Origin of the sequence: Proteus sp. G2675 (assembly GCF_963886535.1) — a bacterium.
Classification (GTDB): domain Bacteria; phylum Pseudomonadota; class Gammaproteobacteria; order Enterobacterales; family Enterobacteriaceae; genus Proteus; species Proteus mirabilis.
Genome location: NZ_CAWPCB010000028.1, coordinates 1 through 57,671, shown reverse-complemented (window position 1 = coordinate 57,671; position 57,671 = coordinate 1). Strand labels below are relative to the sequence as shown.

Annotated in this window: 56 protein-coding genes, 1 tRNA gene and 3 pseudogenes (1 of these 60 running past the window's edge); 21 read left to right on the top strand and 39 right to left on the bottom strand. The window is 36.6% G+C overall.

Features of this window, described 5'->3' with window-relative positions:
* Positions 1-430, top strand: the 3' portion of a protein-coding gene (locus tag AACQ49_RS07605; RefSeq protein WP_161778964.1) for a LysE family translocator. The gene continues 218 nt to the left of window position 1, outside the view; 430 of the gene's 648 nt are visible here — the last part of the coding sequence; its start codon lies off the left edge, out of view; the stop codon is at positions 428-430.
* A gap of 91 nt (positions 431-521) precedes the next feature.
* On the opposite strand, the gene AACQ49_RS07600 is transcribed toward AACQ49_RS07605, so the two are convergent.
* A complete protein-coding gene (locus tag AACQ49_RS07600) occupies positions 522-1,100 on the bottom strand; it encodes an RBBP9/YdeN family alpha/beta hydrolase (RefSeq protein WP_004247796.1) in 579 nt (192 codons plus the stop codon).
* An 849-nt stretch (positions 1,101-1,949) separates the two neighbouring features.
* On the opposite strand from AACQ49_RS07600, the pseudogene AACQ49_RS07595 reads away from it, so the two are divergent.
* Positions 1,950-2,696, top strand: a pseudogene (locus tag AACQ49_RS07595) (SAM-dependent methyltransferase); the annotation flags it as partial.
* A 170-nt stretch (positions 2,697-2,866) separates the two neighbouring features.
* On the opposite strand, the gene AACQ49_RS07590 reads toward AACQ49_RS07595, so the two are convergent.
* Complete coding sequence (locus AACQ49_RS07590; RefSeq protein ID WP_004247793.1) at positions 2,867-3,043, bottom strand: hypothetical protein; 177 nt, start codon at positions 3,041-3,043, stop codon at positions 2,867-2,869.
* A gap of 453 nt (positions 3,044-3,496) precedes the next feature.
* On the opposite strand from AACQ49_RS07590, the gene AACQ49_RS07585 reads away from it, so the two are divergent.
* Entirely contained in the window at positions 3,497-3,655 is a 159-nt protein-coding gene (locus AACQ49_RS07585) for a hypothetical protein (RefSeq protein WP_004247025.1), read from the top strand.
* Positions 3,656-3,943: 288 nt separating this feature from the next.
* On the opposite strand, the gene AACQ49_RS07580 is transcribed toward AACQ49_RS07585, so the two are convergent.
* The 6 genes from AACQ49_RS07580 to AACQ49_RS07555 all read right to left on the bottom strand — a co-directional run bounded on the left by AACQ49_RS07580 (position 3,944) and on the right by AACQ49_RS07555 (position 9,105).
* The gene (locus AACQ49_RS07580; protein WP_161778963.1) at positions 3,944-4,444 is read right to left on the bottom strand and encodes an anti-virulence regulator CigR family protein; all 501 of its coding nucleotides are present in this window, start codon (positions 4,442-4,444) and stop codon (positions 3,944-3,946) included.
* 146 nt (positions 4,445-4,590) lie between these two features.
* Positions 4,591-5,346 (bottom strand): class I SAM-dependent methyltransferase, encoded by a 756-nt coding sequence (locus AACQ49_RS07575; RefSeq protein ID WP_004247023.1) that lies wholly within the window; start codon positions 5,344-5,346, stop codon positions 4,591-4,593.
* A 264-nt stretch (positions 5,347-5,610) separates the two neighbouring features.
* Complete coding sequence (lpxL, locus tag AACQ49_RS07570; RefSeq protein ID WP_017827330.1) at positions 5,611-6,537, bottom strand: LpxL/LpxP family Kdo(2)-lipid IV(A) lauroyl/palmitoleoyl acyltransferase; 927 nt, start codon at positions 6,535-6,537, stop codon at positions 5,611-5,613.
* Between the two features lie 456 nt (positions 6,538-6,993).
* Entirely contained in the window at positions 6,994-7,206 is a 213-nt protein-coding gene (gene cspE / locus AACQ49_RS07565; protein ID WP_004247021.1) for a transcription antiterminator/RNA stability regulator CspE, read from the bottom strand.
* A 414-nt stretch (positions 7,207-7,620) separates the two neighbouring features.
* Entirely contained in the window at positions 7,621-8,478 is an 858-nt protein-coding gene (locus tag AACQ49_RS07560) for an alpha/beta fold hydrolase (protein ID WP_161778962.1), read from the bottom strand.
* A 294-nt stretch (positions 8,479-8,772) separates the two neighbouring features.
* Positions 8,773-9,105 (bottom strand): MliC family protein, encoded by a 333-nt coding sequence (locus AACQ49_RS07555; protein ID WP_004247019.1) that lies wholly within the window; start codon positions 9,103-9,105, stop codon positions 8,773-8,775.
* 351 nt (positions 9,106-9,456) lie between these two features.
* On the opposite strand from AACQ49_RS07555, the gene AACQ49_RS07550 reads away from it, so the two are divergent.
* Positions 9,457-10,353 carry an AraC family transcriptional regulator gene (locus tag AACQ49_RS07550; protein ID WP_004251900.1) on the top strand — a complete coding sequence of 299 codons (897 nt, stop codon included), beginning with the start codon at positions 9,457-9,459 and terminating at the stop codon, positions 10,351-10,353.
* A gap of 78 nt (positions 10,354-10,431) precedes the next feature.
* Here AACQ49_RS07550 and AACQ49_RS07545 read toward each other — a convergent pair whose 3' ends face one another.
* Positions 10,432-11,928: a C69 family dipeptidase gene (locus tag AACQ49_RS07545; RefSeq protein WP_004247788.1), complete on the bottom strand. Its 1,497-nt coding sequence runs from the start codon at positions 11,926-11,928 to the stop codon at positions 10,432-10,434.
* 563 nt (positions 11,929-12,491) lie between these two features.
* Here AACQ49_RS07545 and dkgB point away from each other — a divergent pair.
* Positions 12,492-13,295, top strand: a complete 804-nt coding sequence (gene dkgB, locus AACQ49_RS07540) for a 2,5-didehydrogluconate reductase DkgB (protein ID WP_004247787.1) — start codon at positions 12,492-12,494, stop codon at positions 13,293-13,295.
* A gap of 56 nt (positions 13,296-13,351) precedes the next feature.
* On the opposite strand, the gene yafC is transcribed toward dkgB, so the two are convergent.
* From yafC to cbpA, 3 genes are all read right to left on the bottom strand, one after another.
* Positions 13,352-14,248 carry a DNA-binding transcriptional regulator YafC gene (gene yafC, locus AACQ49_RS07535; protein ID WP_004251908.1) on the bottom strand — a complete coding sequence of 299 codons (897 nt, stop codon included), beginning with the start codon at positions 14,246-14,248 and terminating at the stop codon, positions 13,352-13,354.
* Between the two features lie 144 nt (positions 14,249-14,392).
* On the bottom strand, positions 14,393-14,698 hold the full coding sequence (gene cbpM, locus AACQ49_RS07530; RefSeq protein WP_004247011.1) for a chaperone modulator CbpM: 306 nt from the start codon (positions 14,696-14,698) through the stop codon (positions 14,393-14,395).
* Positions 14,698-15,642, bottom strand: a complete 945-nt coding sequence (gene cbpA, locus AACQ49_RS07525) for a curved DNA-binding protein (protein ID WP_004247010.1) — start codon at positions 15,640-15,642, stop codon at positions 14,698-14,700. The genes cbpM and cbpA overlap by 1 nt, the downstream gene beginning before the upstream one ends.
* Before the next feature lie 355 nt (positions 15,643-15,997).
* Between cbpA and AACQ49_RS07520 the strand changes: the two genes are divergently transcribed.
* Positions 15,998-16,330: a DUF1971 domain-containing protein gene (locus AACQ49_RS07520; RefSeq protein ID WP_004247785.1), complete on the top strand. Its 333-nt coding sequence runs from the start codon at positions 15,998-16,000 to the stop codon at positions 16,328-16,330.
* A 2-nt stretch (positions 16,331-16,332) separates the two neighbouring features.
* The gene (locus tag AACQ49_RS07515; protein ID WP_004251914.1) at positions 16,333-16,677 is read left to right on the top strand and encodes a DUF1869 domain-containing protein; all 345 of its coding nucleotides are present in this window, start codon (positions 16,333-16,335) and stop codon (positions 16,675-16,677) included.
* Positions 16,678-16,911: 234 nt separating this feature from the next.
* On the opposite strand, the gene AACQ49_RS07510 is transcribed toward AACQ49_RS07515, so the two are convergent.
* Both AACQ49_RS07510 and AACQ49_RS07505 read right to left on the bottom strand, forming a co-directional pair.
* Entirely contained in the window at positions 16,912-17,442 is a 531-nt protein-coding gene (locus AACQ49_RS07510; protein ID WP_004247783.1) for a GNAT family N-acetyltransferase, read from the bottom strand.
* A gap of 193 nt (positions 17,443-17,635) precedes the next feature.
* A tRNA-Ser gene (locus AACQ49_RS07505) sits at positions 17,636-17,723 on the bottom strand.
* 180 nt (positions 17,724-17,903) lie between these two features.
* On the opposite strand from AACQ49_RS07505, the gene tusE reads away from it, so the two are divergent.
* The gene (gene tusE, locus AACQ49_RS07500; RefSeq protein WP_004244693.1) at positions 17,904-18,233 is read left to right on the top strand and encodes a sulfurtransferase TusE; all 330 of its coding nucleotides are present in this window, start codon (positions 17,904-17,906) and stop codon (positions 18,231-18,233) included.
* A gap of 2 nt (positions 18,234-18,235) precedes the next feature.
* Here tusE and AACQ49_RS07495 read toward each other — a convergent pair whose 3' ends face one another.
* Positions 18,236-18,520 (bottom strand): acylphosphatase, encoded by a 285-nt coding sequence (locus AACQ49_RS07495; RefSeq protein ID WP_004244692.1) that lies wholly within the window; start codon positions 18,518-18,520, stop codon positions 18,236-18,238.
* 199 nt (positions 18,521-18,719) lie between these two features.
* Here AACQ49_RS07495 and hspQ point away from each other — a divergent pair, with 199 nt between their 5' ends.
* Positions 18,720-19,040, top strand: a complete 321-nt coding sequence (hspQ, locus tag AACQ49_RS07490; RefSeq protein ID WP_004244691.1) for a heat shock protein HspQ — start codon at positions 18,720-18,722, stop codon at positions 19,038-19,040.
* Positions 19,041-19,104: 64 nt separating this feature from the next.
* Here hspQ and AACQ49_RS07485 read toward each other — a convergent pair whose 3' ends face one another.
* The gene (locus tag AACQ49_RS07485) at positions 19,105-19,518 is read right to left on the bottom strand and encodes a CoA-binding protein (protein WP_004247691.1); all 414 of its coding nucleotides are present in this window, start codon (positions 19,516-19,518) and stop codon (positions 19,105-19,107) included.
* Between the two features lie 139 nt (positions 19,519-19,657).
* Here AACQ49_RS07485 and AACQ49_RS07480 point away from each other — a divergent pair, with 139 nt between their 5' ends.
* Entirely contained in the window at positions 19,658-20,116 is a 459-nt protein-coding gene (locus AACQ49_RS07480) for a methylglyoxal synthase (protein ID WP_004244689.1), read from the top strand.
* A 4-nt stretch (positions 20,117-20,120) separates the two neighbouring features.
* Here AACQ49_RS07480 and helD read toward each other — a convergent pair whose 3' ends face one another.
* Positions 20,121-22,172, bottom strand: coding sequence for a DNA helicase IV (gene helD / locus AACQ49_RS07475; protein WP_071425906.1), 2,052 nt, complete (start codon positions 22,170-22,172; stop codon positions 20,121-20,123).
* A gap of 115 nt (positions 22,173-22,287) precedes the next feature.
* On the opposite strand from helD, the gene yccS reads away from it, so the two are divergent.
* Positions 22,288-24,462: a YccS family putative transporter gene (gene yccS, locus AACQ49_RS07470; RefSeq protein ID WP_004247689.1), complete on the top strand. Its 2,175-nt coding sequence runs from the start codon at positions 22,288-22,290 to the stop codon at positions 24,460-24,462.
* Positions 24,463-24,591: 129 nt separating this feature from the next.
* Here yccS and AACQ49_RS07465 read toward each other — a convergent pair whose 3' ends face one another.
* A complete protein-coding gene (locus AACQ49_RS07465) occupies positions 24,592-25,206 on the bottom strand; it encodes a TfoX/Sxy family DNA transformation protein (RefSeq protein ID WP_004251927.1) in 615 nt (204 codons plus the stop codon).
* Between the two features lie 226 nt (positions 25,207-25,432).
* On the opposite strand from AACQ49_RS07465, the gene sulA reads away from it, so the two are divergent.
* Complete coding sequence (sulA, locus tag AACQ49_RS07460) at positions 25,433-25,987, top strand: SOS-induced cell division inhibitor SulA (protein ID WP_004247687.1); 555 nt, start codon at positions 25,433-25,435, stop codon at positions 25,985-25,987.
* Between the two features lie 348 nt (positions 25,988-26,335).
* Entirely contained in the window at positions 26,336-27,424 is a 1,089-nt protein-coding gene (gene ompA, locus AACQ49_RS07455) for a porin OmpA (RefSeq protein WP_004247686.1), read from the top strand.
* Between the two features lie 165 nt (positions 27,425-27,589).
* Here ompA and matP read toward each other — a convergent pair whose 3' ends face one another.
* Complete coding sequence (gene matP, locus AACQ49_RS07450; RefSeq protein WP_036894628.1) at positions 27,590-28,057, bottom strand: macrodomain Ter protein MatP; 468 nt, start codon at positions 28,055-28,057, stop codon at positions 27,590-27,592.
* A gap of 364 nt (positions 28,058-28,421) precedes the next feature.
* Here matP and AACQ49_RS07445 point away from each other — a divergent pair, with 364 nt between their 5' ends.
* A complete protein-coding gene (locus AACQ49_RS07445; protein WP_135092311.1) occupies positions 28,422-30,164 on the top strand; it encodes an AAA family ATPase in 1,743 nt (580 codons plus the stop codon).
* A gap of 83 nt (positions 30,165-30,247) precedes the next feature.
* Positions 30,248-30,766, top strand: a complete 519-nt coding sequence (gene fabA, locus AACQ49_RS07440) for a bifunctional 3-hydroxydecanoyl-ACP dehydratase/trans-2-decenoyl-ACP isomerase (RefSeq protein ID WP_004244680.1) — start codon at positions 30,248-30,250, stop codon at positions 30,764-30,766.
* Positions 30,767-31,081: 315 nt separating this feature from the next.
* Here fabA and rmf read toward each other — a convergent pair whose 3' ends face one another.
* From rmf to rlmKL, 7 genes are all read right to left on the bottom strand, one after another.
* Positions 31,082-31,252 carry a ribosome modulation factor gene (gene rmf, locus AACQ49_RS07435; protein WP_004244679.1) on the bottom strand — a complete coding sequence of 57 codons (171 nt, stop codon included), beginning with the start codon at positions 31,250-31,252 and terminating at the stop codon, positions 31,082-31,084.
* A 488-nt stretch (positions 31,253-31,740) separates the two neighbouring features.
* Complete coding sequence (locus tag AACQ49_RS07430) at positions 31,741-32,145, bottom strand: ASCH domain-containing protein (protein ID WP_004244678.1); 405 nt, start codon at positions 32,143-32,145, stop codon at positions 31,741-31,743.
* An 87-nt stretch (positions 32,146-32,232) separates the two neighbouring features.
* The gene (gene pqiC / locus AACQ49_RS07425; RefSeq protein ID WP_004244677.1) at positions 32,233-32,805 is read right to left on the bottom strand and encodes a membrane integrity-associated transporter subunit PqiC; all 573 of its coding nucleotides are present in this window, start codon (positions 32,803-32,805) and stop codon (positions 32,233-32,235) included.
* Complete coding sequence (gene pqiB / locus AACQ49_RS07420) at positions 32,805-34,457, bottom strand: intermembrane transport protein PqiB (protein WP_004244676.1); 1,653 nt, start codon at positions 34,455-34,457, stop codon at positions 32,805-32,807. The genes pqiC and pqiB overlap by 1 nt, the downstream gene beginning before the upstream one ends.
* Positions 34,450-35,739: a membrane integrity-associated transporter subunit PqiA gene (gene pqiA, locus AACQ49_RS07415; protein ID WP_004247682.1), complete on the bottom strand. Its 1,290-nt coding sequence runs from the start codon at positions 35,737-35,739 to the stop codon at positions 34,450-34,452. The genes pqiB and pqiA overlap by 8 nt, the downstream gene beginning before the upstream one ends.
* 92 nt (positions 35,740-35,831) lie before the next feature.
* On the bottom strand, positions 35,832-37,763 hold the full coding sequence (locus tag AACQ49_RS07410) for an ABC transporter ATP-binding protein (protein ID WP_004244674.1): 1,932 nt from the start codon (positions 37,761-37,763) through the stop codon (positions 35,832-35,834).
* Between the two features lie 6 nt (positions 37,764-37,769).
* A complete protein-coding gene (gene rlmKL, locus AACQ49_RS07405) occupies positions 37,770-39,884 on the bottom strand; it encodes a bifunctional 23S rRNA (guanine(2069)-N(7))-methyltransferase RlmK/23S rRNA (guanine(2445)-N(2))-methyltransferase RlmL (RefSeq protein WP_004247681.1) in 2,115 nt (704 codons plus the stop codon).
* A gap of 109 nt (positions 39,885-39,993) precedes the next feature.
* Here rlmKL and AACQ49_RS07400 point away from each other — a divergent pair, with 109 nt between their 5' ends.
* Positions 39,994-41,136, top strand: coding sequence for a YcbX family protein (locus AACQ49_RS07400; RefSeq protein WP_004244672.1), 1,143 nt, complete (start codon positions 39,994-39,996; stop codon positions 41,134-41,136).
* A gap of 266 nt (positions 41,137-41,402) precedes the next feature.
* On the opposite strand, the gene AACQ49_RS07395 is transcribed toward AACQ49_RS07400, so the two are convergent.
* From AACQ49_RS07395 to pepN, 3 genes are all read right to left on the bottom strand, one after another.
* Positions 41,403-41,954, bottom strand: a complete 552-nt coding sequence (locus tag AACQ49_RS07395; protein ID WP_004244671.1) for a cell division protein ZapC — start codon at positions 41,952-41,954, stop codon at positions 41,403-41,405.
* A gap of 214 nt (positions 41,955-42,168) precedes the next feature.
* The gene (gene pyrD, locus AACQ49_RS07390) at positions 42,169-43,179 is read right to left on the bottom strand and encodes a quinone-dependent dihydroorotate dehydrogenase (RefSeq protein WP_004251935.1); all 1,011 of its coding nucleotides are present in this window, start codon (positions 43,177-43,179) and stop codon (positions 42,169-42,171) included.
* A gap of 203 nt (positions 43,180-43,382) precedes the next feature.
* On the bottom strand, positions 43,383-45,998 hold the full coding sequence (pepN, locus tag AACQ49_RS07385) for an aminopeptidase N (protein WP_129623645.1): 2,616 nt from the start codon (positions 45,996-45,998) through the stop codon (positions 43,383-43,385).
* Between the two features lie 341 nt (positions 45,999-46,339).
* Here pepN and pncB point away from each other — a divergent pair, with 341 nt between their 5' ends.
* Entirely contained in the window at positions 46,340-47,554 is a 1,215-nt protein-coding gene (pncB, locus tag AACQ49_RS07380) for a nicotinate phosphoribosyltransferase (RefSeq protein ID WP_004244666.1), read from the top strand.
* A gap of 14 nt (positions 47,555-47,568) precedes the next feature.
* Here pncB and AACQ49_RS07375 read toward each other — a convergent pair whose 3' ends face one another.
* On the bottom strand, positions 47,569-47,760 hold the full coding sequence (locus AACQ49_RS07375; RefSeq protein ID WP_017827340.1) for a hypothetical protein: 192 nt from the start codon (positions 47,758-47,760) through the stop codon (positions 47,569-47,571).
* 73 nt (positions 47,761-47,833) lie between these two features.
* Between AACQ49_RS07375 and asnS the strand changes: the two genes are divergently transcribed.
* The 4 genes from asnS to AACQ49_RS07355 all read left to right on the top strand — a co-directional run bounded on the left by asnS (position 47,834) and on the right by AACQ49_RS07355 (position 52,539).
* Positions 47,834-49,234, top strand: a complete 1,401-nt coding sequence (asnS, locus tag AACQ49_RS07370; protein ID WP_004244664.1) for an asparagine--tRNA ligase — start codon at positions 47,834-47,836, stop codon at positions 49,232-49,234.
* Positions 49,235-49,575: 341 nt separating this feature from the next.
* Positions 49,576-50,709: a porin gene (locus AACQ49_RS07365; protein ID WP_062814348.1), complete on the top strand. Its 1,134-nt coding sequence runs from the start codon at positions 49,576-49,578 to the stop codon at positions 50,707-50,709.
* A gap of 352 nt (positions 50,710-51,061) precedes the next feature.
* Positions 51,062-52,252 carry an amino acid aminotransferase gene (locus AACQ49_RS07360; RefSeq protein WP_012367734.1) on the top strand — a complete coding sequence of 397 codons (1,191 nt, stop codon included), beginning with the start codon at positions 51,062-51,064 and terminating at the stop codon, positions 52,250-52,252.
* 104 nt (positions 52,253-52,356) lie between these two features.
* Positions 52,357-52,539, top strand: coding sequence for a type II toxin -antitoxin system TacA 1-like antitoxin (locus AACQ49_RS07355; RefSeq protein ID WP_223307224.1), 183 nt, complete (start codon positions 52,357-52,359; stop codon positions 52,537-52,539).
* 137 nt (positions 52,540-52,676) lie between these two features.
* Here AACQ49_RS07355 and AACQ49_RS07350 read toward each other — a convergent pair whose 3' ends face one another.
* The 9 genes and pseudogenes from AACQ49_RS07350 to AACQ49_RS07310 form a co-directional block, all read right to left on the bottom strand.
* The gene (locus tag AACQ49_RS07350; RefSeq protein WP_129623644.1) at positions 52,677-53,639 is read right to left on the bottom strand and encodes a hypothetical protein; all 963 of its coding nucleotides are present in this window, start codon (positions 53,637-53,639) and stop codon (positions 52,677-52,679) included.
* A gap of 83 nt (positions 53,640-53,722) precedes the next feature.
* Positions 53,723-53,947 carry a hypothetical protein gene (locus AACQ49_RS07345; protein ID WP_049203041.1) on the bottom strand — a complete coding sequence of 75 codons (225 nt, stop codon included), beginning with the start codon at positions 53,945-53,947 and terminating at the stop codon, positions 53,723-53,725.
* Positions 53,948-54,147: 200 nt separating this feature from the next.
* Positions 54,148-54,579 carry a hypothetical protein gene (locus tag AACQ49_RS07340; protein WP_017628420.1) on the bottom strand — a complete coding sequence of 144 codons (432 nt, stop codon included), beginning with the start codon at positions 54,577-54,579 and terminating at the stop codon, positions 54,148-54,150.
* Between the two features lie 357 nt (positions 54,580-54,936).
* Positions 54,937-55,086 (bottom strand): annotated as a pseudogene (locus tag AACQ49_RS18455) (RHS repeat-associated core domain-containing protein); the annotation flags it as partial.
* A gap of 231 nt (positions 55,087-55,317) precedes the next feature.
* Complete coding sequence (locus AACQ49_RS07330) at positions 55,318-55,794, bottom strand: hypothetical protein (protein WP_004247669.1); 477 nt, start codon at positions 55,792-55,794, stop codon at positions 55,318-55,320.
* Positions 55,794-56,015 (bottom strand): hypothetical protein, encoded by a 222-nt coding sequence (locus AACQ49_RS07325; RefSeq protein ID WP_223307222.1) that lies wholly within the window; start codon positions 56,013-56,015, stop codon positions 55,794-55,796. Before AACQ49_RS07325 ends, AACQ49_RS07330 begins: the two co-directional genes overlap by 1 nt.
* A 70-nt stretch (positions 56,016-56,085) precedes the next feature.
* Positions 56,086-57,003: a hypothetical protein gene (locus AACQ49_RS07320; RefSeq protein WP_049203039.1), complete on the bottom strand. Its 918-nt coding sequence runs from the start codon at positions 57,001-57,003 to the stop codon at positions 56,086-56,088.
* 72 nt (positions 57,004-57,075) lie between these two features.
* Complete coding sequence (locus AACQ49_RS07315; RefSeq protein ID WP_155289805.1) at positions 57,076-57,225, bottom strand: hypothetical protein; 150 nt, start codon at positions 57,223-57,225, stop codon at positions 57,076-57,078.
* Between the two features lie 179 nt (positions 57,226-57,404).
* Positions 57,405-57,671 (bottom strand): annotated as a pseudogene (locus tag AACQ49_RS07310) (hypothetical protein); the annotation flags it as partial.

Here is a 57,671-nt window from a genome sequence, read left to right as displayed (position 1 = left end):
TGTAATTAAATTTGCTGGGGTTGCTTATCTTTTGTGGCTCGCATATCAATTATGGAAAGCCCCAACTGATGAATTCAAATTTGATTCAAATAAGAAGAATAACTCTATTGCCAAATTAGCAAGGCAAGAGTTTTTTGTTGCAGCAGGAAATCCAAAGGCAATACTTATCTTTACGGCCTTTCTTCCGCAATTCGTTAGCCCACAATTACCGGCTAGTTCCCAGTTTCTAATACTTGGTTCTTTATTCTTGTTGCTCGAGTTTATTGCAATAATGCTCTACGCTTGGTTAGGCTTACACATGAAAAAGTTGCTAAAAAAACCACATGCTAAAAAAGTGTTCAATCGTATGTGCTCAAGTTTATTAGCTAGTGCAGGGATTGGGCTTTTAGTTTCACAGAAAAGCCATAAAATAACACCACACGCTGAGTAAACAGTCGCCTTTTATAAAGGTAAAGGCGACTGTTCTTTCTTTTATTTAAATGACTGATAAAAACCAATTGACGAATATTCTGACATTGTATTTATAGCTTATGCTCATTCAACATATATTTAAAAATATCAAGCATGACTGGCAATTTAATATAGCCTTCTTTATCAAGAAAATGACCCGCATCTTCTTCAATAACAATTTGAGTTTGTAATTGACTAGCTAATTTTTTGGATGAATCAGGACTCACAATCCAATCATTGGATGATATTAATGACACCCTTTTATCCGATATTTTAATTAACTTACTATAATTCAGATTATTATAAATATGAGAGTTCAACTCAGGTAAAGTTTTTTGTTCACTATTAAAACCAGCGACTAAAATATACCCGCCTATTGTTATATCTTCACAAGCCTGTTCAGAAAGAAAACGTAATAAAGTTATACATCCCAGACTATGCCCAACAAGAATAGTATCTTTATCAAGTATTATGTTTTCATCGGCAAGTTTTTGTTGCCACTCATTAGGGTTAGGATGATTAGGCTCAGGCATCATAGGTATACTGACATCATATCCTAATGATCCAAGCTCTTCTTTCAACCATGGAAACCAATTATCCTTGGGAGATGCAGTATAGCCATGAACAATAACAACTCTTTTGCCTTTCACTCATCCTCCTATATAGATACACATTATCAAAATAATAAGTTTAATACCTGTATACCCTAGGTATTGATAAAATTTAGTATGGTAAGTAATAAGTCACCCACGATTTAGAAATAATAAGATAATCACGGACACAACACAAGCAAGTACTGTTTTTATAACCAGTTATTTTGTATTCTTATTAAACATAGCTTCTGTACTACTCTCTTCACTGAGGACAAGGTTTTACGATACACCTGATAAAACACCGCATGAAATAGTTTGGTCTGCAAGATAAGCGTCGGCCAAGGTCCGGGGTTCCCCTGTTCACTATCTTTTACTTTGATATATTGTAAATAGATGGCTCAACCAAAATAAAACTATCATCCGGCTCACACTTTACAGACTTACGCATTTACAAATCTAAAAAATCGATGAAAATGTCCTAGTGTAAACAACCTTTAATTCCTACCTGAGGCTTTGATGCTGGAAAATGTAATCATCTAATAACCACTATTTCGACCTTTTAGGGCGAATAGCTGGTTTCAATGCGCTGTATTCTCATGCAAGCACCACAATATGTTTGCTTATATTGCATATGATGATTAAACAGGTTTTCTAGTATGGATCCATCACATCAAAAATACTATTCTTTACTTATTTCTACCCAATTTACGTTTATTGGCGCTATAGCTAGTTATATCACTCTTATTAAAGATTATTGCCAAAATCTAGATGTTCTAACGTATAAGCTTACCTTTCTAAAAAAATTAAAAAGCAAATTAAATCAGTTAGATAGTAATATTACATCAATAATATTACTAGGTTTAATAATGTTCACACTCTCTTTTATAACAATTAAAGGAAATTAAAATGGATATTCCTCGTATTTTCACTATTAGCGAAAGTGAGCATCGTATTCATAACCCTTTCACACCAGAGAAATATGCCACCTTAGGTCGAGTATTACGAATGAAAGAAAACTGGCAAATTCTTGATCTCGGAAGTGGCTCTGGTGAAATGCTATGTACTTGGGCTCACGATTACAATATTACAGGTATTGGCATCGATATAAGCCCGCTGTTTACTTTACAAGCAAAATCTAGAGCAGAAGAGTTAGGCGTCAGCCATCGAGTACATTTTATCCATCATGATGCCTCAGATTATATTAGTGATAAAAAATGTGATATAGCAGCATGCATAGGAGCAACTTGGATTGCTGGTGGTGTAATTGAAACTATCGAGCTACTAGCAAAAAGTATTAAAACAGGTGGGCTTATTCTTATCGGAGAACCATATTGGCGGCAAATTCCAACAACACAAGAGATAGCACAAGCTTGTGGTGCTTCATCCATATCAGATTTTTTAACTTTATCTGAGCTTGTTGTCTCTTTCGACAATCAAGGATACGATCTAGTCGAAATGGTACTGGCAGATCAAGAGGGTTGGGATAGATATGAAGCTGCTAAATGGATGACTATGCGCCGTTGGCTTGACAAAAATAGTGCCGATAATTTTGCTCAAGAAATTCGAACAGAATTGACTATAGCCCCTAAACGTCATGTTAGTTTTACACGAGAATACTTAGGCTGGGGGGTATTTGCATTAATTGCTCGATAAAATAACACTAAAGGTATAGTCTAAACGGACTATACCTTTTAAATTATTATATTTATATAATATCCACAGATAAATATATAAATTCATCCAAGATGGATAACCTTATATAAGACTACCCATCTTATAAATACTTCGAAAATATATATTATTTAATATAGTGATTTTTATTATTAAAAATTCATTAGCTTTTTAAAATAATAACCTTTTTTAGTTTTAGGAAATTTTCTGCCGTAGTATATTTTTCTTTCGTGTTCACGGCCTGCGTATTGATCATTCCCATAAAATTGTCCATATAAAGCAGTTTTAGGACATATATCGTTAGAAAAAAACTTATCACTATTATCCATTATAATTTTCCTCAATTATTTTAGAGTAAATGGGTTCCTCTTAGATTTGTTAAAAATAAATTTTTTATTTCTTTGCTATTTTTTTAATAGCTGCTAACTACCATACTACTTATATAAAAAATTTCAAATGAAGTATGGTTAAAATATAAATTATACAAAATATAATACTTCTATATTTACGGAGTAATTTTTAATATTAATTATTGAGACTTATAGCACTAAATAGAATATTTGCAGAAGTTAGTTCTGATAAAAAATTTATCTCAAGTACTTTATCCTTATTTTTTAGTCTGTTGACGGGAAAAAAACAAGAAAAATTGCAATAAAAACGCTCCATACAGCTCACATTTAATAAGTGAGGGTATTAATAGCCATCAAATGATATTAATTATCATTTGCATTTAGTCAATATCCCTACTATTGTTATCTCTTCTACTACTAAGGAGAAATATCATGGTTAAACCAACAATGTCATTACGCTCTCAACATGTTAAGAATTTAGCAAAAAAGATAAAAAAAATGCGTGCCATAGAAAAGGCGATTAATTGTAATAAAGAAGCAGATCTACTTGTTATTATTAATAAAAATCCAACACTTGTTTTTATAAAATAGCTAAGCACTTGGTTTTTTATATCAAAAAATAGTAGTCACAATTTCAGTGGGGTTGACAACTCAAATGATAATGATTATCTTTTAACTCGTGAATAGTTGAGTGCGTTACTCGGTCTTTCACAACGACATTGCTCACATTGCTTCTAGTATTTATTGACCAACTCTCCTAGCGTTGGTCTTTTTTTTATTTTTGCATTTCAATAAACATAAAACCTTCCCTGTTAGTAGGAAGGTTTTATAGTTTTGAAGCAGATATAACATGACATTAAAATGAGGCTATGTTTTACCTTAATCAAAAACATTATTAATAACAGAGGCAATAATTGATGTGGTTATTGCGATTAACACCAAATCATTACCCACTATCTGCCATTCATATCCATCGTAATGCGGTAACTGACTTAGCATAATGCTGGGTACGGCTTTTTTCGCAATACCTAGAGGTAATGGCTTACCTCTTGTTAAATTCTTTGCTATTCCCGGAGGAAGGCCTTTATATCCAGTTAGATTGTTCTTTATTGCTAATGCTCTTGCATCATCATAAGTGATTGAGACAGAGAGCCCTCCTCGACTATCAATACGCAGTTGTGAAGAAAATCCATCTTGTTGGTTTACGTTCTGATGTCCTTTATTAAAACCGTTGTTACCTCTTTGATTTTGATGACTATGAGGATTACCGTTACCGTTTCCATTACCTTTACCCTTTCCGGGATCGGCGAAGGAATTCAAAGAAACCATAAAGGTCAAAGTAGCTATTAAGCCATGCTTTAATAAAGTGGGTGTTTTCATGTGAGTTATTCCTTAAAAGGACACCTTACAACGTTATAATTCCACACATAAAAATACAACTGCCAATATTCTGATTAACTTTAGAAAGGCGAAATAAATGAGGCTATAAAAAATTAGCTTTAAATACAGCCTCTTATTATTTAATGCTATTTTTTATACGCTTCAAAAGTCATAATTTCTGTCGTATTACTGGGGGTTTGCAGATACTGGTAATCGGCTGATATTGTGATCTGTTTAAAACCAATCAAGCGTAGTATTTGTTCAAATTCAGACACACCAAACCATTTTAAGCTGAAAACTTCCCATTCACTTTCAATGATCTTGCCATCTCGCCATTTATCATAACGATGGTGTGAAGTAGTTAACTGATTTATATAATCAATTTCAGCATTAATTATCTGTAAGGTAATTAGATCGCCTTCTGGTGTATTAAATTGGCGACTAGTACATTCACCTTTAACAAAATGATGGGCAAGACTAATATCAACCAATAAGCGCCCACCAAACTCAAGCGCTTGATAACACTGTTTTAAGGCTTGGATCGCCTGCTGTTGGGTATTTAATAAGAGGAATGTCCCTGTAGGAATAATAATAGCCTCGACAGGGGTATTGACTTCAAAAGTGACTAAATTATTTTGAGTTACGTAGTTGGTTGTAAACCCATGCTCGATTAGATTTTTCTTACAAAATTCAAGCATCTCTTCGGAAAGATCAAATCCCTCAATATTAAAACCTGATTGCAATAAAGGAATAAGGATGCGTCCTGTTCCTACTGCCGGCTCTAAAATTTTACCTTTAACATCTTTTAATCGCTGTTGATAGTATTCAACATCGCCGAAACTGCATCCTATCGGTTTATCCAATTGATAAACTTGAGCCGATAGAGAGTGATAACTCTGCATAATATCCCTTAGTCTGTACCAATTTTTATGTATCTTATTAAAAAGAAAAAATTATACAAGGCACCAAGGCATCTAGAGTAGGCCTTTACATTACCCTCACACTACTTATCCCCTTATAAAATTTAAGGTTGACAACCTAGTTGAGAATGATTATCTTTTAACTCGTGAATAGTTGAGTGTTTTACTAAACTATTTGCAACGACATTGCTCACATTGCTTCCAGTATTTACTGTGACCAACACTTAATGTGTTGGTCTTTTTTTATTAATAAAAACTGGCTTCACCTTTGGGTCTGGTCTTAAAACGTCTATGAGCCCATAAGTATTGCTCTGGCGCTCGCATAATCTCAATTTCAATCAGATGATTCATTCTATCTGTATCATTTTGAATATTTTCTGTTGGATAATTATGAAGCTCTTTACCTATAATTAAGCTATATTTTTTATCATCATGACCATGGTTACGTACCAATGTTACCGTTAAAGAAGGAGCTCCTGATAACTTTGCTAATATAACAGCACCTTTTGAAGTAGACGTTTCCTTAACCGAAAAAAATGGTGAAAAGGTGGTTCCTTTTAAACCAAAATCTTGATCTGGTGCAAACCAAATGGCCTTCCCTTTTTTTAATTCAGTGACCATAAACTTTAAATTACGTCTATCAATCATACCTTTATTAGAACGGCATCTTGCCCTAGTTTGAATAAACTCCATCGCTTTATTATTATGAGGCCGATACATTGCGTTTACAGGGAAGCACAACCCCATAATACGCCCTCCAAGCTCCAACGACATGGAGTGAATACCAATCAACAAAATACCGGTATGCTTTCGATTAGCCTCAGTAAAATTTGTTATTCCATCGACTTGATAGATATTTTTCAGTCTGTTATCGCTCCAAAACCATGCCATGCCAGTTTCGAATAGAGCGATACCTAATGCTGATAAATTTTCCATAACTAGCTTATCGATATCTTTTTTACTTTTATTCGGAAAACATAACTCTAAATTTTTCTTTATTATCGAAACTCTTCTTTTAATAAAAAAACGCGATAGTAATCCTAAATGTTTTCCTAAGAATAAAAGCCACGTGTAAGGTAATTGTACTAATAAAAAAAGAATAAATACGCCTAGCCAAGTAAGAAAATATTTAGGGTGTAACAGATGTAGTGAAAAAGAATTTTTAGCGTACACAAGATTTGCCCTTTCGTCACTTAAAAGACTTCTTTTAAGCTTAAGTTAATTTAGACAACAGTTATTTAAGATAGTTTATTTAAGATAAGTTACTTAGTGAATACCACTTAATAAAATTTATCATTTATCTTATATAAGTTTATTTTAAACGGCTTTTTCCTATTCTTTTCTTAAAGAAAAACTACCAGTCATAGCTTTATTTTCTGATTGCTTTTATTCTAATCTTTTTGGAAAAATATGTAATAGCAAAGTAAGTAAAATTATTTTTATTTTCTTTTTTTATGTATGGTGAATATTTACCAAACTTTAATAATATCAGTTAGAATAAAATTTATTTTTATTAGCAAATAATAGATATAAAAAAACCTCACATCAGTGAGGTTTTTCAGTTATTTCGTCTAGTAAGATACACTTATATAAGTATCTTTAAGTCTTAGACGCAATAATCCATAATTATTACAGACCGATAACATTAGCAGCTGCTGGACCTTTTGCACCATTTTCAATAGAAAATGATACTTCTTGGCCTTCTTTCAGTGATTTAAAGCTATCGCTTTGAATTGCTGAAAAGTGAACAAATACATCTTTGCTACCATCTTTAGGTGTGATAAAGCCAAAGCCTTTATCGTCGTTAAACCATTTTACTGTACCAGTCATTGTATTAGACATAGAATTTCCTTTAATAAATTTAGTTATGCCATAAGGCTAATTGCGGTTTGATTTCGGATTTTTACTTATGGGTACTATTTGAAGGAATTCGCAACGAAGAGGTATCAAGGATAGCGCTAAACGGTGAACTACTAAAAACTGGACTAACATAAATAGGTCTGTACTTCCAAACCAATGACGCTATTAAGTCATAGAATTTATTTTATAGCAAACTATTTTCACTTTTATTTTTTATAGAAGTGTAAATTTATTTTTTATTTGATTTATTTACCATGAAATTGTTAACTTTTACAAATAGATAGCTATTTATTGGGAATAAACCTACTAAAAGTAGATACTGATAATTTTACAAAACAATCAATATCTACTGATATATTTATACCATCTACTGTTTTTATTGCTTATTTGCTCAGATTAACTAATAAGATTAGTTAAAATCTGTGATGTTTTAGTCCACAACAAAGAGCCACCTTCATTATCATAGACATAACGTTGTGCATGGGGAAAACGTTGAGACAATAACTTGCCAAAATCAGGCGAGTGAACAGTACTCGTATCCTTTAGTCCATACCATAATGTTGTAGGTGTGCTAATCATTTCTGGAGTAAATCCCCAAGGTTGCATCGTGATTAATAAATCTTGAGCATAGCCCTTATTTCCATATTTAAATGCTTCTTTCATACAAGCTTGATAAACCGGAAAAAATTTATTTTCTTGATAAAGAGCCAAATCAACATCAGCACTATAATTCAAAATAAAATCCATTAACCAGTCAGCGGTGATATTTTCAATGATCCAGATCTTTAATCCATCAGGATCGAATAATGCCTGTTGTTGCATATTAACCACATCACTGGACAACAGTTTTTTTATTTCAGGATAATCTAGTTGATCTTGACCAGCAACAATTGCCAGCTTATCCACTTTACCATAGTAACAAATGGCCATCGCAAAAACAGCACCTTGAGAGAATCCTATCACACTGATATTCTTAATATTAAGATATGCTAATAAGAATAATACATCGCTAGAAAACGATTTTAATGTCTTTTTAGGATCAAAGGTTGATTCACCTAAACCAGGACGAGTCGGTGTAATAAGTCGAATATTTAACTTAGTTAACAGCTCAGCATCCATACTTAATAGCCCACTCATCCCTGCACCTGTGCAGAATAATACCGGTTGACCATCTGATGGGCCAGATTCATACCAAGTTAACGTTCGATTATCTGGTAATAACAATGCATGTTTTTCGGCACTTGTAACTTTCATTAGACTGTATCCAAAATTAATTTATAGATAGAATACCGGTCATTAAAAAAATGATAGATATAATAAGTATTTTTCAGTTTCTTATTAAAACTGATATTAAAATTAATATTGAAACTAGCTAAGGATAAGATTTCATTTTAACTCTCAGTATGCATTGATTTATACAGTTATATTTTATCTGAGATAAAATAATCAATATTTAGATATCCTAACAAACTGCCGATAAAAAATATATAACTACTTAAAAATAAAGGCGAGTCTAGCTCGCCTTTATCTCAATAAATAATCATTAAATTATTTTACTATTTTACAAGTACGCCCTGTATCTTCAGCAATACGATCATTGACTATTTCATCTTCTGACATCGTCGCTAAATTGAACTCTTCACTACCTTTACCCCACAGTTGGAAACTTTCTCCAACATAACGCGCACCACTTGCAGCGACTGCGGATTTTAACACGATTAATTCATCATTATAATCCATTACGGCCAAATCATCATTAGGGAAAGAAACTCTGATTTTTTGCCCTTCACAGTCGTAAGTTTCTGTTTTAGCAGCTAATGCAGGTGTTGCAATAATTGAAGTTAATAAAGCAATTGCAGAGATAGAAAGTAATTTACGCATTTACATCTCCTAAAATAATTAAAGTAACTATGGTTAGTCCAATTAGGTTAGATAGCTTTTTTAAAATAAAAAATAAGATATCTCCGTATTTAATTATAGGGGTAATATAAAGAAATAAGCGATTTTCTAAGCAATTATTTCCCACTGTATAATAGTCTAGATTAGTTTTACTAGCTTAATTTTTAAGAATAAACCAACTCAAATACATAACTTTACATTATTGTTATTAACTTTTACCTTAATTAGAGTAACAGAATCTGCCTAATATGATATTATTGTCAAATAATAATTTGATTAATTTTCAATAGATTAATCTAATAATATCGATAAAGTGAAATAGTGGGAAGATCAATGCTTCAAGAAAATGTAGTTAAAGATATCATTGTTTGGATCGAGCAAAACTTAGATTCACGTTTATCATTAGATATTATTGCTGAAAAATCAGGCTATACCAAGTGGCACTTCCAGCGCTTATTTAAAGCATATACAGGAATATCTTTAGGCAAATATGTCCTAGCACGCCGTTTATCTTGTGGCGCTTATGCGTTGAGGATCACTCGTAGTAGCCTTTTAGATATTTCTTTAAAATACCATTTTGATTCGCAACAAACGTTTTGTCGTGCGTTTAAAAAACAATTTAATATCACTCCTTCTGAATACAGGAAAAAGCAAGGTTGGGATATTAGTGAACTTATCTTTCCAGCATTAGAAACTGTTGAACTTAAAGCAAAATATGAAGTAATGACCTTACCTTCTAAAGAGTTGATAGGTATGGCTCATCAATACAATAAAAATATTTCAGCATGGAATTATGATAAGAAAAAATTTAGAAAAGAATTTTGGAAGAAGTTTTTAAAAGAAATACATACCATCCCTACAGAAATGTATGCCACACATCGTGCTTCTGCAGGCTCGCTAGATGATACGACTTATATTTATACAACAGCAGTAAGTAAAGAACAATTAACAAGCTCTGCTAATATTTCCACTATGTCTAAAGTAGAATTACCCAATGGGAAATATTTAGTTATTACTTTTGAGATGGATAATATTTTAGATTCCCTCACCGGGTATGATGATATTATTTATACTGTATATACCAAAGTATTACCAAAGATGAATTTGCTACGTCGATCTGGTCCAGATATTGAACGCTATACCTTAAAACAATCGGTTAGCTATGATAAGTTAATCGGCCATAGTGAGCAGCATCTACAAGAAATTAGTTACTATATTCCTGTTCTTTAGTCGCTAATAGAAATAAAAAGATCTCAATCTGATTACGCATCTTGAGATCTTTTTAATATTTATAATACGTTAAAATAATTAATCTTTTTTAGATTGATTAGCAAAAAAGATCTCATCTTGTATATTTTTAGTTTTAAGAGTAAAGAGTTGATTAGTTAAGTTTTCAGTTAGTTGCTCTGCATCAGCCATTACACGTAAGTTAAATTCATTCAGCATGTTATCCGCTGCTGCTTTATTCTTTTTACTCATTGACAAATAGTTAGCCTCCATTTCTTTTTGTTCTAATGCTGTTTTAGCTTCCCATTCTTGGTATGCTTTTTTAACAATAGGAGCAAATTGAGGATAATCTGTCATTACTAATGTTTGTAACTTACGATATTTCCAATAGATAGAGTCATTATCTGCTTTATCTGTTCCAATAGCATAGTGTTGCGGATATGCTTTTAATCCACTGTAATAAGGAACAAAAGCGGTTAGATCAGCCATTCCCAAACCAACATAAGTCACTTCACCAATCTCTTGCGGTAATTCAGGCCTTACTTGCATCACATGAGATTCATAAGTACGAAACACACTTATTGGTCGCCATGGTTCATTGCCATTCAATCCATTGGTATAAGGATCATGTTCTGTACCGTCAAAATGGTTGCGTAACATCGCTTTGGCGTCTTCTACTGATACTTTTTTCTCCGGTGTCAGCATAGGTGCAAATTGACGACCATCTGCCACATTCTGTTTCAGAGAAGGGTTAAATTGTTGCTGGATAACCCAAACCCTCGGATAATTATAAGTGAGATCACGTTCATCATCACGCGTATAGGCTTTAGAAAAATTAAATTCGCCATCAGTGGCAGGATCATAAAGTCCTTTTTCTATTGCAAACTCAACTAAGTTTTTAGAACCTAAATTATCATTACTATCTGTATGGTAAGCCTGTAAACGCCCTTGATTACCCGTCGCAAAATATTTATCTTTTGGTAGTTTTTGCGCCATCCATTGATGACCTGTACCTGTTTCTAGGTACCACACCTCATTTTTATCAACGACGGCAACCCCAAACCCTTCTCCCGCACCTTGTGTTTCGATGATGTTCCCCAGTAATTCAATTGCTTCACGGGCAGTTTTTGCCCTTGAGAGTAAAATATCTGGAATATCATCTTCAGTGATCCCCGTATCTTCAACATAAGGATCGAACGCCAATGCTTTAGGTGAGGCAAAAATGGATTCTGTACCACTCACCCCAACGCCTAGCTCATTAAAACCCGTTGCACCATGCAATTGAGTTTTCCAATTAGGTACAGTGGTATAACGTAATGAGTGTTTAGGTAGTGGATAAGTAAAGTTATTAGCGCCATGATGGGCTTGAGTGCTATAAATACCAGTCTGATTATTTTTGGCTGGATGAATAACAAAATGTTGTGCTTTTAAAGCATCACTATCTGCGCTACGAGCTACAATCAAAGAGCCATCATTAGTTGCTTCACTCCCTGCTAATAACGTTGTGCAGGCCAGAGCCGAAGAAACTAATGCGATATTAATTGACAAAGCGATAACAGCTTTTTTAAATAAAAACATATAATGCCTCATTTGCTTGTTATTTATAATTTATATCTCAATTAATTATCTCTATTTTAGAGTAAAAAACTTGATATTTTTTGGTCTGCAGAATATTAGCAATGAGAAACAATCAATTACCGTGATTAACATCTCAATGATTAACTATTTAAAAAATAAAAATCGCATCAGCCTAACAACCATTTTTTATAGCACATATAAAATCAAATAATATTATATGATGTAGTCAAATATTAAAAAATATCGCAAACTATGTTGGTTGAATTGTGTATTAAAATATAATCATATGATATATCGTTAATAAAAAAACGTATTTATTTACCTAAAATATAATTATAAATTTATTATTTTATTTTTAATTATGTTTATACCAAGAACTTTTTATTCCCTATAAAATGATATATTTGATTATTGCTTTTATCACAAAAGTCTTTTGCTTTATAGCTTGTTTTTAGAACAATAAAAAAGACTATACTGTCCACCATGACGATGAGACACCCAATAAGGTGTCACAAATATCAACTTAATTCCCCTACTATTATTACCATTTTCAGGAGAGATGTATGAGTGTTCCCGTTTTAGGTCTTGGTACTTTTCGTTTAAAAGACGATGCGGTTATAAATTCTGTAAAAACTGCACTAGAACTAGGTTATCGTGCTATTGATACAGCACAAATTTATGAAAATGAAGCTGCTATAGGACAAGCTATTTCAGAAAGTGGTATATCTCGCGATGCGCTTTACATCACAACAAAAATTTGGGTAGAAAATTTAAGTAAAGATAAATTAATTCCTAGCTTGAAACAAAGCTTAAGTGATTTACAAACAGATTATGTTGACTTAACTCTAGTACATTGGCCATCACCAAATGATGCAGTTTCTGTTAAAGAATTTATGCAAGAGTTATTAGCTGCGAAACAGATGGGATTAACGCGAGAAATTGGTATTTCAAATTTTACCATTCCATTAATGGAACAAGCTATTGCTGCCGTTGGTGTTGAAAATATCGCAACAAACCAAATCGAATTATCACCTTATTTACAAAATCATAAAGTGGTAAATTGGGCTAAACAGCATGGCATTCATATTACATCTTATATGACTCTAGCTTACGGCAAAGCATTAAAAGATGAAACAATACAAACCATTGCTAAAAAACACAATGCAACACCAGCACAAATCATTTTAGCTTGGGCTATGAATGAAGGTTATTCTGTTATTCCATCTTCAACAAAACGTGAAAATTTAGCCAGTAATTTACTCAGCGTAAATATCAAATTGGATAGTGAAGATAAACAAGCGATTGCAAAGTTAGATTGTCATGATCGTTTAGTTAGCCCAGAAGGTTTAGCGCCTCATTGGGATTAATGATTAACCAATTTAAATCGTAATATAGGTGATATTATTTTTATCACCTATATATCTTAACCTACTTTTTTAGCAATATACTCACTCAGAGAATCAATAAATACACGGATGCGTTGGCTAACCACTTTTTCACTATAATAAACGGCATTAAAAGGCATAGCTATAGGTTGCAGCTTATCGGGGAATAATTCGATAAATCGACCATTTTCGATATCATTAACCACCATAAAATCGGAAAGGCAAGCAATACCATTACCTTCGAGACACAATTGTCTTATCGTTTCTCCACTATTCGACGATATTCCCATAGGAGCTTCTAATAATTGTCCATTATCTCGCTCAATAGGCCATGTGTTTAGTGATACTGGTTCAGTAAAAGTTAGACAAGTATGGTCAAGCAGATCTTCTGCGATTTTAGGCTGTCCATAACGGGCGAGATAGTCCGGGGTCGCAACGATTTTCCGATAACTATTCAATAGTGGTTTTGCCCGTAAACTGGAATCCGTTAAATTACCGACTCTAATCGCGATATCTACTTTACGTTCAATAAGATTGATAAATGTTTCAGATGAAACTAAAGAGAGGGTTATTTGAGGATATTTTTGCTGAAATTGTTTAATAAAAGGCACCAGTAGATGCAAAACAACCGGCGTTGCGGCATCAATACGTAATAGACCCTGTGGTGTTTTTTGTGTATTAATTAATTCATCTTCAGCTAATTTCATATCTTGCAAGATAACTTGCATACGATGAAAGTAATGCTCCCCCTCTTCCGTTAAACTCAATTGTCGCGTAGTCCGATTTAATAAATTAACGCCTAGCTTTGACTCAAGTTTTTTTACTGTACGACTAACAGCAGAATTGGCTAATGCTAATTTTTCTGCAGCACGTGTAAAACTACCACTTTCAACCACTGCAATAAAAACTTGGACTTCTTCTGAGGTGGCTTTCATTATTGACCTTAGAAACGAGTGAATAATAACCTAATAACGAATCACTCTTATTATATAATATATACGCTAATTGCTTTAAAAAATTATTTCTATATTTTTATAGTTAGTTTTTCTCAAGCAATTAGCGATATATTATCTGACACTTTATTCATTATTAATAAAGCGCATAAGCTGTTGTCGAAGTTGTTTATTATCTTGCTTTAATCGTTCATTTTCATCCAACAATGTCAAGGCGATTGCAATACCATGCCAATCCAATGCTAACTCTCGATGAAGTTTTAACGCCCGATGTACAACAACAACTGCATCATCATTGAAAAACCACTCCTGTGTGGTAATTTCTACAGGCTCAATAACCCCTAATTCAACAATTTCTTGAAGTTCCTCTTTGGAAACACCAGTATGATGACAAAGCTCAGTCATAGTAAATATTGTTGTTAATTGTGCCATTATTTATTCTCCCAGTTTTTACGTGGATTATAATCGGCTTGGGCTTCGGCGAGTTGTTGCCATAATGAATGTGTTTTTTCATCCACTTTAGGTGGCATGACGACTTTCAAAATGGCATAGAGATCACCACTCTTTTGCTTGCTTACTAAGCCTTTTCCTTTAATTCTCAGGCGTTGACCTGCCTGACTAGCGGGAGGAATAGTAAGTAAAATTTTATCTTTAAGTGTAGGAATAGCAATTTTAGTACCTAATGCGGCTTCCCAAGGTGCAATAGGAACCACAATTTCAAGATCATGCCCTTTTACATCAAATAATGGATGAGGTGCAATACGGATAGTTAGCCATAAATCACCATTTTCTCCGCCATTCTCCCCAGCAGTACCTTGGCCTTTTAAACGAATACGTTGTCCATCAACAACACCGGCAGGAATTTTGACATTCAAGGTCTTAGGAATTTCTTTCTCTATCATGCCAAAGACATTATAAACCGGTAAATGATAGCTAATGGTACGCTTATGCTCTTCTTGTGCTTCTTCAAGAAAAACCGGTAATTCAATTTCTAGATCTTGTCCACGTTGTCTAGGTGCTTGACGTGAATGGCGCCCTTCAAAAGGTGAACCTTGACCAAAGAAAGAAGCATAAAGATCATCAAAATCTTCCTGACTAAAACTTTGTTGGTTTGAATGTGAATTGTTGTGCTGTGTAAATTGTTTAAATTTCGGATCATTGCGGTGAGCCCAAAGTTCGTCATATTCAGCTCTACGCTGTTCATCACCAAGAATTTCCCAAGCTTGCGCTATTTCTTTAAAACGCTCCTCAGCATCTGGCTCTTTACTTACATCTGGGTGATATTTTTTCGCTAAACGGCGATAAGCAGTTTTAATTGTTTTCATGTCATCAGTGGGTTTTACCCCCATAATGGCGTAATAATCCTTTAATTCCATAGTGATATCTCGATTATGTTAAACATTAAATACCCTACATCTATAGATTATAGGACAGAGAACGCTTTTTTGTTAACCAAAATAAGTTTCATAAATCCCTATTTAAGCTTATTAGAAAGCTAAACTTAAAAATTTTTTTATTTATTAAAATATTTTTAAATAAATAAAAACAAATAGTTAGAGCTAAATCGAATAACTAATCATCTAAATACCATTAAATTGCATTTGAAATACTTCTTTATTGGCGGTAAATTTTGGTCAACGAAGAAATAATTTATCAGGTGATTTATCTCTGTTTTTTATTTTCACTAAGATAAAAAGCAACAAAATAACTGACAATAATAAGGGAGAAGCAATGAAACGTATCATTATTCCCACAAACTATATTCATATACGAACAACGCCTTTTTGGACAAGGGAGACAGCCCCTAAATCAATCTGGGAGAGACATTTAGACAAAGGCACCCAGCAAGGGGTATACCCTAGATTATCCGTGATGCAAGGCACTATTATTTATTATGCCTATGCCGATCAATATAGCCCAAAGCCTACCGAAACCTTAGTGATTAAGGAGGGTGAGTTTGGTGTATTTCCACCAGAAACTTGGCACAGAATTGAAGCACAAACTGAAGACACCGTATTTAATATCGACTTTTATGTTGACCCCAAAATACTTGCTGAAGGTTAAAAATGACTATGGAAAATGATAATAAAGGTTATTTATTGTCACTTATTTGTGATAACAGTGATGATAAAGCAGAGAAAATCTTCCTTAATCCTAAGATACTTTATATTCCTGATGTTGCCACTAAAGAAATTTTGTTATTAACTAACGAATTAAAGAGCAAAATAGATCTCTCAGCCCAAGCGCTAACTTTAACGCTCACCAATAAAAATAATGGTGTTTCAGTGGATAAAGAATGCGAGATAAAAGATTTACTTGATCCTGATATGGCGAGTCTAATGGTTAAAGATTTAATCAATATCGTCCGTGGTTATGATATGGATGAAGAAGCCAATGTTTGTGGTTGGTAAATTAAAAATTAATCAACAAATTAAAGCAGTCACTATCACACTCTATAATGGAAATAGAGTTAATAAGCTACTAAATGATGAATACAATATCTTATTCATCATTTAGTACATTAACGATTGTTAATAATTAAATTTTTTAATCGTTAATTTAAAAATAAGCTCTAGGACTGGGGCTTATTTTGGTGTATTTAGAAAAATATCATATATAGCAAAATGATATTAACTTATTTTTATTTAACTATTACTCTCAGGCTTAAGTTTAAACATAATGGTTGTAGCCTCAAACTTACCATCAACTGCTTGAGCAAACTCAGGAATTTCACCACTAACTTGCCAACCAAGAAAGCGATATAGACTCACCGTCATACCTTTTGTAATGGTATCTAAAGTTAAAAGTGTTATCCCTCTCTCCCATGCTATTTGTTCAGCCTTTTGCATCAATTGCTGTGCTATTCCTTTATGCCTATGATCAGGGGATACTAATAGTTTGCAAATCTCCCCACGATGTTTGCCATTCGGTTTAGTGCATAATTCAAGACCAACAACACCGACTATTTGTCCGTCAATCACTGCAGTAATTAATTTAAACGTATTTGTTGATAATGAGTGATTAACACTAAGCCAATAATTTCTCATATCATCTACTTGAGTTTCTGCGTCAGTATACCCAACACTTGCCCCACCAAGGACACATCTATATAACAATTTGGTGAGTTGTTCTATTTTAATTTCACTTATTTTGTCATCATAACAATAAATCATCATATTGAGTGTTCCCAGTCGTAAATATATTCAACCATAATCTATTCGAAATATTTAGAGGTTACAATAATGCTCAATACTCTTTATACAAACAGAAATTTAAATAATTATGAATAAAACTGTTGACTAGGAAATTTGTTTTTAGTGGTTCAAAGGAAGTTAAGGAGACTTCAGGAGATGTTAGGAGACATTGAGATGGCGGAGGAGGAGAGATTCGAACTCTCGGATGGTTTCCCATCGGCGGTTTTCAAGACCGCTGCCTTCAGCCGCTCGGCCACCCCTCCGCAATGGGGAGCAATATAAACATCCACGCTTATATTGTAAAGCCCTTATTGTCTTGTTTGGCGTAATTTTAAACGCCCTTTGATTTAACAGCTTAATTTATCAACGATTTACGCATTAGACTTGGGTATTGCGGTTATTTTTGCTAAATTAAATGATTATTTTTGATTGGTTAGAAACACATGTTTGTATTTAACGGACAACAAATCGAGACAGATAGTCACGGTTATTTAAAAAACAGCAATGAATGGACCGAAGAGATGGTGCCAATATTAGCTGAACTTGAAGAAATTGAACTCACAGAGCAACATTGGGAAATTATCCGTTTTGTGCGCCAGTTTTATTTAGAATTTAATACCTCACCGGCGATCCGAATGTTAGTGAAAGCATTAGCACAAAAATATGGCGATGAAAAAGGCAATAGCCGTTATCTATATCGCTTATTCCCTAAAGGTCCTGCTAAACAGGCAACGAAGCTCGCGGGCTTACCTAAACCTGTCAAATGTATTTAATACTAAGATGCATAATGGCGGATTGAAAAGTCTGCCATTTCTTCATATTGGCATGGTGTTGCCGACCAGAATACAATCTTACTCCCTATTGGTCCTCCAGCAGCCAACCAATCTTCTATTTTTCTCAGTACCTGCTCTTCAGCAAAAGCTCTGATCCCCACACTGCCATCATCACGATTCCACACATAACCCGTAATAGGCTGCTTTTTCATCCATTGATAAGTATGAAAGCGGAAACCGACACCTTGTACACGACCTTGAATAATATATTCTCTACCAACCTTCATTTACCTACCCTCCAAACTTATATGTAACGCAAAAATTCCGATAAGATTGTTGTCTTTTCTTTATACAATAGATAATCTGATTTTGTGAGGTTTGCATTTACACTGGATAACGACGTGTTTAATTTTGTTACACCTTGAAATTTCACTTTATGCCCTCATATACAGAAATTATTAAAGCAAGGTTTTACGGAGGTGATAAATGATGATCGCCAGCAAATTTGGAATAGGCCAGCAGGTTAGACATAAACTACTCGGTTATTTAGGTGTAGTTGTTGATGTGGATGCTGAATATTCCCTTGATCAACCTAACGAGGATGATATTGCATCTAATATGACCTTGCGATCAGCGCCTTGGTATCATGTTGTCATGGAAGATGATGAAGGACAGCCGGTTCATACCTATTTAGCTGAAGCTCAAATAACTTATGAACTCTCAGATGAGCATTTAGATAATGACTCAATGGATGAGTTGTCACAATCAATCCGCAACCAATTACAGGCTCCGCGATTAAGAAACTAATTTTCTTCCATTCTTAACCTTAATGATAATCGCCGAATACATTTCGGCGATTTTACTCTGCCTATTACCAAGGCAATCCGTGGGCTTCTATCTCTTTTTTAGGACAGCGATCCATAACCACACGCAACCCCGATTGTTCAGCTAATGCTTTTGCTTCTTCATTGATCACACCTATCTGTAACCATAAAACTTTAGCATTAATTTTAATCGCTTCTTTGGCAATCTCGAGCGCTGCTGCTGATTGACGAAATACATCTACCATATCAATCGCCACAGGAATATCTTGCAAATGACCATAACATTGCTGGCCTAATATTGTTTCCCCTGCCATACCCGGATTAACGGGGATCACCTCATAGCCTTGCTCTAATAAGAATTTCATGACTTTATAACTAGGGCGATCTTCTTTATGACTTGCACCAACCAGTGCAATTGTTTTGACACTTCTTAGAATGTCATAAATCTCTGAATCAACCATTTATATGCTCCGTTATCAGCAGGAAGATTGAAAATCTTATGATACATCATAGTATCTTGTTCCGCTCATAGCTTGTAAGATAAAAAAAAGGTATGTTGACAACTGGAATAATAACTGTATTTATTTTTAAAGGTAGCAAATGGAACAAATTGACCGCACACTCGCCACAGAAAAAAATATTGCGTTAGTTGCACATGATCACTGTAAAAGCTCATTGCTTGAATGGGTTAAAAACAACAGTGAACAGCTTTCTCACCATAAGTTATTTGCCACAGGAACAACAGGAAATCTGGTTAATCACCATACAGGATTAGAGGTCACTCAGATGTTAAGTGGCCCCATGGGCGGTGATCAACAAATTGGTGCTATGATCGCAGAAAAGAAAATTGATATTCTTATTTTCTTTTGGGATCCACTCAATGCCGTTCCTCATGATCCAGATGTGAAAGCGCTGTTACGCCTAGCAACAGTTTGGAATATTCCCGTAGCAACCAATCGTGCGACGGCTAATTTTCTTATTTCGTCCCCTCTTTTTTCACAAGAGTCAAAAATTAAAATTCCCGACTATGAAGGTTATTTAAAAGAACGTTTAAAATAATGCCTTATGGTTTTTTTTGCGTAGGGACACCTTGAGATTTTAACTCTGACACAAAACAAGATGGTTGTTGTTTATTAAATAATAACCATACTTGTTTTTTTGCTCTTGTTAATGCCACATACATTAATCGGCGCTCTTCAGCATCAGGATAGTCTTCAACAGGGGGTAATAAAGCGGTTTCTATAATCGACTCTCTTGCCGGAGCTGGAAATCCGTCTTTACCCGATTGTAAACCTAATATAATCACATAATCAGCTTGTTGACCTTTTGAAGCATGAAAAGTCATAAACTGTAATTTTAATTTGGGCCAGCGCGTTTTCGCCTTTTTCAATAAATCAGGTTGTAAGTAATGATAACGCGCTAATAAAAGGATCGTTTCATCGTCACTGACATAACCACTCATTTTATTTAATAAACTTTCTAATTGATCATCCGGCAATAATACAACGGCTTTTTTATTACCTTTTGTTAAGCTATTTAAAGGCTTAGCTAATTGATTAGGATTTTGTTGAATAAATGTATTGGCAACGTCACCTATAGTCGAATTAAAACGATAAGTGGTATCTAATGCACACTCAGCACCATCACCAAAAGATTGATGAAACGCTGTTGTTAGTAATAATTCAGCCCCACTAAAGCGATAAATAGCTTGCCAGTCATCACCAACTGCAAATAATGAAGTTTGTGTATTTTGTTGTTTTAACGCATTTAATAGTGCTGCTCTTAGTGGTGAAATATCTTGGAATTCATCCACCAGAATATGTTTCCAAGGACTGACGAAACGCCCTTTTTCTATCAGATTAATGGCTTGATGTAATAGCCCTGAAAAATCAATGGCATTCTCTTCTTTTAATGCGGTTTTCCATGCCTTTAACAGTGGTGCTAATAGTTTTAAACACTTTTTAAATGCATCCGTATATTCTGCAGGCACAGAATCAATCATTGTTTTTTGGCTACCACCTTGCATTCTTAATAAACTGATCCACCGCTCTAACCTTACGGCAACTTGATTTTCTAATTTTTTATCATACCAAAACTCCCCATCAGGGATATCCCATGCTAGTTCTTCAGATAACCACTCACGCCAGCCTTTCGCTTGTGCTTTTTTCTGCTGACACTGCTCACGCCACTGCGTTAACAATAGTGTTCTTCTCTTTTCACTATTGATTTCTAATTCGCTGATCTTGGGTTGTTTTTTAGTTGACTGTTGGATAATAAATAATGCCAATGCATGAAAGGTTTTCGCCGTAATATCAGCGTTTAAGCGCTCAGATAAACGTTGGTTCATCTCTTCAGCGGCTTTACGTCCAAAAGCCAATAGTAGAATTTGTTCAGAGGTTGCTAGTTTACGACGTAACAACCACCCTGCTCTTGCCACTAGTACCGACGTTTTACCACTACCAGCACCCGCTAATACCAATATATTATCTTCACCGTTGATAACGGCTTTACATTGCGATTCATTTAAAGGCGATGTTTCAATGGTAGTAAAAAACTCCGCATGCTCTGTCAACATACGGGTGATCCATTGCTCATTTTCTTGCGCAATTAATGCCTTACCTTGCTGTAACCACTGTAAACAGCGTTGATAATGCACCTTACAGTTATCAAATTGAGCAAGTCGTTCCAGAGGAAGAGGAATAGCAGAAAAACTTTCTTGGATAGCCTGTTGAATACCGGCTAACTGGTTTTGTTTTATCCATTTATCGCTTTGAATTATATCTTGGATAGAAGAGAGTTGCTTTTCAAGTACTTGCGCCGTTATCTCACTCATCTCTTGGCTCCATATTTGCCAAGTTTGATAAAGATAGCGGTAAAATTGTTGCGTTTCTTCCCAGTCCGTTCCATGCAAACGAACCACTTTATTGTCGGGCAGTAAAAACTCTAACTCTCCCCACACAATGCCTTTTTTACAAAAAATGTCGATCAATTCATTAAAAGGAATTAAATATTGATGCTTTTCACCACTGACCTCAATACCCGCATTTAACAATTTTACCCTGTTATAAGGATGCTGAGCTAAACGTTGTCCCATTGGGGTTGATTTCAGTTCCATTCTGTAATTCCTACAATAAATAACAAATAGTCTGTCGTTAAACTCTTTTTTATCTGTAATAAACCCTATATTCTAAGAGGTAATTATCTCCATCTTGTTTATTTAAGGGCTTTTTGTGTTCAATTTGTTTAATGGCGCCCGCCGATTTATCTATAATAGCCACTTTTTATATTATATTCGCATAATAATCGCACTTACGGGAACGACTTTATTTCCATGGGCTTTAGGACAAGAACCAAAATATACTATACCTCTTACATTAGGTGTTGTCGCAGCCGCATTAACTGACTTAGATGATAGGCTTGTGGGCCGCTTAAGAAACCTTGTGATCACCTTATGTTGTTTCTTATTAGCATCAACATCCATCGGATTACTCTACCCTTACCCTATTTTATTCTTTTGTGGTCTTGCTATCTCCACTTGGGGGTTTATTTTATTAGGCGCCTTGGGTCAGCGTTATGCTACCATCGCCTTTGGTGCGCTATTAATCGCTATTTATACCATGTTAGGTATGCCGATTTTCCCAGAATGGCATGAACAACCTATTTGGCTCCTTTTAGGCGCGATTTGGTATAATTTGCTTACCTTAATTGGTCACCTACTTTTCCCTATTCGTCCCGTTCAAGATAGCCTTACGCGTTATTATCAGCAGCTTTCCGCTTATCTAGAAGCCAAGGCCGCATTATTTGATCCCGATATTGAAGGTGATCAACAGCAATTACTGTATAACTTGGCATTGGCTAATAATCAGTTAATTGAGGCAATGAGCCAAACTAAACTAACATTACTAAGCCGTTTAAAAGGTGATAGGGGCCAGCGTAGCAGTCGTTTCACATTGCATTATTACTTTGTGGCTCAAGATATTCATGAACGGGCCAGCTCTTCTCATATTCAATATCAATTACTGAGTGATAGATTACGCCACAGTGATGTCCTTTTCCGCTTTCAGCGCTTACTGTCAATGCAAGCAAGAGCCTGCGAACAAGTCGCTCAATCTATTCTTTGGCATAAAAAGTACCAACATAATCCTCATTTTGAACGTGCAATCACTCATTTAGAAAATGCACTTAATAATGTAAAAAACAGTACTTCTGATCCACAAATTATTGCGCCACTCTATAATTTATTACAAAACTTACAGGGCATCGATGCTTTATTAAAAAGTATTAGTACAGAGCAATATCAAATCTCTCATGACCAAAAAGAAGAAACTCAGTTATCTGATGAAGGGCTTACTGGGTGGCGAGATATCGTGCTAAGAATAAAAGGTCACTTAACACCAAAATCAGCTCTATTTAGACATGCAGTACGAATGTCACTTGTCTTATGTATAGGTTATGTGATCATCCAGTTTTTTGATTTGCATCGAGGATACTGGATTTTATTAACCAGTTTGTTTGTCTGTCAGCCTAACTATAATGCGACACGTAGACGATTAACATTACGGGTCAGTGGCACTATTATTGGTATTTTAATTGGTTTCCCTATTCTCTATTTTGTGCCTTCCATCGAAGGTCAATTAGTGCTTATTGTTGTGACAGGTACGCTCTTTTTTGCTTTCCGAACCGTACAATACGCTCATGCCACTTTGTTTATTACCCTACTCGTTTTATTGAGTTTTAATTTATTAGGTGAAGGCTATGATGTCGCACTACCGCGGATCATTGATACGTTAATTGGATGTGCCATTGCCTGGTTCGCAGTCAGTTTTATTTGGCCGGATTGGAAGTTCCGTCAGTTGCCATTGCTCATCCAAAAAACCATGACCAATAACTGCTACTATCTTGATGCGATCCTCATTCAGTATTATCAAGGAAGAGATAATAGCGTTAATTATCGTATTGCACGCCGTAATGCACATAGCAGTGATGGTGAGTTAGCATCTTTAATTTCTAATATGTCATCAGAGCCTAAAAGCTTTCAAACCTCTCAAGAAGAAGCATTTAAATTACTGTGTTTAAATCATACTTTACTGAGCTATATTTCAGCGTTAGGTGTTCATCGTTGCAAAATTGAAGATGAAGCAGTACTCACCCTGCTTAATGATACTGTCTGTTATATTGATTCAGCGTTGAGACGTAAAAAACCACAAGATAATGATTTTATACAATCTCACGATCAACTTATCGCACGTGTTAATGCACAACCAAGTTCAGATAACGCCCGTATTCAATTAGTGTTAACGCAAATACGCTTGTTACTGGATTTATTGCCACAAATTGTCAATTGCATTGAGCTAATTGAGCAAACAGAATGGCAAAACGATAAAGATAAATTAGCTACAGCTTGATGGATAAAAAGTTATTTTCTCTAATTTCTATTAGAACCTTAGAGAAAATAACAGACTCTATTGGCTTAAGTTTGCTCTTATTCCGTTATTCCTGTTCATTCTAATGTACTCAAGTACGAGTACTGTAGTTTAATAGGATTTAACGGATAACTCTTTATACCAATTTAACAATTCCATTTTTAATTGACTAGGTAACACAGAGCGATGACAGCCAACAATAGCACCTGCTAACGCAAGCAATAAGTCGCTATTTCCTTGCTTAGGTTGCGCAATCAGTTTTAAATAACATGCCTTCGCACCGATCGTACGTAATTCCTCGATACGGTTAATCCCAACTTGATTCAGCTTTTTCTCTAATGCTATGCCCAAGTTGGGTAAATCTTTGATACGACGAGGCTGCTTTTGCTGCCCTAAAAACTCCTGAGTACTATAGTGATATGCAAAATCGATATATTGATTGAGCTTAGCGCTATTACGCCATATTGCTTGCGTAATACGATAATAGCGCAATGTAATGGGGATACCTTTTTTTAGATAGACGTATGCATCCATGTTGTTTGCTTTATAGAGTGTTTCAACAAAACCACTCCCTTTTAAATAAAATTCATTATCAGCAGTAATCGCAAAGATAACCTCATCAACCATTAAGCTATAACCGCCAAATTGAGACTTCTTACTTAACTTTCCATATTCCGCTACGCGCGATAATAAATGAGCCTTCCTTTGCTCAGGTAAAATTGACATCAGATCTCCAAACCACAAAAAATATTTTTTATCTTAAAATTCAAATATATGACTGTATTCTTGATGGTTAAGACAATAAATAAATGTCCTTTTTTTGCCAATAGTTACCCGCTCAAAAATATGAATTTACATAAATTTTGAGAGCAACTTTCAAAAAATTGATCTTGATTTAAGTGAAACTCAGGTATACTGTATATACATACAGTACATATTGAACGAGGTAAATATGAAACTCTCAACATCATCTTTGGCAAGACAAAATGGCCTTTTCCAAGAGATCTCTACTGAGGTATTACCTCTCTCTATGGCCTCCGATGCAATTACAACAACAATGCCCGATAATAGACAAGGCATGGTAAGTGAACTTCTTTACCAAAATCCCTTGATGATTAACCACATCTTACTACCTCTGTTAAAACAGTATAGCCATGAATCACGTTGGTTACTGTGGTTAAGTCCACAACAAAAATTAAATCGTAGTTGGTTAAAAGAAACCGGCTTACCCCTGAATAAAATCATTCAACTCAATCATGTTGATTCAATTAATACTGTGGAATTAATGGAGAAAGCGCTACTAAGTGGAAACTACAGTGTAGTATTGGGTTGGTTACCAGAAATATCGTCAGAAGAGATGAAAAGATTAGAATATGCTGCCAGCATCGGTAAAGCGTTAGGTTTTATCATGCGACAACAAAACAGTAATCATATCCAAATAGAAAACAATAATTCCTCTAAACGACATTTAAACTCGATAAAAATTCATTCGAATCACTACCATTAGTGAAATTTAAGAGTTTTCCTAATACTCATAACGCAACATTATCATTTAAGATAAGTCATAATCAATTGTAACTTAAATCATATGGTTACAAGAAATTTAACAAAAATATAGAATAATTCTTATTGTGAATAACGGCCGATCTTTTTAAAATTTTAAGTCGAATTTTAAAGGGATACTTGTAACTTTTTAAGTTCATTGTAGACTTTATATCGTTAAGGTTATGCTTTAAATCCCGTTTTTGGGGATCATCATTTGATGAAAGCATCGAATTCCTAACAATAATTTAACCAAGGGCAAATAATAAGGCTTAAAGCCAAATGCCTAACTTGGATGATAACGAGGCGTAAAATGAAAAAGACAGCTATCGCATTAGCAGTGGCAGTGGCAGCTTTCGCAACTGCAGCGCAAGCAGCTCCAAAAGACAATACTTGGTATACCGGTGGTAAATTAGGTTGGTCTCAGTATCAAAGTACTGGTAACAATTGGGACGGCGTGAATATCGGTAACGGTAGCACACACAAAGACCAAATTGGTGCTGGTGCATTTGCTGGTTATCAGTACAACCAATACTTAGGTTTTGAACTGGGTTATGACTGGTTAGGTCGTATGGCTTATAAAGGTTCATACAACAACGGTGCATTCAAAGCTCAAGGTATCCAATTAACCACTAAATTAAGCTATCCAGTAATGGATGACTTAGACGTTTATACACGTTTAGGTGGTATGGTATGGCGTGCAGATTCAACTGCAACTATTAATGCAACTTCAGCAGGAACTCAAAAACGTTTCTCTGAAAATGATACTGGCGTTTCTCCAGTATTCGCATTAGGTACTGAATACGCGATCACTCCTAACATTGCTACTCGTCTTGAGTATCAGTGGATCAACAACATCGGTGATAAAGGTACTCTGAACGCTCGTCCAGACAATGGTATGCTGAGTGTTGGTGTTGCTTACCGTTTCAACCAAGAAACTCCAGCTCCAGTTGTTGAGCCAGCTCCAGTAGTTGCTCCAGCTCCAGTTGTTGAGAACAAAACCTTTACTCTGCGTTCAGACGTTCTGTTCAACTACAACAAATCTTCTCTGAAAGCTGAAGGTCAAGAAGCACTGAATGGTCTGTACAACGAATTAGCTAACATCGACCCAACTCAAGGTCGTGTCGTAGTTATCGGTTACACTGACCGTATCGGTTCTCAAAACTACAACCTGCCTCTGTCAGAAAAACGTGCTCAATCTGTAGTTGATTACCTAGTATCTAAAGGTATTCCTGCAAACAGCATCTCTGCAGAAGGTCGTGGTAAAGAAAACCCAGTAACTGGCAACACTTGTGACAACATCAAAGCTCGTGCAGCTCTGATCGATTGCTTAGCGCCAGACCGTCGTGTAGAAATCGAAATCCAAGGTACAACTGAAGTTGTTGTTCAACCTGGTCAATAATTCAAATAGTAGAAACATCTACTGTAATGAATTCTAAAAAAACCCTGCTTCGGCAGGGTTTTTCTTTTGATGATGACTTTAAATAATTAGCAGAGATATTCTCTATACCTCTTAAGTTAACGCTATACTGATGATCTCTCGATAATAAACAACACTATCGTCATTCTACTCTTTTTTCTGTTTGTCTCGTTCTAGTAACTCAATTAGGCCATCTTTTAGGTGATGTACTTTTAGTGCATACTGCTCTTTTCGCTCCGCATCTTCGATAAGCTGGACAATCGTTTCTGATAATGTCAAACCTCGGCGCTGAGATAGTGCTGATAGGCGTTGCCAAACTTTAAAAGTTAAATCGATAGATTTTTTACGCGTATGCTGATGTTCAGCATTAAAATAACGCTTTCTTCGAGCACGAATAGTTTGCTTCATTCTATTCGATAACTCAGGGTTCATATGTAAGTTGATCCATTCAAGCACTTTTAATGGTTGAGATTCAAGGCGTAATAGTTGCTCAACCACTTCATCGGCGGCGCTTTTTTCAACATAACGGGTGATTAATTCACCTTCGCGATGTTTTTTTACCAAATAAGCCCACTTCCAGCCACATTCTAGATTTTCTAACTGTTGATATTTCATACAAATCACCGTGACAACGTAACTATATACTAGCATATCAACAATTTTGCCAAAAAACTGCCTTAAACCGAATATTTTTGCTTAAATTATCACCAAAAAAGATAAGTAGCTTTTGTTACCTCCCACCGACAAATGTCAGAAGGGATAGTTTTCTAACCACGTTGTGATAGAATCGTGCGTCGCTATAATAAAACAATACATTCAATTTAATAGGTTATAGCAAAAGTAATGGCAGCGTATATTCCCGGCCAAAAGTATAGACATAATATAACTGTCAATAGCTGTCTTATTGCAGGATAGATACCAGCTATTAACGCTTTATGTTAACTTCCATGTTCACTACTCAATAATAAAAACGGTAACCTTGAAAAACAACGAATTAGAATGGCAGGCGTTACGCCCAGATTACGCCTCCTACCAGACTTTCTTTCAAACAGCATCGCAATTGCCTGCATCTTCACTTCGTGAGGTTCAACCTCGCTTATATGAAAGCTTACAGTGGCTAAATAATGCAGAAGCAGGCCAATTTATGCTGTTAAAAGCAGAAGATTCTACTGCTTATTTCGAAACACTCGCTGATACATTACAACAAGCAGAGATAAAAACTTATCCTGTTGTAGGTGCCTATCAAGCTGAATCTAATCAAATTTATTGGCAAGAAAATGTAGAAGGCTCATTTTCATCATCAGAATCTATTGCTTGTTGCCAATGGATAGAGCCAGAACAACTTTTTGGTTCATTTTATTATCATAAAGATAAGCTCCTCGTTAACCCAGGACTGTTGCATAAAGTCAATGGTGGTATTTTAGTCTTATCCATTAAAACGCTCTTAGCACAACCTTTAATGTGGTTCCGACTGAAAAAGATGGTTGAAGAGCAACGCTTTGAATGGTTAGTGTGGAATGACCATCAAGCACTTCCTTTGCCTATTGAAGCCATGCCCCTTCACTTGCGTGTTATTTTAGTGGGCGATCGCCTAAGCTTAGAAGAGCTTGAGTTTATGGAGCCTAATATCAGCAGTACGGCACTATATGGCGAATATGAATACGATATGTATTTAGAAGATGAAACCGCCCTGAGCCAATGGTGTGGTTTTGTTAATGGACTTTGCCAAAAATATCGTCTTCCTTCATTATCTGCTGATGCTTGGCAAGTATTACTGACTCAGGGCGCAAGAGAGCATGAAGATCAGCTTATCTTATCTCTCGATCTTGAATTCATATTACGCCAATTGCGTTATGCCATGCGTTTTAATCATGACGCTTATCTTGATGCTGAGGCGCTTAAAAAAGCGCAAGAAAATCGTTTATGGCGACATAGCTACTTATTAGAACGAAGCCGTGATGAAATATTACAAGGCCAAGTCACTATTCACACTGAAGGTGAAATGGTAGGCCAAATAAACGGTCTTTCTGTCTTAGATTATCCCGGTTATCCCGATCTAATTGGCGAGCCAACTCGTATTACCTGTGTGGCTCATATTGGTGATGGCGAACTGGTCGATATTGAACGAAAAGCAGAATTAGGTGGCAATATCCATGCAAAAGGCATGATGATTATGCAAGCCTACTTAAATTCTGAATTACGATTAGATCAGCCACAACCTTTTAGTGCTTCCGTCGTTTTTGAACAATCTTACGGTGAAGTAGATGGTGATAGTGCCTCACTAGCAGAATTATGTGCGCTAATTAGTACATTGTCACAACACCCAATTGATCAACAAATCGCCGTAACCGGTGCCGTAGATCAATTTGGTCAGGTACAACCTATTGGTGGTGTTAATCAAAAAATTGAAGGCTTTTTTGATATCTGTCAGCAAAGAGGATTAACAGGCTCACAAGGGGTTATTATACCGCTGGCGAACGTGCGACATCTGGTTTTAAACGAGAGCGTGATACAAGCCGTCAAAGAAAATAAATTCCATATTTGGCCAGTTGTCCATGTTGCAGAAGCAATTACTTTGCTAACACATCAGCCTTATTACGAAGAACAATGTGAAAATCCACAATCAAATGAACACTTGTTAGCTATTATTCATGATCGAATAACACAAGCGAATAATCAGGATAGGCCTAAGTTACCTTGGTTCCTACGCTTATTCAGATAATTCTGTTTCAAGTGATCGGAGTTGTTCAGCGTACAAGTGTAAGCTATTCTGTTATCTTACACTTGATAAAGGCTATATAAACAATGGTTGATAAACGCGAATCTTATTCTAAAGAAGACCTCATTGCTTCAGGCCGTGGTGAATTATTTGGCCAAGATGGCCCACCACTGCCTTCAGGTAATATGCTAATGATGGATCGCATCATTAAAATGACTGAAGATGGCGGCTCCCATAATAAAGGCTTTATCGAAGCAGAATTCGATATCAAGCCAGACTTATGGTTTTTTGATTGCCACTTTGTCAATGATCCTGTTATGCCGGGTTGTTTAGGGCTTGATGCAATGTGGCAACTGGTAGGTTTCTACCTAGGTTGGTTAGGCGGTGAAGGTAAAGGCCGAGCTTTGGGTGTGGGTGAAGTGAAATTCACTGGACAAATTCTACCAACAGCCAAAAAAGTCACCTATAAAATTGATTTCAAACGTGTTATCAATCGTAAGCTTATTATGGGTATTGCTGACGGTGAAGTTTATGTTGATGGTAAACTGATTTATGAAGCCAAAGATTTAAAAGTCGGCTTATTTAAAGATACCTCAGCATTTTAAGTCAATATTACACATAGATAGATAAGAGCCTATTCTCTTCGATGAGATTAGGCTTTTTCTTTTATGGTGGTATGGTGGTATCTCAGATAAGAGTACTTGGCAAGTTTTCGCCCTACCGTACTTTACAACATAAAAAGGCCTACCGCGGTAGACCTTTTTATTTCCAATTCACAGTTGTTATTTATATTCAAATTGTCCTATGTTCAAGTTATTCATAGGAATATGCATAAATAACCCTCTTTTGATTATCAATTAAATCTTGGTGATAATATTTGCGATAACACAGGTGTCCGCAGTATCACGTCGACGGGTTATTTATTTTGCAAGCCCAGGGCGATCTTCCATGGCCTGTCGCCAACCTCCTAGCCAATGTGAACGTGCATCAATGGCAAAATAGGGACACTGCTCTTTTGAACGACCTTGCATACCGGCTTGGTAACCTTTCGATAATGCTCTAGCTAAACGATCTCGTTTCTGTCTTTTCATATTTAGACAACCCTCACGTTCTAAGTTTAAGCGGAAAGATAATGATTGTTTTTCATACAACCACTATAAATTGATACGCTTTATTGAGGATTTAAGCAAGTAAAGAAATTAATATAATTGTCATATTTGTGATACTAAGCTGGATCCTATTTAAATCACCTTAGATTACAATTAATTATATTTAATATAATTAAATAATTTATATCTATTTGTATTTATTAATAAAAGACATAAAGCAAATCATAACAAGCTGATTTTTATTTATTTTTATAAAAAAATAATATTAAAGATCCGATTTCTGACCTAAATAATAAAAACAATAGCTTGAAAATAAATAATCGATTTTTTTCAATTTATGTCAATATAACAATCCTATTAGAATTGCCTATTTTCTACTATTCACAGTAGTAAAAATAAAATTTATGCCAAATAACCATAGCAACATTAATGATATAACTTAAGTTATCGACAAATATGAAGCCTGTTAACTAAAAAACCTCTATTAACTCAAATTCTTCAAATATTAATTCCATATCTGGAGAGTAGGTGCCTTCTCGCATAAAGAATTCTTTATGTCCTTGTTGCCAATATGACAAGCTTAGATCACCCTCACCTTCTTTACGCGCTAACTGTTCTGTGACTTCAGAAAAACGTACCAATGTTAAAGAGCGTGTTCTGATAACACAAATAGGAACCCCATGGCTATTTAAAATAATATTGTAACCACCAATTGTTGGCGTGACTGGATCACTAAAAAAACCACTTAATGAGCTACATGTTGCTGTTTTTTTTCTTTCAACGACAAGTTGTGCAAGTTCATCAGCAAGCTGCGGATTATCCCCGAAAGACCAACAAATCGCTGTAGGGTATTTCTTTTTTATCAATTCCAGCATGAGATTTTTCTCTCGTTATCTCGAATAAAAAACCAACACCTGATTTTAGTCAGGCATTGGTTATTCCTATATTACTGTATAAAACAATTAATATTGTGATTTAATTGTTTTTGCGATCTCAGCGACGACATTCTGCCATCCTTCCCCTAGCGTACGTACCAGAGCCGGATAGCCATCTTCCGTTTGTGTTAACGCGACAGAAAAAGGCTGACTAATCACTTTATTGCCTTGAGTGTAGATCCAATCACCAGCAATAATCACTTTGCCGTCATATCGACCTTGAAAATAATTAACATTGACAGTCAATTTAGCAAGTTTATCTTCAATAGGTTGTGTCGAGACCACTCGATTAGGGAATTCTTTTGCTAATCCCACAACCAGATTTTGCTGTAGCTGTTGATCAAGCGGGTTTATCCACAAATGTTGGTTAGCAACGGTATAATTGATATCACTGGTTTGATAGACAATGCCCGTGTTAACTAACATATCAGATAAACGGATAGGCTGAACCCAAATCTGATCTTGCTTTGCGCTCTCAGTAGTTGTAACAACCTTATTATTTGCACCTTGATAAACATCAGGTAATTGATAATAAGCTTTATCAGGCACACTTGAACAAGCCGTCAGCATCAATACCGCGATCCCAATAATATATTTCATTATTTTTCAGCCCTCTTTGGTTCAGGATCTTTACCTTGTTGTGCTTCAAAAATTAATGCGTTGCTCTTATTGTTTAAGGTCTTCAATAGCGGTTGCATCTCTCTGAGCACTTGATCTAAGCGTTGCATATTATCAACCATTTTACTGTATGCCGGTGAGCCAGGTTGGAAACCTTGCATACTGCGATTGATCTCTTTTAATGACTGTTGAATATCATTAGGCAGTTTTTGGAAGTCATCACTACCAATCATAGCATTTAATGATTTCAGAGTTTCCTTCGCTTCAGCAACCGCTTTTTGACTTTCGGTTAATGTCGCAGTCATCTCTTTCAACATTGGCTCAACAGGAAGATTGTTGATCTTATCCAATGAAGTCATCACTTTTTGCTGAATTTGCGTTAAACCAGAACTGACTGTGGGTATTTGTGGTAATCCTGCAACAGTTTGTGGCCCTTTCCAAGGTTCAACATCTTGATAAAAGTCCAGATCAATATACAGCGCACCTGTTAATAGATTGCCTGATTTTAACGATGCTCTTAATCCATTTTTAGCAGCAGAAGAAAGCTCTTTTACGAAATCAAAACTTTCACCTACATCATTCGCAAAACGTTCCGGCTCAACATGGATAAGCACAGGAATACGGAAATCTTTATCTAACGATTGTTGCATTTCTTGGGTGTAATAAGGTACTTGAACAACCGTACCCATTCTAATACCACGGAACTCAACTGGCGCTCCGGCTTGTAATCCTCTTATAGAATCAGAGAAAAACATAATATAGCTACGGTAATCGGTATATAACGAATTTTGAATACTCTTTTCGTTATCATAAAGTTTAAATTCTGTTTTAGGGGCAATAGCTTCACCAGGTAACCACCCCGTTGGCACATCAAAACTCACCCCACCGCTAAACAGTGTGGAAAGCGAAGCCATTTCAACACGAACCCCTGATGATGACATATCAAATGCAATGCCTGAATCTTTCCAGAAACGAACATTCGACGTGACCATTTTGTCATAAGGTGCTTTGATAAAAAGCTGGTAGTGCATATCTCGGCTTTCAATATTAAATTCACTCGTCTCAACCGAGCCGACTTGATAACCCCTAAATAATACCGGATCACCTGCATTAAGCTGGCCTGCTCTTTCACTGACTAAATTAATGCGTATCCCCTTTGCATCCGGAGAGGCCAGTGGCGGAGAGTCCAATAAATTAAATTCATCCTGCTCTTTGCCTGTTAAACCGGGTTGTAGCTCAATATAAGCACCTGAGAGTAGAGTACCTAAACCAGTGACACCTTCTTTTCCCACTTGTGGTTTAACCACCCAAAAAGCGGTATCAGCACGCAGTAGTTCTTTCATTTCATTATCGAGACGAGCTTTGATGATCACTCGACTAAAATTACTATCTAATGTCACACTTTCGACTAAGCCAATATCAACACTACGGCTCTTTATTTTAGTTTTACCTGCTTCAATACCATCAGCATTATAGGTTATTAATGTGACTTCAGGACCTTGATGACTGAAATGATAATAAAGTATCCAAGCTCCTATCAATAACGTAACAAGAGGTATTATCCAAACTGGAGACCAGCTTTTCAGTTTATTAATTTTTGCTTGTGTTAAAGCAGTATCGTTCTTTTCAGTCACCCTTAGGCTCCTTAATCATGGGTTTATCATCATCGGCAGTACATTTATCCCATGTTAACCGAGGATCAAACATCATTGCAGAGAACATCGTTAATACAACAACCAATGCAAATAGCACTACACCAAAATCGGGATAGATACTCATCAGACGTCCCATTCTGACTAATGAAGCTAAAACAGCGATAACAAAAACGTCAATCATTGACCAACGCCCTACATATTCGACCACTTCATAGAGAAAGTGCATTCTCGCCGGATCACGTTTTCCTTTGGCTTTATGTGCATCCCAGCATAACCAACCGATAGCCACCATTTTTAAACTAGGTACCATAATACTGGCAATAAAAATAACCATTGCCACAGGATATGAGCCATCTTCCCAAAGTAAGATAACCCCAGCCATTATGGTTGAGTAAAGATTATTACCCAGCGACTCCGTCACCATAATCGGCAATAGGTTAGCCGGAATATAAAGAATTAAAGAAGTAATTAAGAAAGAGAGCGTCCATTGCAAACTATGAGGTTTTCTCGCATACCCTTTTACTTCACAACGACTACATTCATATTGATCAGCCGGTAAAATAGCAGTGCAAGAACGACATAATCTTACCCCTTGCTTTAAACCTGTTTTACCTGATTCAATTTTAGGATAAGCGGGTCGCGATTCTAGTTTTTCCCATAATGTATGGCGATCTAAACATTGAAATGCACGAATTTGTAATAAGCAGTAAAGTACATAAGGTAGGAAGCTTAACCCTAAGCCGATATCACCATACGCCATTAGCTTGACAAAACTGACTAAAATACCGGCTAAAAAAATCTCTGCCATACACCACGATTTTAATTGGAAAAGAATTCGTGATAGCCAAATTTGTAATTTTCTTGGCAGCTTAATGGGTGTACAAAGCAGTAAAATCGCTATCATGCAGAAAGCAGGAACCACTTGTACAAAGAGTAAAAAGAAAGCGCCTAGCTCAACATAATTTTCGCTAAACATCACATTTGGGATCTGCATTAAAGTAATGTTATTGGTAATTCCTGCCACTTCCATACTGACAAAAGTAAATTGGCAAGCCATTAACAACATAAATAATGCACTAATCGCCAAGGCTACAGGCTGATAAAAAGGTTGTCGCCAACGTGCTGTTAGCAAAGTGTGACAACGTGGACAGGTCGCCTTGGTTCCTTGGGCTAATTCAGGAACACTCACTACCAGATCGCACTGAGGGCACAATATTTGCTCATGTTGTTCTTCATGACAAGAATGTTGACCCGAACACACAACGGCACCTCTCATTTATTTGATAATCAATAAACAACAATAAGTATAGAGACTAAAACGGGGCATTATGCCCCGTTATGAGTTGGCATACGTTATTCACCGTTTTGCATCATCTCCAACTCTTGCCATCTATCAAAAGCTGTTTCAAGTTCATTTTCCTTATCAGCTAATGCTTTTAGCACTTTTTCTGTCTCTTCATGAGGACGTGTAAAGAAATCAGCTGCAGCCACTTCTTCTTGTAAACAACCTAATTCCTCTTCTAAACGTTCCAGTTTAGCGGGCAGTTGTTCAAGCTCGCGGATCAAATGATAGCTTAACTTATTGTTACTTCGTGTAGCCTTTTTGGCGTTCTGTTTTGGTTTAGTCTCTTTTTCAGTTTTTTCTGGTGCATTACGTGACTTATTCGCTTCATTTTTAAGAGAAACAGACTGTGCCCGCTGCTGCTGCGCATCATAATAGCCACCAACATAGCTATTGATTACGCCATCACCTTCAAAGATCCAACACTCCGTAACACTATTATCAACAAATTCACGATCATGGCTAACCAACAACACAGTGCCTTGATAAGCATCCACCAGCTCTTCTAATAGTTCTAATGTTTCAACATCAAGATCATTAGTTGGTTCATCAAGAATAAGTAAATTGCTTGGTTTTAAGAACAAACGAGCAAGCAATAGACGATTTCTTTCGCCCCCCGAAAGTGCTCTAACAGGTGTCATGGCACGTTTTGGTGGAAATAAGAAATCTTGCAAATAACCTAAAACATGACGAGGACGACCATTTACCATCACCTCTTGCTTACCTTCTGCAAGGTTATCCATCACTGTTTTATCAGGATCAAGTGTGGCACGGTGTTGATCAAAATAAGCAACTTCTAATTTAGTGCCGCAATGAATACGACCACTATCTGCTTTTAAATCCCCTAACATCAATTTGAGTAGTGTGGTTTTACCACAACCATTAGGGCCAACTAAGGCAATTTTATCTCCTCGTTGTACTTTTGCAGAGAAGTCCCGAACGAGCCTACGCGTACCGATGCTATAATTAACATCTTCTAATTCAAACACAATTTTACCTGAGCGCGTTGCTTCTTCGACCTGCATACGAGCACTGCCTAATACTTCGCGACGTTCACTTCGTTCAACTCGCAATGCTTTTAATGCCCGTACACGACCTTCATTACGAGTCCGGCGAGCTTTGATCCCTTGACGTATCCATGCTTCTTCTTGCGCTAATTTCCGGTCAAACTCAGCATTTTGTTGCTCTTCAACACGCAATGCCTCTTCTTTACTTTCCAGATATTTATCGTAATTTCCCGGCCATGAGGATAGTTTTCCACGATCTAAATCAATAATGCGGGTTGCCATATTACGAATAAATGATCGGTCATGGGAAATAAAGACAATGCTACCTTGGAAATCCTTTAAGAATTTCTCTAACCATAAGATAGTTTCTATATCTAGATGGTTGGTGGGCTCATCCAAAAAGAGCACTTTCGGTGCGCTCACTAATGCGCGCCCTAATGCGGCTTTTCTTAACCATCCTCCAGAAAGTGAGGAAAGCTCAGCTTCGCCATTTAACCCTAATTTTTCCAGTACTTCAGCAATACGGCTATCTAATAACCAGAGATTACGGTTATCGAGCACTTCTTGTAACTGAGCTAATCGATTAAGATTTTTTTCAGAAGGGTCCGTTTCTATTACCTTTGAAACACGATGATATTCGGTAATATATTGCGCATCTTCTGCAACGCCTTGCGCGACAAAATCAAAAATAGTGCCTTCGATATCTCTGGGGGGATCTTGTTGTAAACGTGCAGTCACCAGATCTTGTTCATACACCACTTGCCCATCATCTAAGGGCTGCTCTTTGGCTAACACTCTTAATAGGGTCGATTTTCCGGCACCATTGCGACCGACTAAACAAACGCGTTCATTTTCATCAATAAACAAGTCTGTATTATCTAATAAAGGGGCATCACTAAACGCTAAATAAGCCCCAGTCAAACTAATTAACGGCATTGTAAATTATTCCTCACCAGCATGATTTAATAGCCAGCAATTGTGGATTTGGCGGTTACGTGCAAAATCTTGCGATAACGTTTTTTGTGTTATCTCTTTTGCTGTTAACCCAATATTCGCTAATGCTTCATGATCCATTTTGAAACCACGTTTATTATTTGAGAACATAATTGTTCCGCCTTTTCTTAATAAACGCTTTAGATGTTTCATTAATTCAATATGATCACGTTGTACATCAAAGGTATTTTCCATGCGTTTTGAATTAGAGAACGTCGGAGGATCGATAAAAATCACATCAAACTGTTCATTACTTTGGCTTAGCCACTGTAAGCAATCCGCCTGCATTAAACGATGTTGTCTACCTGATAATCCATTTGCTTGAAAGTTTTTCTCAGCCCATTCAAGATAAGTCCTTGACATATCTACTGTTGTGGTACTTTTAGCTCCCCCCAACCCAGCATGGACTGACGCGCTACCGGTATAAGCAAAGAGATTTAAAAAGTCTTTTCCTTTGCTCATTTCACCTAACATTTTGCGTGCAATGCGGTGATCTAAAAACAGTCCAGTATCGAGATAGTCGGTTAAATTCACCCAGAATTTGGCACCAAACTCATCAACTAAAAAGAAATCCCCCTTCTCTGCCATTTTTTCATATTGTTGTTTACCTTTTTGGCGTTGACGAGTTTTTAAAATTAGTTGATCAGAGCGTAATGCTAAAACCTCCATGGTGGCACTAATCACATCAAATAAACGCTGACGTGCTTTATGTTCATTAATGGTTTTTGGAGGTGCATACTCTTGGATCACCACTTTTTCGCCATAGCGATCTACCGCAACATTATATTCTGGTAAATCAGCATCATATAAGCGATAACACTCAATTTGCTGTTGTTTTGCCCATTTTGCGAGTTTTTTCTCATTTTTACGTAAACGGTTAGCAAAATCTTCCGCCAGTCGTGTATTAATCGTCGAAGGTGTTTCTGATAATAAATAGTTTTTTTGTACACAATCTAACGGACCATTTTTAGCTTTAAATTCACGCTCAGCACGTAACTGAATACAGCTTAACAATTCAGGAGAAGCACTAAAAAGTGATAATCGCCATCCTGGGAAATGGGCTTTTACCGCTCGTCCTAACTGGCTATGCAAAGCAATGAGTGCGGGTTCACTTTCTAAACGTTCACCATAAGGCGGGTTACTAATAATCGTCCCTTTAACACCCGTGGATACTGGATTAGTCAGTTTTGCTGCATCACCTTGGGTAAAAGTAATTAAATCGGCCACATCCGCACGACGTGCGTTGGCTCTTGCCATATCTAATACACGTTTATCCACATCGAAACCATAAAAACGCGCTTGAGTATTCTTTTTACCTTCACGGAAGCGGGCAAATGCTTCATGAGTGACTTCTTTCCATAGCGCTTCATTATGTCCTAACCAATGACGGAAACCCCAATGGACTCGATTTAAAGCGGGAGCACAATCCGTCGCCATCATTGCTGCTTCAATAAGTAAAGTACCTGAGCCACACATAGGATCAATTAATGGTGTATCGGTTTTCCAACCTGAACGCATAATAATCGCTGCGGCTAGATTCTCTTTTAGCGGTGCTTGCCCTGTTAAGTCACGATAACCACGTTGATGTAATCCATCGCCACTGAGATCTAAAGATAATGACGCTTTTTCTTTATGTAGATGTATAGTTAAACGAATATCCGGTGATTGCTTAGCAACATCCGGTCGTTGCCCTATTTTACGTTGGAATGAATCGACGATAGCATCTTTCGCTTTTAATGCACCATATTGGCTATTACGGATCACATCATTAGTGCCATTAAAGTGAATAGCAAAAGTATGATTAACTGTAAATACTTCGCTCCAATCAATTGCTTGCACACCAAGGTATAAATCTAGATCACTGTAGACATTAAATTCATTTAGCGGAAGCATGATGCGAGAAGCTAAACGGCTCCAGAGCAAAGACTGATACATGGTTTTATCATCAGCACGGAAATAGACACCACCTTGCGTAATCTGGCAAGACTGGGCACCAAGGTGTTCAAGTTCAGTTTTTAATAATTCTTCCAGACCTCGGCCTGTGCTGGCAAACAGAGAGCGCATAATATTGTTACCACCTAAAATAAAATTGTTGGGCATTATAGCTAATTGTATTACGTTGTCATAAAGTTACTGACGATAAAAAAATAATAAAACCTTTTTGGGAGCACTGATGATCAACGTATCACGCCTTTATATACACCCTGTAAAATCAATGAAAGGGACTCGTCTTTCTCAAGCCTTTGCCCGTGAAAGCGGCTTCACGTTTGATCGTGATTTTATGATAACGACCCCTGAGGGGACATTTATCACCGCACGTAAATACCCTTTGTTGCTGTGTTTTATTCCCACTGTAATGACAAATGGTATTTATATTCAAGCACCCGATGGTGAAGGAATTGCCATTACTTATCAGGATTTTCAATCTTCATTACAACCAACTGAAGTGTGGGGAAATCATTTTACCGCTTATGTTGCCCCAGATGAAATAAATCAATGGTTCAGCCGCTATTTAGGCATGGATGTACAACTTCGCTGGACGGGTGAAAAATCAACACGTCGAGTAAAAAAATCTCCTGAAACCGCGGTTTCGTTCGCTGACGGTTACCCTTATCTATTGATTAATGAAGCCTCATTTCAGTCTCTGCAACAGCGTTGCCCAGCTTCAATCAATATTGAGCAATTTCGCGGTAATATCATCATCACAGGTGCAAAACCTTTTGCAGAAGATAGCTGGCAAACAATCCGTATTGGCTCTGTCGTCATGGACTTAGTCAAGCCTTGCAGTCGCTGCATTATGACCACTATCAGTATCGATAAAGGCATTAAACATCCTACCACAGAACCGTTAGCAACACTGCAAACATTCCGTACAGATGAAAAAGGCGATGTGGATTTTGGTCAAAATATTATCATTCGCCAATCAGGTATTATTCGTGTTGGGGATAAAGTTGAAATATTAGCTTATAAAGAAGCGAAATCTTATTTACAAACAACAGAGCAAACAACCGAACCGGCAACTGACAATGCGGTTACAGCAGCCTCCGCTCAAGAGCCAAAACAAGCTGTCACTATTGAATTTAATGGCATCAGCTTTGCTGGGAATAATCAAGAGGTGTTGTTAGAGCAACTGGAAAATCACGGTTATGCTATTCCCTATAGTTGTCGTGCGGGGATTTGTGGCTCTTGTGTTATTCAATTAGATGAAGGTGATGTCAATGCATTAAAAGCAGGTGCCATAAAACGTTCTGGCAGAATACTCGCATGTAGTTGTGTTCCTAAAGGCAATGTAAAACTTTCACTTAATAAAAAATAACGCTTATCTTTATCACAAATAAAAAGAAGGTAAACTGTCCTTATCTTCTTTTTATTTTGCATGATCCGCTCTGCTGATTAAGAATTATCTCATCAATAACCCAATTTTAAATTAACTATAAACTCACTTTATTTACTTTTATAAATTTGTTGCAAAAAGAGAATAATGCAGATTTGATTTTAGGAAGCGTTGTTTAAGGCCAATTGTTTTTAGCATATTATAAACAATAAGTGAAAATAAAAGAGTAAGTCCTTTTTACTCTTTTATTAGATGACTTTTTCGTACAAAAACGATCTTGGCTCAGACTGTTTATGATATTCACTTAACCGATCATTCATGATTTTTAGTGGATCACAAAACGTTAGTGTTCTATCAAATAATGCTAACTGAGGCTGGGCTAATAAGCATAAACAGGCTTGCTCTCCCACTTCCGCCACTAAAAAAAGCACTTTTTCATTGCTATCTTTCAATGCGGCTTCCACCACTTGAGCTAAATAAGGGCGGGTTGATGAATGACTCACTTCAAAATACCAGCTCTTAGGCATTAATGGCTTTAAAAAACGATGGGCTATTAATGCGTTTAACGCTAATTCTGCTCGCGACTCAGAAGGCATATCAATCTGGCGGATTTGCTCATCATATCCATAATAAAGAGCAGCATCATCAACAGTAAAAGGTGATGATTGATGAGCAGTTGCACTTAGCATTTTACTTGGAAAACGACTACGAAAAATCATTCCATTAGCTAAATCGAGCATCAACTTTTGTTGCTCGTCATCAAAATACCAACGCCAGCGATCATCGGGTTTTATTATCACTAATTATTCCCCCTTCGATTTATTACCTGCTTTTTTCTCTGATACTCAATATTAAATAACCTAAATAAAATATTTAATACCACCTAACAAAAACAGGGTTCATTTTTTTATTAATTAAGCACAATCACTGCCATTTAATAAAAAATAATCAACTAGAGGCAATATAAACGAGTTAAGGGCAGAAGAAAAGCCCTTAACTGATTATTGGATGTAATTAAATATGATTAATTATAGATTTTATAAGTGCAGGACCATGATAAATGAATCCTGAATAGACTTGTATTAAAGAAGCACCTGCATCCATTTTTTCGCGTGCGGCAGTCAATGAATCAATCCCCCCTACCCCAATAATAGGTAAAGCGCCTTTTAACTCTTCATTTAGTTGTCGAATGATTTGTGTACTTTTTGATTGAACCGGACGACCGCTTAATCCACCGGCTTCATTGCAGTGATCTAATCCACTCACTAATGATTTGTCTAATGTTGTATTGGTCGCAATTACGCCATCAATATGGTGACGCACTAAGCTATCTGCAACTTGGATTAATTCTTCATGAGTAAGATCAGGGGCAATTTTAACGGCCACAGGCACATATTTTTGATATTTCCCTTGTAACTCAAGTTGTTTATTTTTAATCGCAGATAATAAATCGTCTAATGCTTCACCATATTGGAGTGTCCGTAAGCCGGGGGTGTTAGGTGAAGAGATGTTAATCGCAATATAACCTGCATAAGGGTAAACTTTTTCCATACAGATTAAGTAATCATCTTTTCCTTGCTCTACGGGGGTATCTTTATTTTTACCGATATTAATACCCAGCACACCACCATATTGAGATTGTTTTACATTCTCTATTAGGTTATCAACCCCTAAATTATTAAACCCCATTCGATTAATTAAGCCTTCTGCTTCTACTAAGCGAAAGAGACGCGGTTTGTCATTACCTACTTGTGCTCGTGGTGTAACAGTACCCACTTCAATAAAGCCAAAACCCATTGCCCCTAGTGCATCAATGCAATCACCATTTTTATCAAGGCCGGCGGCAAGACCGAGAGGATTTTTAAATGAAAGTCCCATACAAGAAACGGGTTTGGCAGGAAGTGATTGTTGAATAAGAAATTGAAATGGGGAATGAGATAAGCGTTTTAACTGACGAAAGGTAAAATCATGGGCACGTTCAGGATCTAGCCGAAACAATGCCTTCCTTACTAAGGAATAATACATACGATCTCCATTGAGAATATCGGGTATTAGGAATGATATGTCTACGACGATTTAAGCGTCGAGCATCATATAGATAAAAGCACGAAAAGTAAACGTTTCAATTGCACAATTCACCATAAAAAATCCCCAGAATATGCTGGGGATCTAATTATCATGCTAACTTAATACCTTCTTATCACTTAATTAGTGATAGCGGTATAGTGTTAATCTGCTAATGCTTTAGTGATTTTCTCATATAAATCACCTGATAAGTTATCAAGGGCTTTTAGCTTTAATAACTCGGCACGCATTTTCTCTTGGCGATTAGCATCATAGCGTTTCAAACGAATAAACGGCTCAATAAGACGAGATGCAACCTGTGGATTTCGGCTATTTAAGTCAGTCAGAATTTCTGTCAATAATAAATAACCTGAGCCATCTTCTGCATGGAAAGCTACAGGGTTATTATTCACAAACGCACCGATTAAAGCACGAGTACGATTTGGGTTAGCTAAAGTAAAAGAGCGATGTGATAGCAAACTGCGTACTCTTTGTAATACATCAGTTGCCGGACTCATTGCTTGTAAGCTAAACCACTTATCCATTACCAAGCCATCTTGATGCCATTTATCATCAAACTCTTGTAATAGTGCCTCTTTACAAGGTAATTGTGCCATTACTGCGGCATTTAAGGCCGCGAGTGCATCGGTCATATTGTCGCTATTGTGATATTGCGCTTCAACCAATTGATTACCCGTTTGCTGGTTTTCAACGGCTAAATAACCCAAGCAGACATTGCGTAAATCACGTTTAGCAATATCACCATGATCGACACGGTAAGCACCGATATGCATTGAGTGATAAACCGCAGAGAACTCATCAGCCATTTCAGTGGCTAAAGTTTTACGAATAAAACCTAAGGCCTGATGAATAGCAATAGGATCGATAATAGCAAAAGCTTCGCCCGCTTCAACATCGGTAGGTAATGTCAGAATAAGTGCCGCCAAGGCAGGATCGATATCTTTATCAAGCAATACAGCACGGAAAGCATCAATTACCATTTCAGGTAAAATTAATGGTTGCCCTTTTTGAACACGCGAAACGTTTTCTTTAATATAACGACCTAATAAAGATTGCGCCGCATCCCAACGAGAAAAAGCATTACGTGCATGTTTCATTAAGAATGAGAGTTGCTCATCCGTAAAAGGATAATCAAGTTTTACTGGCGCAGAGAATTCTCGCAATAATGAAGGAATTGGCTGTTGAGCAACATCATCAAAAATAAACTGCTGCTCTTCTCTCACCACATTTAATACATTAGAAACCGGCTGACCTTGTGAACGTAAAGGGATAACCTCCCCTTGTTGATTATATAATTCAATATCTAACGGAATATGTAGAACTTGTTTTTCCGCCTGATCTGCCGTTGGTGGCGTCATTTGGCTGACGGTTAATGTATATTGCTGTTTTTGTGCGTCATAGCTATCACGTACAGTCAATACCGGTGTACCTGATTGGCTATACCAACGACGGAATAAAGTCAGGTCAACATTAGAGGCATCTTCCATCGCTTGTACAAAATCATCACAGGTCGCTGCACTACCATCGTGACGATGAATATACATCTGCATACCCGCTTGGAATTTCTCTTCACCGAGTAGCGTGTGGATCATACGGATCACTTCCGCCCCTTTTTCATATACCGTTAAGGTATAGAAGTTATTCATTTCAATCACACTATCTGGACGAATTGGATGAGCCATTGGGCTTGCATCTTCGGCAAACTGTGCTGTACGCATAACACGCACGTTATTGATACGATTAACTGAGCGAGAGCCTAAATCAGAGCTAAATTCTTGATCACGGAAAACCGTTAATCCCTCTTTTAAGCTTAATTGGAACCAGTCACGGCAAGTAATACGGTTACCTGTCCAGTTATGGAAATATTCATGGCCAATAACAGATTCAATCCCTAAATAATCTTTGTCTGTTGCTGTTTCGCTTTTAGCAAGAACATATTTAGAGTTAAAGACATTAAGCCCTTTATTCTCCATTGCTCCCATATTAAAGAAATCAACGGCGACTATCATATAGATATCGAGATCGTATTCTAAATTAAAGCGTGACTCATCCCATTTCATGGCATTTTTTAGTGATGTCATCGCCCAATCAGCACGATCAAGATTACCTTTATCGACAAATAACTCTAAAGCAACTTCACGACCACTTTTAGTGTTAAATGTATCGCGTAATACATCAAAGTCTCCCGCCACTAATGCAAAGAGATAACTTGGTTTAGGATGCGGATCTTCCCAAGTCACCCAATGACGACCATCTTCAAGATCACCTTGTGCAACACGGTTACCATTAGATAATAGATAAGGATACTGTTTTTTATCTGCAGTGATCGTGGTGGTATAGCGCGCTAAAACATCCGGTCTATCTAAATAATAAGTAATATGACGGAAACCTTCCGCTTCACACTGTGTACATAGCGCATCGCCAGAAACATATAACCCTTCTAACGCGGTATTAGCTGATGGGTTAATCTCATTAATAATTTTTAACGTAAACTGTTCAGGCAATTGGTCAATGATGAGTTTGCCGTTTTCTTCTTTATAGTGTGTCCAAGCAACATCATTAACAAAAATAGATTTTAATGTTAAATCTTCCCCATCTAACACCAACGGCGTTACCGTTGTCGCTAAGCGCTTGCATTGGCTAATAGCAGTAACCTGTGTTTTTTCTTTATCTAAGATAAAATCAAGATGCAAATCAGTGATGGTGTAATCTGGGGCGCGGTAATCTTTACGATATTTAGCAATTCTTTGTTGTGTCATAGAAAAAAGCCTTTTAGTTAACACGACTATTTTACGGTTATATAACCAAAGCTTACTCGTCAAAAAACGGTTTAGCTAGTCGAATATTCAATTGAGCACATTAAAAGTCAATAGAATGTTAATGGGATATTAATATGTGTAACTAATTTATTTGCTAATTGATGCTAACATACTCCCAAATTATGTTTAACGTGGTAAACTCAATAGAGATTTACAGCTTGTTTTTATGTCGCAGAGAAATATTAACGAATAGTGACGCATTATCATCATATTCGGGTATACTCTCCAACCTTAACGATTTAGCTGACATAAAAACGCTCCGTGAGGATGCTTGACGCGCTATGATTTTAGACGCTACACCGATTATTACATCACTGTTGGATACCGATGCATACAAGCTCCACATGCAACAGGCGGTTTACCATCATTATAGTGATATTCCTGTCGTTGCTGAATTCCGCTGCCGGAGTGATGAACGTCTAGGTGAATATGCAACAACCTTACGCCATCAAGTGGATATGATGGCAGACTTGTCATTAACTAATGAAGAGTTTGGCTATCTTCAAAGCCTGCCTTTCTTTAAAAATGACTATCTGCAATGGTTTAAACATTTTCGCTTTAAACCCGAGCAAGTGCATATCGCGACCACTGCTGACAATCAATTGACAATTAAGATAACTGGCCCTTGGCGTGAAGTTATTTTATGGGAAGTTCCTTTGTTAGCATTGGTGAGTGAAATTGTCCACCGTGCTCGTTCGCCACAAATCACCGCTGATGACGCTGTTATTCAATTACGCAAACTTATCGATATTTTCTATCGTGATGCGGCTGAACAACAGATTGATTTAGCGGATTTCAAATTGATGGATTTTGGTACTCGTCGTCGCTTTTCTTATGATGTGCAACGTGCCATTGTCGATGAATTAAAAAATCATTTCCCTTATCTTATCGGCACCAGTAACTATCATTTTGCTGAACGTATGCAACTGGCCCCCGTAGGCACACAAGCCCATGAATGGTTCCAAGCACATCAGCAAATTAGTCCTGAGCTTGCCAATAGTCAACGGGCTGCATTGCAATCATGGTTAGATGAATACCCAGATCAACTCGGTATTGCACTCACTGATTGTATCACTATGGATGCATTCTTACGTGACTTTGATATGCCATTCGCCAGCCGTTATCAAGGGTTACGTCATGACTCAGGTGATCCGATTGAATGGGGTGAAAAAGCCATTGCTCATTATGAAAAGCTCGGCATCGATCCGATGAGTAAAGTATTGGTATTCTCTGATAGTCTCGACTTTCAGAAAGCCTTAGTACTTTATAAGCATTTCCATAAGCGTATCCGCTTAATTTTTGGTATCGGCACCAGATTGACTTGTAATATCCCGAATATTACACCTCTTAATATTGTGATTAAGCTGGTGGAGTGTAATGGTAAACCTGTTGCTAAATTATCAGATAGTCCAGGTAAAACCATTTGTGAAGATGATGAGTTTGTCGACAAGCTACGTAAAGCCTTTGATGTTCCTCTTGTTAGGCAAGCTTGTTAATAAAGATTAAATCGCTATCTATTCACTCTATCTATTCTATCTATAAAGAAAGGGCCAATATTGCCCTTTCTTTTTGCTATCACCCCCACTATTCGACTGATTTTACCTATTTTTAGCAAAATATTTTCTATAAAGGCTTTTCTCTTGCTGATTCCCTCTTTAAACTGAAATTTCCTACTTGTTTCCTGCGCTATTGCAAGTAACATAGAAAAACTGTCCGACAGGGGCAGAATGAATTTACTAAACAATTATTTTAATTAAACGAAGAGAGATTTATTTATGATCGTTGCGCCTGTAGTCGACGTACTGCAAGGCCGTATCGCGGTTGGCGAAGACGTCACCGTTCGCGGTTGGGTACGTACAAGAAGAGATTCAAAAGCTGGTATCTCATTCCTTACCGTCTATGACGGTTCCTGCTTTAATCCAGTACAGGCCATCATTAATAATAATTTACCGAATTATCAAGATGAAGTGCTGCACTTAACCACAGGTTGCTCTGTGGAAGTCACCGGTAAAATTGTTGAATCTCCGGGTCAAGGTCAGAACTTTGAAATTCATGCGACCAAAGTTGTGGTAGTAGGAATGGTTGATGATCCGGAAACTTATCCGATGGCCGCTAAACGTCACAGCGTTGAGTATCTGCGTGAAGTTGCTCATCTTCGTCCACGCACAAACTTAATTGGTGCTGTTGCACGTGTTCGCCATACCTTGGCACAAGCACTACATCGTTTCTTCGATGAACAAGGCTTTTTCTGGGTTTCTACGCCATTAATTACGGCGGCGGATACCGAAGGTGCGGGTGAAATGTTCCGTGTCTCTACCTTAGATATGAACAACCTGCCACGTACTGATAAAGGCGAAGTTGATTTTAGCGAAGACTTTTTTGGTCGCGAAGCTTTCTTAACCGTATCAGGACAATTAAACGGCGAAACTTATGCCTCTGCATTAAGTAAAGTCTATACTTTCGGCCCAACTTTCCGCGCTGAGAATTCAAATACTAGTCGTCACTTGGCTGAATTCTGGATGGTTGAACCTGAAGTGGCTTTTGCTGATCTGAATGATATCGCCGGATTAGCAGAAAAAATGCTGAAATATGCCTTTTCTGCCGTGTTAGCTGAGCGCAGAGATGATATGGAGTTTTTTGCTCAACGCGTTGATAAAGAAGCCATTACACGTTTAGAGCACTTTATCGCTTCTGATTTCGCACAAATTGACTACACAGATGCGATTACTGTGTTAGAAAATTGCGGCCAGAAATTTGAAAACCCAGTTTATTGGGGTGTTGACCTCTCCTCCGAGCATGAGCGCTATCTTGCTGAGAAACACTTTAAAGCCCCTGTGGTTGTGAAGAACTACCCGAAAGATATCAAAGCATTCTATATGCGTATGAATGAAGACGGTAAAACAGTTGCGGCAATGGATGTGTTAGCACCAGGTATCGGTGAAATCATTGGTGGTTCTCAACGTGAAGAACGTTTAGAGATGTTTGATAAACGTTTAGCTGAGATGGGTATGAATAAAGAAGACTACTGGTGGTATCGTGATTTACGCCGTTATGGCACAGTACCACACTCTGGTTTTGGTCTCGGCTTTGAACGCTTAGTTGCTTATGTGACTGGTGTCACAAATATTCGTGAAGTGATCCCATTCCCACGTACACCAAGAAATGTCGATTTCTAATAGTTTGATTAATTAGTAGCCAACAAAAAACATTTGTGTTGCTGATTAATTGTACTAACTTTAGTTATACCAGAAGCCAACCTCAGGGTTGGCTTTTTTTATGCATGGCTACAATTTGATGGAAAAGTTCCCCCAAATACACACTTTGAAATACATTGTTACAATTTGTTACACTTTTTTCGATTTTGTAGCAAATTCGGGGTAGATAAAATTTTTTACCAATGGAACACTGTCACCCGACACAGACGACACTTAACTCTCATAAATAGTTCCATAAAAATTAAGAAACTATTTCTGGCAGTGGCAAAGGTGTCTGAATAACACCAATGAGGGTAATAATAATGATGAAGCGCAATATTCTTGCAGTGGTAATCCCAGCTTTAATGTTTGCTGGTGCAGCAAACGCAGCTGAAATGTACAACAAAGACGGCAACAAAGTAGATATCTACGGTAAAGTTGACGTTCGTCATTACTTCGCTGACAAAGATTCTGGTGAAGACGGTGATGCATCTCGTGCACGTATCGGTTTCAAAGGCGAAACTCAAATCAATAAAGACTTAGTTGGTTTTGGTCGTTTCGAGTACGAAGTTAAAACTAATAATACTGAAGGAAGCGAAGGTAACAACAAAACTCGTCTAGCTTTTGCTGGTCTGAAATTTGCTGACTTCGGTTCTTTAGACTACGGCCGTAACTACGGTGTAATTTATGACACCAACGCATGGACTGACGTTCTGCCTTTATGGGGCGGTGACTCCATGGCGCAAACTGACGTTTATATGACTGGTCGTACTACTGGCGTATTAACTTACCGTAACACTGATATGTTCGGTTATGTTGATGGTTTAAGCTTTGCTCTGCAATATCAAGGCAAAAATAACGAAAACACCAACAATACTCGTGGTACATATGATCCAAAAGATCCAGCGTCAAATAAAGCAGATGCTAAATCAAATGGCGACGGTTTTGGTTTCTCTACCGCTTATAACTTAGGCTGGGGCGTAACACTGGGTGGTGGTTACTCAAGTTCTGCTCGTACAGCACCACAACAACACGCAAGCTTAGCTGGTGGTGAACGTGCTGAAGCATGGAACGTTGGTGGTAAATTCGAAGCTAACAATGTTTACTTAGCAGCAATGTACGGTGAAACCCGTAACATGACTTATTTCGGTAAATATAAAGATATTGCTAACAAAACTCAAAATATCGAGTTAACTGCACAGTATGATTTTGCTGATTTAGGTATCAAACCATCTTTAGCCTATGTTCAATCTAAAGGTAAAGACTTAGGTGTTGCTCAAGGTAACGACCAAGATTTAGTTAAATATATCTCTGTAGGTTCTTTCTACAAATTTAACAAAAACATGACTGCAGTTGTTGATTATAAAATCAACCTGTTAGATGACAATGACTTCACTAAAACTTACGGCGTTGCAACTGACAACGTAGTTGGTTTAGGTCTGACTTATCAGTTCTAATTACCCTTTAAGGTAATTAAACAGTCAAGTTAATTGATTTGAAAAGCAACACTTCGGTGTTGCTTTTTTATTTTCCTATCCTATTTATGTTGCTCGCTTTTCTGTTCCTCCTTTTCTAACACCTAGATAAACAGTTTATTATACTAAACTATTGGTTATTTTTAGTGGTTATATTTACATGTTAATGTAATCACGAAAGATTTACTTATTTACATCTTGTTTTGCTATTTATTCTCACTTAGTTCACAACTTCTTGCTAATTTCTCTACAAACTGTTGGCAAACCGATTCTATAGCGTTACTCTTGTTACTCATAATTCGGCTTCGTTTTGAGCTTAGGGAATAATTACACTATGTTTGAGAAAATCATTGCTGCACCAGCCGATCCTATTCTGGGTTTAGCTGATAGTTTCCGTTCTGATACTCGTGAAAACAAAATTAACTTAGGGATTGGTGTTTATAAGGATGAAACAGGTAAAACACCTGTACTCACCACCGTTAAAAAAGCAGAAAAATATTTATTAGAAAACGAATCCACTAAAAATTATCTTCCTATTAGCGGTATTCCTGAGTTTGGTGCGGTCACTCAAGCGCTGTTGTTTGGTGAACAACACCCTATCATCACAGAAAAACGTGCACGTACAGCACAAGCTCCGGGTGGTACTGGGGCATTACGTATTGCTGCGGACTTTATTGCTCAGCAAACTAATGCTAAACGTGTATGGATAAGTAACCCGACTTGGCCCAACCATAATAATATTTTTCAGACTGCAGGCTTAGAGATTTGCCAATATGATTATTATGATGCAGAAAGCCACGGTTTAGATTTTGAAGGTATGCTAGCCAGCCTACAAAATGCACAAGCAGGTGATGTTGTGCTATTCCACGGATGTTGCCATAACCCAAGCGGTATTGACCCAACGCTAGAGCAATGGCGTCAACTGGCTGCCTTATCCGCTGAGAAAGGTTGGTTACCAGTATTTGACTTTGCTTACCAAGGTTTTGCTAATGGTCTTGAAGAAGACGCGCAAGGCTTACGCCTATTTGCTGAAAGCAATCCTGAGCTGATTGTTGCAAGCTCATATTCAAAAAACTTTGGCCTTTATAATGAGCGTGTAGGTGCTTGCACTATTGTCGCAAAAGAGAGCGATACTGCTGAGAAAGCATTTAGCCAAGCCAAAGCGATTATTCGCGCAAACTACTCTAATCCACCGGCACATGGTGCATCTGTGGTTACCACTATTTTATCTAACCCAGAGTTAAAAGAAGAGTGGATTGAAGAGCTCACCACAATGCGTGAGCGCATTCAGCGTATGCGCCAATTGCTGGTGACAACGTTACAAGAAAAAGGCGCAAAACAAGATTTCAGCTTTATTATTGACCAAAATGGTATGTTCTCATTTAGTGGCCTTAATAAAGAGCAAGTTGAACGTCTACGTGCTGAATATGGTATTTATATTGTCGGCTCTGGTCGTATTAATGTCGCAGGCTTAACACTGGAAAATATGGTTCCATTATGTGAAGCCATTGTCGCTGTACTTTAATGGCTTTTTCATCGTATTAAAGCATACCGTTAGATAACACGTTTTATAACCCAACAGCATTTAATTAGATATGTTGTTGGGTTTTTTATTGTTTTATTCGTGCTGTGGGAAAAAACCATACTGAACTTGTTTTGAAAGCCGTTCGACGTTCAGCCGAAGAAACACTGACAGATCTGCGAGTCATAAATGTTAATTCCGAAGTTTATCAGGAATTTATCAACCCACTTGATGCAACACTTGTAAGCAACGAAACATTACGAAAAACAGTGATGTCTAAATCCCCTTAAGAGGAATGACATTGAAACTGACAGCACCTGAACCACGCAAAATAGGCCATATGCAGGAGGTTTTTCCTCCGGTGAAAAGGCTTTAGAACTCTGGAGGGGTAAGTTCCAATAAGGCCTTGATGTTCACAATAATCCTATTATTTATAAGGTCTCACTATCTTATGCCAAGCGGTTCCATCATACAGATCAACATTATAATCATCAGCTACAACTAAAATCCCATCGCGGACATCCATATGACCTGAGGCGATAACATTTTTATCACCATCCTTGGGACGGACCATTTCTTTACCATTCCAACACTGTAAGCGATAGTCATCACATGCCCACACTTTATCTTCAAACCAACGCAACTGGTTCAGTAAAATAGCCGAACTGCCGTGATAAAGTTTTTCCCATTGGTATTCACGCCCTCGCCATAAACTGCCCCCTTCACCGCCAATATACACATAACCATCAGGGGCACATAAAACTGCACTTAATTGCTCATTAGAGGGAAAACCACAGGGGAACCAGATTTCGCCATTATAATGCCAAACATCACCTGCACCGCCAACGGCATACATATCCTGTTCAGAGAAACCATCGAGATCAGTGAATCCCATATCTGTATTGGTTTCTCCTCCTGGTATCCCATGTTGAATTCTCTGCCATTTTCCAATATCCACTCGTTTATAAATTTCGCGCGAAGTACCAACATAATAAGCATATCCACCAACACATTTAATATTTTTAGGATTTGCATAGTCACCATCCATAACTTTTTCTGGTGGCAAATTAGCACCACTGCCCACACACACCACAACACCATCATCACCTCTAGATGCAAGCATCCCTTGTTCTTTCGGTTTTAAACAAACGCCTACTTTGGGATTATCAAATCCAGTAATACTCACATACCCTGTAGGTGTGACTGGTGTGTCTAAATAGATAGCTAATAACATACTAGGTATTTCACTGTTCCATAAGTTTCGAGCCTTTTCGTATGGAATATCTTTGCGCAAACAAAAGTACACGATATTTTTATTTCGGATTGCACAACCAGTAAAAATATATCCCTTGATATATTTGGCCCAATGTTTATTAGTTATATACTCCATTATCTTTCTTTCCCTTTTTCAGTTGTTATAGGATCTCATCTAGAGCCTTTTGTACACTTTATCCGGCTCATGTTGGTGATAGGTCATTGTATTGGCTTTCCATAACCGTTTTCAATCCGGCGCCCTAAGATATCGTAGCGGTATTCCGCTCGCTGATACCCTAAGGGCCCTTGGTCGATATCCACCGCGATAATGCGGTGGTCACTGTCATAGTGATAACGTTGCCCCGAGCTACTGCCTTTTTCATAGCGGGAGACCATGCGACCAAAACCGTCGTAGCGATAATCAAAGCGGTCACTATGAGGCACTTGGTTATGCGGTGCTTCGGTGTGTGGACACAGAATATTTCAAATATCAACAAGTTTTAGTAAAATTTTTACTATTACGAGCATAATTTAAAATTTTCTTTTTATGCACAATATCGTATTTAGCTTTAATGTTTATTATATCTGACCTCCAGCTATAATTAGCTAAAATAATTATCAACCGAAGTCTAGACTTTTATAAATTAAAACACTTTAATTTTTGATAACCAATAATTGCCTTTATCGTAAACACATCCAAGTAAAACGTTCCCCTCTGTTTTGATTGTCAACTCACGGCCATTACAGTATTTATTTTCAAAAGACCAACCTATATCTGCAACATCAAGATACCTCATTATAAGCTCAAAACTTGTTTCACTACATATAGATAAATCATTCAATATAAATACAGGGCAACGAGCCAAATCAAATCCTATAGAGTACACTACTGAATTAATTATCATTATTTCTAATGCATCATAAAAATATGAGAACCCTTCATGTTTATTTGCATTATCAAAATAATACTTTTGACCCAAATCTTCTTTTGAAAAGACAGAGTATACGTCTTTTTCACTGGCACCTACTTTTAATGATAAATAGGTACCCGTCTTTAAAAAACTAGTTAGGTTCATTTAATTTTTCCAACATTTTAGAGAACTTGTCCACGCCTCTTTCGGCTAACTCAATTTAGTTTTTACTGCTACTTGAATCACTTAATATTTTTTAAAATCATCCATTGTTTGAGTAACTTGAATCTTGGCCTGCTCCATTATTTTTTTATTCTCCATTAAATTCCTAATATATTTATCAGCTTGATTTAACGATTTATTACTGGTTCCTTTAATATTATCACAACACTCCCATATAAGGTTGCCGGATTTATCAAACCCCAACTTAGCTTCAGTAATCTTTCTACCATTAACAGATATATCTAAATGAGGCCCTTTGACCCTAACATCGTCAAACCGGTATGGTTGCATCTTACCTATACACGCCAGCCCCCACGGATCCACCCATGTCAATGGATTTGGCGCATAAGCATATAAGTTTATCCCCCCTGCCAACCCTATTGGGTCTTGCTGGGTAAAACGGCCTAAATCCGGGGCATAGTACCTGAACGTATTATAATGCAGGCCAGTATACTCGTATCATCCTGATACTCGCCCTATGGGCCAGCGCAAGCGCTGTTCAAATTTGTTCCCGACAAATTTGTCTTTGTCGAAATACTGCCCTTGAAAGCGCAGGTTCTGTTCACGATTAAACGAGTTTTTTCATCATAATCTCTTCAATTTTAGGGCAGATATTCTAATTATAGCTGTCTTATTTTAAGGGAAGTCGGCAATATCCCGTTTCACTGCCTAATTGAATAACTATTTTTTATTCGATGCCCAAAAAGAATAGTCAGACACATAGATTTCACTTATTCTTAGATCTAATGGAATATGTTCTATATAATCTGCGATTTCATCATAAGGGGAAGGTAGTATAAAAGAAATACCATAATCTTCATCTATAATAATAGATCCATTTAATATACGCTGACTTCTTGTTAGTTTAATTAATTCTCCCATTAACATACCAGAATATAGTTTATTTTTATATTTCCCTTTATACTTCTCGTTACACCCAATCGAAATAATCGTCCCATCTAATAATGTTGCTATAGTTAGAATATTATCAATATAATAAGCTATCCTACAATCTTCATTAGGTAAATAATAATTAGATTGACTGACATCATGATGTTCATACAACTCGCTAATGTAAAGACTAATATTTTCACCAACAAAAATATTACCCATTGATTTATAACTTATTATAGAGGCGCTAAAATCTATCATTTTCATCAACCATTCATTAATACGCTATCAATATAAACTGGCGATTCTTTAATAAGATCATAGTTTTTAAAATCACCATGACCTATTCTCCCTAAAACTTCATCAGAAGTTTTACTTGTAGATTTATAAACTTTCCAATAATCATTTCGATGAATATTCTTCTGAATTCCTAAACCACCAGGATGATAATCAAGTTTATAAGTTGTCGCTGATTTTGTTGTTTTCATATAAGCCATATGTTGAATAATAAGAATTATCTGTTCTATATCCCGAGCATAACTACAACTCAACGATTTTTCAGTGATTCTGACTAATTTTATGTAATGCTTTATGTAAAATAGATTTTCTTAATGAACGATTAAAATTACTTAAAGGTATATCTTTATTTAAAAACATCTTAAATCTATTTATTAGTTGATGATCAATATTATTAATAGGTAATTTATTTAACTCTCTCATTCTAAGTAACACTATTACTTCACAAGGTATTAATTTGTAAATTACATGATTAGAGTTTTCAGTTGAGTTAATTTTAGGATAATTTATCGATATATGATAATTGCAAAGTTTATTTAATAATGAGCTTATATCTTCATTATGAAAAAAACCATCAACAATTTTTTTATATTTTAAATTAAAATTGAATTCTTTTATCCCCCACTCAATATCATTATTCAATTTATCATTAACTGAGTTTGATTTTTTCTTGGAAAGATAAAAAACAAGTGGTATTAAAGTCTCTGAAAACTTATCATCAATAAATTCATTGTTAGCTTTAATATTTTTAATTAGACTTTTAAAAACAACAAGTTGATCATCTAGAGAAAAATAAGACAATGTGATAAAATATACAGCAATTAGTTCATTTAAATTTTTTTCTATTTTGTTGCCAAAGTATTCTTCACAATAACACTCCAATACAGAAAAATAAAAATAATTGATCAACTCAATATAATTATCTTTTTCCTCCATTAAGAAATCTCTTAATAAAAGCACGATCATGCTACTTTTTTCATTTAGTAAGGCATTAATATTAAGTGTTATTTTACATTTTTTTTCAAAGAAATCATCATTCCATTCATAAATAAACTTATTAGTAGCATTTTCTATATAATCGACTAAAGCATTATCTATAAAATCATAATACTCTTTATCTTCTAAAATAAAATTAATAGCTGATTCTAATTCACGATAAAATTGTTCTATCTCTTTCATCCTACCATTCCTCAAACGTTATATTCCAATCATAAAATTTGGGATTTCGGCCAACATTTACCTGAATCCCATTCAAAAAATCAAGTTTAATTCAATGCATTGACATAACGGAAGGTTTTTCGCACCTCGTTTTGCTGTAATAAGGGTTCGTTGGGCTAAATCATAGGTCAGTTCGGTATGCTCTAAACAGCGTTTACCGTCTTTAAGCCAGTGCTCAACCACTCGCCACTCAGGTTCATTGTCTGATAATGGTAAAGCGAAATACAGACACAGACTTTCATAACCATTACCTGCTAAATATTGACTAGTAACGATAATTTTTAAATCACGACTTTTTTTGACACAAAAAGTCTAGTAACTGGTTAGTCAATAATTGAAAAATTTTACTTTCTTTTTTATTTTTACGATAATTCTATTTCCACTGAAAAATCGAAAGCCATTAAACCTGCATCTTCTACTCTTTGTTTAAATTTATCCGTAACAAAGATTCGGCTAATATCCTCATCAATAGTAAATAGATACTCATCAGTAATGTTATTTTTTATGAGAACTGGCTTCTCAATCATTAATCCATTGGGATATTCCCGATAAATAGAATTTGTTCTGTCAAAACATCCTGAAAGTGAATTAGTTGGATAATAACCAACAAATTTCTTCCGTTTGCTCTC

Excerpts from the sequence above, each read along its gene's own strand:
- AACQ49_RS07590 (WP_004247793.1), bottom strand. The coding sequence starts at position 3,043 with ATGGATAATAGTGATAAGTTTTTTTCTAACGATATATGTCCTAAAACT.
- AACQ49_RS07585 (WP_004247025.1), top strand. The coding sequence starts at position 3,497 with ATGGTTAAACCAACAATGTCATTACGCTCTCAACATGTTAAGAATTTA.
- AACQ49_RS07580 (WP_161778963.1), bottom strand. The coding sequence starts at position 4,444 with ATGAAAACACCCACTTTATTAAAGCATGGCTTAATAGCTACTTTGACC.
- AACQ49_RS07575 (WP_004247023.1), bottom strand. The coding sequence starts at position 5,346 with ATGCAGAGTTATCACTCTCTATCGGCTCAAGTTTATCAATTGGATAAA.
- cspE (WP_004247021.1), bottom strand. The coding sequence starts at position 7,206 with ATGTCTAATACAATGACTGGTACAGTAAAATGGTTTAACGACGATAAA.
- AACQ49_RS07560 (WP_161778962.1), bottom strand. The coding sequence starts at position 8,478 with ATGAAAGTTACAAGTGCCGAAAAACATGCATTGTTATTACCAGATAAT.
- AACQ49_RS07555 (WP_004247019.1), bottom strand. The coding sequence starts at position 9,105 with ATGCGTAAATTACTTTCTATCTCTGCAATTGCTTTATTAACTTCAATT.
- AACQ49_RS07550 (WP_004251900.1), top strand. The coding sequence starts at position 9,457 with ATGCTTCAAGAAAATGTAGTTAAAGATATCATTGTTTGGATCGAGCAA.
- AACQ49_RS07545 (WP_004247788.1), bottom strand. The coding sequence starts at position 11,928 with ATGTTTTTATTTAAAAAAGCTGTTATCGCTTTGTCAATTAATATCGCA.
- dkgB (WP_004247787.1), top strand. The coding sequence starts at position 12,492 with ATGAGTGTTCCCGTTTTAGGTCTTGGTACTTTTCGTTTAAAAGACGAT.
- yafC (WP_004251908.1), bottom strand. The coding sequence starts at position 14,248 with ATGAAAGCCACCTCAGAAGAAGTCCAAGTTTTTATTGCAGTGGTTGAA.
- cbpM (WP_004247011.1), bottom strand. The coding sequence starts at position 14,698 with ATGGCACAATTAACAACAATATTTACTATGACTGAGCTTTGTCATCAT.
- cbpA (WP_004247010.1), bottom strand. The coding sequence starts at position 15,642 with ATGGAATTAAAGGATTATTACGCCATTATGGGGGTAAAACCCACTGAT.
- AACQ49_RS07520 (WP_004247785.1), top strand. The coding sequence starts at position 15,998 with ATGAAACGTATCATTATTCCCACAAACTATATTCATATACGAACAACG.
- AACQ49_RS07515 (WP_004251914.1), top strand. The coding sequence starts at position 16,333 with ATGACTATGGAAAATGATAATAAAGGTTATTTATTGTCACTTATTTGT.
- AACQ49_RS07510 (WP_004247783.1), bottom strand. The coding sequence starts at position 17,442 with ATGATGATTTATTGTTATGATGACAAAATAAGTGAAATTAAAATAGAA.
- tusE (WP_004244693.1), top strand. The coding sequence starts at position 17,904 with ATGTTTGTATTTAACGGACAACAAATCGAGACAGATAGTCACGGTTAT.
- AACQ49_RS07495 (WP_004244692.1), bottom strand. The coding sequence starts at position 18,520 with ATGAAGGTTGGTAGAGAATATATTATTCAAGGTCGTGTACAAGGTGTC.
- hspQ (WP_004244691.1), top strand. The coding sequence starts at position 18,720 with ATGATGATCGCCAGCAAATTTGGAATAGGCCAGCAGGTTAGACATAAA.
- AACQ49_RS07485 (WP_004247691.1), bottom strand. The coding sequence starts at position 19,518 with ATGGTTGATTCAGAGATTTATGACATTCTAAGAAGTGTCAAAACAATT.
- AACQ49_RS07480 (WP_004244689.1), top strand. The coding sequence starts at position 19,658 with ATGGAACAAATTGACCGCACACTCGCCACAGAAAAAAATATTGCGTTA.
- helD (WP_071425906.1), bottom strand. The coding sequence starts at position 22,172 with ATGGAACTGAAATCAACCCCAATGGGACAACGTTTAGCTCAGCATCCT.
- AACQ49_RS07465 (WP_004251927.1), bottom strand. The coding sequence starts at position 25,206 with ATGTCAATTTTACCTGAGCAAAGGAAGGCTCATTTATTATCGCGCGTA.
- sulA (WP_004247687.1), top strand. The coding sequence starts at position 25,433 with ATGAAACTCTCAACATCATCTTTGGCAAGACAAAATGGCCTTTTCCAA.
- ompA (WP_004247686.1), top strand. The coding sequence starts at position 26,336 with ATGAAAAAGACAGCTATCGCATTAGCAGTGGCAGTGGCAGCTTTCGCA.
- matP (WP_036894628.1), bottom strand. The coding sequence starts at position 28,057 with ATGAAATATCAACAGTTAGAAAATCTAGAATGTGGCTGGAAGTGGGCT.
- fabA (WP_004244680.1), top strand. The coding sequence starts at position 30,248 with ATGGTTGATAAACGCGAATCTTATTCTAAAGAAGACCTCATTGCTTCA.
- rmf (WP_004244679.1), bottom strand. The coding sequence starts at position 31,252 with ATGAAAAGACAGAAACGAGATCGTTTAGCTAGAGCATTATCGAAAGGT.
- AACQ49_RS07430 (WP_004244678.1), bottom strand. The coding sequence starts at position 32,145 with ATGCTGGAATTGATAAAAAAGAAATACCCTACAGCGATTTGTTGGTCT.
- pqiC (WP_004244677.1), bottom strand. The coding sequence starts at position 32,805 with ATGAAATATATTATTGGGATCGCGGTATTGATGCTGACGGCTTGTTCA.
- AACQ49_RS07410 (WP_004244674.1), bottom strand. The coding sequence starts at position 37,763 with ATGCCGTTAATTAGTTTGACTGGGGCTTATTTAGCGTTTAGTGATGCC.
- rlmKL (WP_004247681.1), bottom strand. The coding sequence starts at position 39,884 with ATGCGCTCTCTGTTTGCCAGCACAGGCCGAGGTCTGGAAGAATTATTA.
- AACQ49_RS07400 (WP_004244672.1), top strand. The coding sequence starts at position 39,994 with ATGATCAACGTATCACGCCTTTATATACACCCTGTAAAATCAATGAAA.
- pyrD (WP_004251935.1), bottom strand. The coding sequence starts at position 43,179 with ATGTATTATTCCTTAGTAAGGAAGGCATTGTTTCGGCTAGATCCTGAA.
- pepN (WP_129623645.1), bottom strand. The coding sequence starts at position 45,998 with ATGACACAACAAAGAATTGCTAAATATCGTAAAGATTACCGCGCCCCA.
- pncB (WP_004244666.1), top strand. The coding sequence starts at position 46,340 with ATGATTTTAGACGCTACACCGATTATTACATCACTGTTGGATACCGAT.
- AACQ49_RS07375 (WP_017827340.1), bottom strand. The coding sequence starts at position 47,760 with ATGTTACTTGCAATAGCGCAGGAAACAAGTAGGAAATTTCAGTTTAAA.
- asnS (WP_004244664.1), top strand. The coding sequence starts at position 47,834 with ATGATCGTTGCGCCTGTAGTCGACGTACTGCAAGGCCGTATCGCGGTT.
- AACQ49_RS07365 (WP_062814348.1), top strand. The coding sequence starts at position 49,576 with ATGATGAAGCGCAATATTCTTGCAGTGGTAATCCCAGCTTTAATGTTT.
- AACQ49_RS07360 (WP_012367734.1), top strand. The coding sequence starts at position 51,062 with ATGTTTGAGAAAATCATTGCTGCACCAGCCGATCCTATTCTGGGTTTA.
- AACQ49_RS07350 (WP_129623644.1), bottom strand. The coding sequence starts at position 53,639 with ATGGAGTATATAACTAATAAACATTGGGCCAAATATATCAAGGGATAT.
- AACQ49_RS07340 (WP_017628420.1), bottom strand. The coding sequence starts at position 54,579 with ATGAACCTAACTAGTTTTTTAAAGACGGGTACCTATTTATCATTAAAA.
- AACQ49_RS07330 (WP_004247669.1), bottom strand. The coding sequence starts at position 55,794 with ATGAAAATGATAGATTTTAGCGCCTCTATAATAAGTTATAAATCAATG.
- AACQ49_RS07325 (WP_223307222.1), bottom strand. The coding sequence starts at position 56,015 with ATGAAAACAACAAAATCAGCGACAACTTATAAACTTGATTATCATCCT.
- AACQ49_RS07320 (WP_049203039.1), bottom strand. The coding sequence starts at position 57,003 with ATGAAAGAGATAGAACAATTTTATCGTGAATTAGAATCAGCTATTAAT.